The following is a 57,402-nucleotide window of genomic DNA, read 5'->3' as shown; positions in this document are numbered from 1 at the left end:
TCTCTTTCGCGACGCTCGCCACGACGGTCGTCACGTTCTCTACGTTCACGTTGTTGAATTTGAATATCTTCAACTTTCAGCGGCGTTTGCTGCTGTGCAAGACACAATAGCGCTGCTGCTAAGTCTTCTTGGCTCAGCTCTAGCTTTTGTGCAAGGCCTGATGCCACTTTTGAGAAGAACTCAATGTCTTTGTGCTCAAGCGCTGTAGAGATCTTGGTCTCTAATGCACCAATACGCTTTTCTTCAACGACTTTCGCATTTGGTAATTCAACCTGTGCAATATCAGAGCGCGTATGGCGCATGATGTTCTTAAGTAAATAACGCTCGTTGTTCTTAACGAACAAGATTGCTTTACCTTGACGACCAGCACGGCCGGTACGACCAATACGGTGAACATAAGCTTCACAGTCTTGTGGGATATCGTAGTTAACAACTAGGCTTAGACGCTCTACGTCAAGACCACGTGCCGCGACGTCAGTTGCGATAACGATATCTAGTAAGCCGCTCTTTAGACGGTCTACTGTGCGCTCACGCGCCTGCTGGTTCATGTCGCCGTTGAGCGGTGCAGCTGAGAAGCCTTCACGCTCTAGTAGCTCTGCAAGCTGAACAGTGTCATTACGTGTACGTACGAACACGATAGCACCGTCGTAATCTTCCGCTTCTAAGAAACGTACGATCGCTTTGTTTTTGTGTGCAGTTGCACGCCAGTAAACTTGCTCGATCGTAGATACTGTAGAGTTACGCGGTGTGATCTTAACTTGTTCAGCGTTGTCTAAATACTTATTACAGATTGATTGGATCTGCTTAGGCATAGTCGCAGAGAACAAACAAGTTTGCTTCTCTTCCGGTGTTTTCTCCATGATGCTTTCAACATCATCGATAAAGCCCATGCGTAGCATTTCATCTGCTTCATCAAGTACAAGTGCGTTTAGACCAGAAAGGTCAATCGTCTTGCGGTTGATGTGGTCAATCAAACGACCTGGTGTTGCCACAATAATTTGGGCACCACGGCGTAGAGCACTTAGCTGAATGCCGTAGCTTTGACCACCATAAAGCGCTAGTACTTCAACGCCTTTAGTATATTTAGCATATTGCTGAAATGCTTCAGCAACTTGAATAGCTAGCTCACGCGTTGGCGTAAGCACAAGAATTTGCGGTTGTTTAACGGATGCGTCTACTTGGTTTAACAATGGCAGTGCAAATGCTGCCGTTTTACCTGTACCCGTCTGCGCTAGTCCCAGTACGTCTTTTCTTTCTAGCAATAACGGTATACATTGAGCTTGGATCTCAGAAGGTGTTTTATATCCCAGCTCTTCGACTGCTTTTAAGATTGCAGGAGAAAGGTCTAAAGATTCAAACGTAACTGGTTCTGACATTAATGCGCCTCAACTATTTTAAAGAGGCGCGCATTGTACAGGAAAGATAAAATAAAAGCTTGCATAAAATCACACTATTTTATATGTGCCTGATATTGGTTAAAATTTAATCTATGTGATTTTGCTAATTTACTGGTAAAGGCCTAAATTTGCTTTTGCATAGGCTTCAAATTCAGTAAAGCCACCAATGTGATCTTGGTCGATAAAAATCTGTGGTACGGTAGGGCAAGGTTTACCCGCTGACTTTTCAAGGTCGGCTTTGCTTACGCCTTCCTTGATAATGTCAACATAGCGAAAATTGAAGTCATCACGCTCTTGCGTTAAACGCTCAGCCACTTCTTTTGCACGAACACAAAACGGGCAACCTTCACGACCAAAAATAACAGTAAACATATTCTTTCTCCTAAATGAACCTGAACTTCGGATAATTAATGCCTTTCTAGCAGCCAGTTTTAGCGCTAACTGCGTTGAATTCACTTCCAATAGCCAGCTATTGGTGCGTAAATTCGCCTGATTATCTCCAAAACTCTCTGGCTAGATAAGGAAATAATTTAATGTGAACTTAAAAACAATGAGTTGGCTCATTCCTTATCCAAACCTCAGGTTAAATGATTAACTTCAGTATAGAGGATTAATCATGAAGGTAAATTGAATTAAAATGATGAGATTAATCCAAAAAAGCGATTAACTCCGATAGACGGTTTTGATCAAGTGGAAGCCGAACTTGGTTTTCACTGGGCCATGCACTTCAAATAACGGCTTTTTGAATACCACATCGTCAAAGGCCTTCACCATATCCCCTTTATTGAACTCGCCAAGGTCGCCACCGCGCTTTTTTGAAGGACAAAGGGAATGTTGTTTAGCCAATTTGCCAAAGTCAGCACCTTTGGCTAGTTTGGCTTTGATGTCTAAACACTCTTTTTCGGTTTTTACTAAAATATGATAGGCGCACGCTTTAGGCATGAAGGGACTCTCATTATAAAAATAAATGCGATCATGCAGAGCTTGTGCGCCTAAGGCAAGTTAAAATGTTACGCTGAAGCCAATAGAAGGACGCATTTCAAAGTCATCGCTTTCCTCTTCTATATATAAATCATTGATTGATTTGACTCTATCGTAGTCAAGGTCAACATAGGCTGTATTGTCTTGGCCATATGCATTCATTAGCTCCAAGATTAGCTTGCCATCAAGCCCAAATAATTCTGTTTTGCGTTCAAAACGAATATCTAGGCGGTGATAAGTGTCAAAGCGCTCTGAGAATGGGTCGCCATACACTGGCAAGTAGCGGTTCGCAAATTCAGGGTTCTCTTTTACACCCACAATAGGGGTATAGGCTTGGCCGCTGCGAGCGGTAAAGTTAAAGCCTCCAGACCACTTTTCGCCAAAGTCATAGTGAAACACGGCATTCAGAATAAAAGGGGTATCGGCATAATAGTCACGCTTAATGCCGGTTAGCTCATCCTCACGCTCACTTTTTGCAAGGCTTACAGCAACCCAACCATACCAGTCATCGGTTTTGTTTTTGTTAACAATAAAATCAACACCGTAGGCTGTACCGGAAGTCCCATTGATATAGTTTACTTGAGATAAGGGGACACTTTTTGGCAGGTCATCCATGGTTTTATAATAGGTCTCGACGGAATATGACCACTCATTTTCCAACTCCTGTTTAAAACCTAAGGTATAGTGAGTTGAACGCTGAGCTTCAAGTTCAGGGTTACCAACAACAGGTAATATGTATTCAAGGTCTTGAATGCGGCTGTAAGTGCCAGCCTTGGCTGAGATCACTGTATCATCGTTATAGAAGTAATTGAGCGCAAAGCGTGGATGAACAATCGTCTCATCACTGTAGTCATAATATTCACCCACTATTCCTAATTCACTTTGCCAGTTTGGTGAAAATTGCCAAACGTGATTAACCCCAATAAAGGCAGAATCTGTTCCAGCACTCGATGTGCCCTTAATCCTTTCTCCTTTATTTAGGTCACAGTCGGGGTCAAACTCGGTGCAAACATAGTTAAAAGCATCGTAGCGGTAGGTGGATTTTTTGTCGTAGTAGCCGGCATCTGCAATGACACGTTGCTCTTTATTTAGTTTATAACTGGCTCGTACTTTATAACTGAGTTGTTCTTCTTCAAAATTTTCAAAGTAGCCATCAGATAAAGTCGCGCGTTGACCATAGCGCATAGTGGCTTGGTGATTGAGATAACCGACGCCTGCGCGAATATGTAGGTCTTTGGCGTAGTGGTCCCACAATATGTTCTGACTATTAAATTTACGAATATAGCGAGCATCGCCCTGATATTCTGGGGTTTTAAGGGCAAGATCTGACGCGCCTGAAAACCCAGCCGCAACCGAATCCTCCGCGCCATTGATATTTACCGTTAAGGTATTATTTGCATTGATGTCCCACAGCCACTTGGCTTGGTAATCGTGATCATCCGGTGGATCGTTAATGGTGATCCCTGTTGGCTTGCCATCATCGTCCTCAAGCTCCTCGCCATCACTGAAAAACAGCGGTAGGGTACTTTTTCTTGCTGACACATAGAATGCAGAATTTTCAGTTGCTTTACCTTCAACAAAAATACCTGCGTTAAACATGGTTAAATCAAGTGTGGTGGCAATATTTTGGTATTTTGGATTACGCAGCGTGACGTCAAACACGGCACCAGTGGCATTGCTGTAACTGGTACCAAATCCGGCAGAATTCAGCTGAAAATCTTGAATTGTATTGCGGTTGAAAATAGAGCTGCCGAAATCGTGAAAGATATATCCTGCGGGCATAAAGTCCACTTCAAAGATATTGTCGTCAGGAGAAGAACCTCGTACGGCAGGTGCGCCCATAGAACCACCCGCAGCAACAACGCCAGGTAGAGCAAAAGCAGCCCTGAGCGGGTCGCCCATGGCTCCTGGCATGTCTACAAGTTTTTGCGCATCTTCGGTAATTTCTGAAATAACTGAGCTGCGTTTATAAATAACTTCGATGTGTTCAATTTTCTCCTCATCGGCTAATGCATGATTGCCAAGGGTAGTGCAGAGCACGAGGAGTGAAATTTTACTGAGCGTAAAGTGTGGGGCGTGGCGCATGGTCGGCTTCCTATTCATCCTTTGTTAAGATGTGCGTTAGCCTAAACGAAATAATTGTTGATTAATTTCAGAGAGTCGTAATTAACTGTAAGCGGTTTATTTAGGTTTCTTACAATCTCGCTCGGATCCCTATCTCGGATGAGTAACCAACAGAGCGCTCGGTTATTTTGAAGTCTTCATCAAGTACATAATAGGTAGGGTAAGTCTGCACTTTGTACGCTTGTGCCGTGGTCTGATTGCCGAGTAATACGGGCATGTCTAATTGTAGATCGCTGACAAACTTTGTTACTTCTTCAGTGGAACGATAATCCAACGCAATCGCCACCGCTTTGACTTTGCCTTGTTGATGCAATTTATCAATATTCGGCATGCTCACTCGACATACGCCGCACCAAGGCGCAAAAAAATACACGATACTTTGTTGACCTTTAAGCTGAATAGAGGAATAAGTTTGCTTGGATTGTAAAATGGGTAGGTGAAATGGCGGCGCCGTTTGCTCTCCCGAGTCGGCAAGCATGTTTCTTTCTTGATAGGCTGAGACGGCGAAAAACACCAGCACAATGATGACAGCTTGGCCAAGTAGCTTGAGCATACAAATGATCCCGTGATAACAGTAAGCAACAATAAAGACCGCAGTGTATCGATCTTTATTACAGCGGATCAATGTATTTGAGCTTAACCGTAGGGGTTATCGCCTAGGTAGCGCTTTGCTTTTTGTTCTTTTAATTTCGCTAAGTCAACGAGTACCAGACCATCGATACAGTTATTAAAGTCGGGATCTATACTAAAGCTCAGAAAGTTCACGCCTTGCTCTTCGCAAAGCTCCGTATATTGCTTAAATAATGTAGGGACTTGAGCACCCATATTAGCAAGAATATGTTTGAGCTCTGCGAAATCTTCTTTGATGTCATCGCCACTGAACATGTGTTGATAACGGTTAAGCTGATCATTACTTAGCTTCATTTCGTTGTTCGGCGTGGCGATACCAGCAAGGTTTGAAAAGTAATGTTGGTAGTGATACACCAACATGGCTTTTGCTTCATCCGGTAACGCGTTCGAGAGGCTGACTGCACCAAACATATAACGGTGCTCTGGGTAGCGCTTTACGAATGCACCGATACCATACCATAGGTAATCTAGGCTCTTGCGACCCCAGTACTTGGGCTGCACAAAGCTGCGACCAAGTTCGAGGCCTTTTTCAAAGTATGGGGTCATGGCTTCACTGTACGAAAACAAGCTGTCGGTATAAAGCCCGGCTTGCCCGTGTTCTTCTATCACTTGCTTGGCACTTGCAAGGCGATAGGCACCCACCAGCTCAAGTTGTTTCGTGTCCCATAACAACAAATGGTGGTAGTGCATATCGTACTTATCGATATCACGACGATTACCACTTCCTTCTCCCACGGCCCTAAAGGCAATTTCTCTAAGGCGTCCAAGCTCTCTAAATATCACCGAGCTGCCGGTGTATTGGTAAACGTATATTTGCATGCCATCGGGTGTTTCACCGATACATTCGCACGCTTCCACTGCCTTTTTAAGTTCTTTGCGATTTTCTGGAACTGCAATAGGGGTTTGTGTTTTGAGTGGCAGTGGCTTTTTACTGGCAAGGCGATAAAGTTGTTTGCGAATAAGCGCGACTATCTCTTTGTCTTTAAGGTTATCAATAAGATAAGACTCTGGAGGAATGCTGGCGCCTATTTCAAATTCTAGCGACTTTTGCCTTTGTTTAAACATCTCTTTGACCAATAATAAACTGGCTAAAGGCTTATAAATCATACTGGTGCCGTAAAAGAGCGGACTGTTTTTCGCTTTGATAAAAATGGGTAGAATGGGGCAATTGGCTTTTTTAGCCATTCTTAAAAAGCCAGAGTTCCATTTGCAGTCTTTAATACCGGTTGGGCTTAAGCGAGAAACTTCACCAGCTGGGAAGATAAGTAGCGCTCCCTCAGACTTTAAATGCTTGTGAATGTTTGCCAGCTCTTGTTTTTTACTGGTTCCTGAGAGGTTATCAACAGGCAGTAATAGGGGATGCATTGGTGTAACCGACATCAACATCCGGTTAGCAACAACCTTTAAGTCAGGCCGTACTTGCGCCAGCACTTTGATTAGTGCCAGTGCATCTAAAGAGCCAATAGGGTGGTTTGCGACGATCACCACTGGACCTTCGCTTGGGATATGCTCTATTTGCTTTGGTTTAAAGCGAGCGTCAAAATCTAACTCATCGAGCACTTGTTCAACAAACTCGAGTCCTTGCAAATGAGGGTAGGTGTCAGCAAACGCGACAAACTCTTGCTCATGCAAGAGATAACCAAGCCCTTTTTTTACTAAACCTTTTACCTTTGGGGAGTTTTCAAGTTGTGGAAGATTTGCTTCAATGACTTTATCTACACTGATCATTTTTCATCACCTGTTGGCGCTTTTTTGCAAGAGTAAAAACTATTAATGACAAGCATGTTGCATTGGTATGTCATTTATTTTGCAGTGATAGCGTGTCGAGAGAATAAAGGAACAATATGGCTTTACTTATTTGTGTTACTGGTCGTAATAATGACAAGCTAGTTGCTAAGCTAGCAGCTCTGTTGCCGCAGCAAAGCTTGCTTGAATGGCCCGTTGATGATGTTAGCTTATTAAAGGAGGTCGAGTTTGTGCTGGCATGGAATGCGCCAGAGACGCTATGGTCAAAGCTTCCTAATTTAAAAGTAGTGCATTCCTACGGTGCCGGTGTTGATAGCATTCCGATGCAGCTGTTACCACCAGATGTAGAAGTTGCGCGTATCGTTGACCCAAATTTAGCGGATGATATGGCTGAATATGTATTAGGCCAACTATTAAGTCATAAGCTTAGAGTAAGAGAGTACGGCCACAATCAATCTCAGCAAATATGGAAGCCTAGGCGCGCAAGAGCTGGTCGCACTGTTGGTATTATGGGGATGGGGCAACTTGGCCTTGCGGTCGCGCATAAGCTACACGTAAATGGATTTAACATCAAAGGGTGGTCCGGCTCTGCAAAACAACTGGACAATATCGAGCACTTCAGTGGGCAAGATGAGCTAGCAGCTTTTCTTTCAGACATTGATTATCTTGTGTGCCTTCTACCATTGACTGAACATACCAAAGGGATATTGAACGCCCAGCTGTTTGCACTCGCGCCAGATCATTGCGTACTCATTAATGTCGCAAGAGGTGGCCATCTGAACGAGGCGGATTTACTCAATGCGGTAGCGGCTGAGACGTTTGGCGGGGCTATTTTAGACGTATTTGATACAGAGCCACTCCCTGCATCACATGCCTTTTGGCAGCAGCCAAACATTAGTATTACTCCACATGTTGCCGCATTAACCAGTTTGAATACGGCAGCTCAGCAAATTGCTAACAACTATTTAGCTATGCAGGAGGGCAAAGCACTTGTTCATTTAGTTCAGAAAAAGCAGGGTTACTAATTGATTAAATAGTTGTAATTAGCCACAGAGTAGGGTGTAAAGAGAATAGTGTAAACTACTGTATAAAAAAACATCTTGAGTGTTTATGAATGATGCATTAATTTAACAAAAAAACAATAATAAAAAGGTCTAACCCATGAAGCAAAGTCAAGGTGGCGCGAAATTATCACTTGTTGTGGTTTCGGTTATTTTGTTAGGTGTATCAGCTTGGTTTAATCAAGCGAGTGCAAGTGAACTTCAGGGGACGACACCCACCGCAAATAGCAAATAAGCCGAGTTTTACTCGGCTTTTTGTTTTTTAGCGTTTAGCGTGACGCTCTCTATTTTCTTGTTTTTTCTCATCACTCTTTCTTAGTAGTACGTAAGTAGAGCCGCTACCACCATGGCATTTTAATGCAGAGTGAAATGCCAACACTTGTGGCATTTCTTGCAGCCATTTATTTGTATAGCTTTTCAGTACAGCGGGAAAGGGTTTACTGTTTAAACCGATACCATGCCTTAATAACAACACTCGGATGCTTTTTGCATGGCAATCTGTAACAAAGTCAAACAAGGCTTTGCGGGCATCATGAAATGGTTTGCCATGTAAGTCTAAGGTAGCATCAACTTGGTATTTACCTAATCTGAGATTTTTGTATACACCATCTTGGACGCCGCTTTTTTTATAGGCGAGTAGATCGTGCGGATCTAATAGATCAACGTATTCTGTGGATAAGTAATTAGGATCAAACTCAAGTTCTTGTTCGGCAGCCTCGCGTTTTGCGAGTTGCGAAATAGTTGGTTCGTTTTTGTGACGGCGTAATTCTGCTTTTTTGTCTTGAGCGAGAGGAGTGACGTCGCCCATTGAAGCTAAAAATAGTTCTTCATCAGTCATGGCCATACTGCTTCTCCATTAACAAGCAATGATGGCCATGATTTTAGCGCACCGAAGTGAAATAGGGAACTAGTCGCTAGGAACTAGTCGCTAGGAACTAGTTACTGCAAAGAACTAGTGAACTTCCAGCTGACCAAAGGTATAGACTTTGAATAGATAAAAAGTATTTATCAAAATCAAGCTAAGGTTAGAAATTACACTGGTGTTCATCAGATCAAGGCTAAACGAGATAAAAAGTACGCCACATGCGCACACAGCAGCTACTCTTAGTAGCGTTTTATGGTTAATAAAAAAGGCACCAAAACCTAAAGTAAGTAATATTAAGTTAAGTAGCCAGTCGAGCTCGTTTGCCATTGTCTGTTTGGTTCTCCAAATGCGTTTAAAGGATCGCCATTATGGTGATCATTTATGCTTCATTCAACTGATAAATTTTATGATTTTCACATTAGAAATTTTAATGGATTAATGGTGGCTGAATACTTATGTAGCAGCGCTTGCATAAGTCGTTACAAATACCCAGACGCACTTTTTATTTCTTTGTGAATAGTCTCAGCTATAGTTAAGTATCTTCATGATTATCATAAACAAGTTGATGAATCAGCGCAGATTAAGAAATGCATACCTATACTTAGTTACATATGTACAAACCTAAGAGAGTTCCGCATAAGGCGATAATAAAAAGCCGTAGGCGACAAAAATAATTAAGGAAAGGCAATGAAAATGCTCAAGTACTACCTGTTTGCAAGTCTCTGTTTAGCCACACTCACGATCCACAGTATTGGATCTTGGCTAATGTTGCCGCTTGCGTGGTTTACCGTCTCTATTTCTTTAGTTACTTTTGCTTATGCAACTAACTATCCGCACATATTTAGAAAGCACGGTACAGGCAAAATTCCTTGGTATATAACCTGGCTATTTTGGCCTTACTTAGGCTGTGTACATTTATACAATGCAATTGAAAGAGGTAGAGATGTTGTTGATGCATTTCAGCCGCTTACAGATAATTTATTTGTTGCTTGTCGGTTATTTCCAAGCGATGTGGATATGCTTAAGGCGGAAGGGATTGAAGCCATTTTAGACGTAACTGCTGAGTTCGATGGGTTAAACTGGTCAGCAGAACAGCAAGGCTTACACTACCTCAATATTCCAGTGTTAGATCATCAAGCGCCTACCTCTGAACAGTTAGCGCATGGCATGGCATGGATAGCAGCGCAGCACGAACTAAAACGGAAGGTTGTAGTGCATTGTGCGTTAGGTCGAGGACGCTCAGTGTTCTTTTGTACTGCTTATTTACTCGCAACCAACCCTGATTATACCGTCCGTGAAGCACTCGAAAAAATTCAAAACCGCCGTGAAACGGCAAGGTTAAACAAGCATCAGCTAAAAGGGCTGACAAAGCTACATCACAGTCAAAACTTTACTCATAGTGAGCAGGCGGCGTTAGTCATAAACCCTGTATCAGGATCGGGTAAATGGTTTACCTATGAAAATGACATTGTGGGTATGCTGACGGAAAAATATAACTTATCGATTCACTTTACAGAGAAAGAGACAGATGTCGCGGCTTTGGCTAAACAAATCATGTCTGATAAACAGCCAAATATCATCATAGCAGGGGGCGGTGATGGCACATTAGCAAGCGTCGCCCATGGTGTTCATCAAAACGATGTACTGTTTGGTATATTGCCTTTAGGTACTGCAAATTCCTTAGCGACCGTGTTACTCGGTTCACTGTCCAAGATAGATCCTATCAACCGCGCTTGTGAAGCAATTTTAGCGGGTAAAACTAAGCCTATTGATATAATGAACTGTAATGGCCGCACCGCGCTTTTAGCGGCGGCCGTTGGCTTTGGTCAGGAAATGATAGAAAAGGCTGGGCGTGAAGAAAAAAATAACTCGGGGCAATTAGCCTATATTCGAGGCCTTTGGCAGGCGGTAAGTGAGAATAAGCCCCTTAATTTTAGAGTGAGCTTTGATGGTGCTGAGCAATCTCAGTTAGAATGTGTTAGTCTGGTTGTAGCGAATGCAGCACCAAAAACCACAATTCTTGCTCAAGGTCATGGAGAGCCAATCTATGACGATGGCAAACTAGATATTACGATTTTACCGGTTGAACCGGATGGTGCGCAGAATCTTACGGTAGCTGAACTTATTTTACCTAAATTGGACGGCAAACCTTCTAATATTCGCACCGAGCAGTGCGAAAAGATAAACATAGAATTTGAACAAGAACAACACTTTGCACTAGATGGTGAAGTGCTTAGTGCAAAAAGTATTGAAATAGTGATCCAGAAACACGCGCTGAACGTAATGGTTCCGAATTAGGTATTTTGCGGCCATTCATTAGTGTGCGAGATAAAAATCAAAAGTGGAAACACTATTGGAGCATTGAGAGAGGGACTCAATTGAAAACCGTTTTATTAGTAGATGATGATCATGATTTTGCAGAGCTGGCTTGCCGTATAGTTGAATATCTGGGCCATGACGCGTGCTTAGCGAATGACTTGGCATCGGCCAGACAATGGCTAGAAACGCAAAGTTTTGATCATATCTTTCTTGATTTTATGCTGCCAGATGGCAGTGGTTTACATCTAGTTGATGAAATTAGAGCCGCAGGGATCCGTACACCAATAACTATGGTTACGGGACATCCATCAGTAAAGTCAGCATTGTCGCAGCTTTGTCATGATGGATTGAATTATCTCACTAAGCCCGTTGACGCAGATGATTTTAGAAATGCGTTAAGCCTTTCCAAGAACAAACCCAAGCGAACCGAAAGTCAAGCGCATTTTGGTGTGTTGCTGGGCGAGTCTGCCAAAATGAAACACCTATATAAGATGATAGAGCGCGTGGCAGGTACCGACGCTAATGTGATGTTGATGGGGGAAAGCGGTGTAGGTAAAGAAATGTTTGCCCGCGCAATTCACAATGCTAGCACAGTGACAGGGGATTTGGTTAACGTAAACTGTGGTGCAATCCCGAAAGACTTGATCGGTAGCGAACTATTTGGTCATGAAAAAGGCGCGTTTACGGGAGCAAATGCTCAAAAAGTTGGAGTATTTGAACAAGCAGAGAATGGCACTTTGTTTTTGGATGAATTAACCGAAATGCCAATCGAGCAACAGCCAAACTTACTACGTGTACTTGAAACACACACGGTGACACGAGTCGGTGGCACAAAGCCGATAAAAGTAAATTGCCGGGTAATATCGGCGACTAACCGTAGTGTCGAGGATATCGCTACCAATGACGTACTGCGAGAAGACATTTATTTCCGTTTAGCGGTATTTCCAATCCACATTCCACCGCTCAGAGAGAGAAAAGAAGACATTCCATTACTTGCCGAGCATTTTCTCCAGGGTTTGAATAAAAAAGGTAATAGTCAGTATGTGATTAAGGCGGCAGATATGAGCCGCTTGGTTGACTATGACTGGCCCGGGAATGTGCGTGAACTCAAGCACACAATTCATCGTGCCTATATTATGGCAGATCACGATGACCATAGCTTAGTATTTGATGCGAACTTCGCTTCACCATTCGCGCAGGCGAAACGCATGGTGGAGCATGCGCAGTTAAATCGCGCTTCAATTCCACCACAGGTGGGCACTTCAAGCAGAGCAAATGCGATTCAAGTACCAACGCCTGAAATGAAGCCCGGTAAAACGATTGAAGAAGTAGAAAGAGAATTGATCTATCAAACGTTAGAATCAGTAGAAGGAAATAAGACGCTGGCCGCGCGAATGCTTGGGATCAGTACAAAAACGCTCTACAACCGTTTAAACGCCTATGAGGGAGAAACACAGTCATAATTTCGGGGAGGAACAATGACACAACATGATCAAGGTACGCTCGCGAAGTTAGTGCATGACGCACGCAAGCCTTTGAATCAAATTTCAATGAATTCAGAGTTGATCAAACTTATCGCTGAACAACCTGATTCTCAACAACAGATAATCGAGATAGCAAATACGATTATTAAAGCAACCAAAGAGTGTAGCGAGCTGTTACAGACGCTGGTGGAGCAAGGAAATGATGAGTGAACAATGAGTCCAAGTTTAGTTATTTTATGAACTTAAGTAATAAACTTAACTTTATCTGGTTTGCGGTTGTTGTGAGTGTTGGCCTTGTAGCGTCCAATGCCCTAATCGGTTTTAACAATGTTAAAGAATTAAACCAAGTTCAAGAGAGTATCCGAAACACCAGCGAAGTAATGATGTCTCTGGATCAGCTGCATATTGCGATGTTAAATGCGGAGGCAGGACAACGGGCATTTTTAATCTCAAATAAAGAAAGCGATTTAGCACCTTTTATAAAAGCATTGCAAAATCTTGATGAGAGCATAGCTAAAGTTGGTCAGAATCACTCTGAAAGCGATGTACAGCAGCAAAAAATTAATCGTTATATCGAAGGGGTAAAAGCGCGATTTAAAACTTTGCAAAGTACGGTGATTGTTGCACGTAATACAGATATGGGTAACGAAACTCAACTACTCGACCGAGCTGCAGAATCAGGTGGGGATCTACGAGATGAGTTCACTCAAATCATGGCCGCAGAAGTGGACATCCGGACCATTCAGCTGAATCAGTTAAAACGTGTCCGCAAAGAAGCGCAAGTTAATATCGTTGTATTTACTTTGCTGAGCGCCGTGATGATTTTTGCTATTTTGCTACTTTTGGTCGTCAATCTACGCAGCGCAAAGAAAGCAAAGAGCGAGTTAGAAAAAGCGAACGATCATTTAGAAGAAAAGGTGCAAGCGCGTACCGAAGCGTTAGAACATTATGCTGAAGAGCTAAACCGTAGTAACCGGGAGCTCGAAGACTTTGCGTTTGTTGCCTCTCACGACCTGCAAGAACCACTAAGAAAGATCCGCGCTTTTGGCGATCGCATCGAAAAAAATTATGGTGAGCACCTTGATGACAAGGGCAAGGATTATTTGGCTCGAATGACGAGTGCCGCACAGCGGATGTCAACGCTTATCACTGACTTGCTTGAGTTATCCCGAGTTACCACCAGAGCAAAGCCTTTTGAAGAACAGGATCTCAACCAAGTTTTACAGTTTGTGTTGGACGATTTAGAAATTGCAGTAAATGACAGCAGTGCGAGCGTAAACTCGGACGTGTTACCAACAATAAAATGTGATGCTAGTCAAATACACCAGCTGTTTTTAAATCTACTTTCCAATGCTATTAAATTCAGAGTAGAAGGGCGCGATCCGATTATTACAATCGCGGTTGAAAACACTCAATTGATGAGTCAAGATGCTTACACTTTTGTGGTAGAAGATAATGGCGTTGGCTTTGATGCTGAATATGCTGAGAAAATATTCTCGCCTTTTCAACGACTACATGACAGAAAAAAATATGCTGGTACTGGCATTGGTTTAACCGTGTGTAGACGCATTGTTGAGCGACACGGCGGAACGATTTCAGCGACCAGTGAAGACGGTAAGGGTGCTAAATTCACGATCACACTACTCGCTGAACCAGCACCAATTATTCAGGAACTGAAGAATGAACTATAAAAAAACTCAGCCGATCCATATTTTGATGGCGGATGACGACGAAGATGATCGCTTGTTGGCTCAAGACGCTTTAGAAGAAAGCCGAGTACTCAATGCATTTCAGTTTGTTAAGGACGGGGTTGAGCTTTTGGAATATTTGAGAAATGAGGGGGAGTTTACTGATAAACAACGATACCCAAGACCAAACCTCATTTTACTTGACCTGAATATGCCAAGAATGGATGGTAGAGAAGCGTTACAAGAAATCAAAAAAGATCCAATACTACGTTCTATACCCGTGGTTATCTTAACTACTTCCAAAGAGGAAGAAGACAAACTGAGAGGGTATGATTCAGGCGCTGCATCTTATATTACTAAGCCCGTGGATTTTGATGGTTTAGTTGATTTGATGAAACATTTAGGCAAGTACTGGATTGAAATAGTAGAGCTGCCAAATTAATCCCATAGCGCTTGTGCAAACAAGCGCTACCTCACCGCAAGTCGTCCTATACTTGTTTCAACATAACGTGACGACCCAAACGAATTAATATCACTTCATTTGTGGAGGCTAGTATGACAAAGGAGTCGGTCAGTGAAGTCAATGTGCTGCTCATTGAAGATGACGAAGACGATTATATTTTAACCTTAGATTATTTACAGTCTATTCCTAACTTTAAATTTAATCTCGTTTGGCAAAGCCAATACCATCAAGCGCTACAAGCACTGGAGAGTAATGGCTTCGATCTCTGCTTATTGGATTATCAATTAGGCCCACAAACCGGTTTGAGCGTGTTAAAAGAAGCCAGAGCGAGACAGGTTCATACGCCGATAATCATGCTGACGGGGCAATCAGATGAAGTGTTAGATAACGAAGCCCTAAAAGCGGGTGCTGAAGACTTCGTGCTTAAGTCAGAAATAAGCAGCGCTCGATTTATTCGTTCCATTCGCTATGCTTTGGCACGCAAAGAACTTGAACGTGAACGCCTGGAGCGACTGCGAGTCGAGTCTGATAGTCGAGCAAAAGACCGCTTTTTGGCACATTTAAGCCATGAGTTGAGAACGCCGTTAACATCTATTTTAGGTTATACCAATCTCCTCTTATCTCGGGAAGAGTTGCAGAATGTTAAGCCTGAGCTTTCCATAATCAATAACAATAGCGAGCACTTACTTAACTTATTAAATGATGTACTCGACCTATCCAAGTTAAATGAAAATCGGTTACAGCTAAATAAGCAAAGCACGTGTTTGAATGGCTTTCTAAGTGATTTATATAGCCTGTTTAAAATGGCCGCGGCCAAGAAAGGCTTGAGTTTTAGTATTGAAGCTAAAACGCCACTTCCTCAAGATGTAAAGATTGATAAAACACGACTGAAGCAGGTACTTATCAACATTATTTATAATGCGATTAAGTTCACAAGTTCCGGTTTCGTGAAGGTTGAGATCACGTTACAGGCTGATGCAAAACTTGAGTTCAAGGTGATTGATACTGGTATTGGTATTCCTTGCGAGAAGCTTAAACGTATATTTAAACCTTTTGAACAAGTACAAAACGTCACAACGCGCACGGATGAAGGTGCTGGTCTTGGTTTAGCTATTAGCTCTGCACTCATTAAATTGATGGGAGGCGAGCTTGCGGTTGAGTCGACTTTGGGAGAGGGGAGTGAGTTTGGTTTTAGTATTGATCTTGATACTATCGATGGAATGACTCTGGCGCCATTGATGCTAGATAAAACCCAAAATGCGACCGATAACTCGCTCCCATCTGATTTGCAAGGGCATATCCTTATCGTTGAAGACATTAGTGAGATCCAGATGTTGTTGCGCACCCTGATAGGTCAAACCGGTGCAACCGCTGAAATTGCGGGCGATGGCATCGAAGCGCTTGCGATGCTTAAGGATAATCCTGATAAGTATGACTTAGTCTTTATGGACTTGCACATGCCAAGAATGGATGGCCGAGACACTATTGTTGCACTCAGAGAGCGTGGTATTGACTTACCTGTTGTCGCACTAACGGCGGCCGCTCAAAAAGGCACAAAAGAAGAGTTAGTGGCGCTTGGCTTTAGCGATATGATGAGTAAGCCTGTTAATGTCTCTGAGTTAGGTGAATATTTAGCACACTACTTGAGTGATGAATTGGCAACATCTAGCGATGATATGGCGCAAACTACCGGTACTTTGCGGTTTTTAGTGGTAGAAGACGACGCAGATACACGCAACCTGCTTAAGCTGTTACTTAATTCACTGCAAGTGAATGTGGTTACGGCTGAGTGCGCGCAAACTTGTTGGCAGCACTTTGTTGGTTCTGAGCGCTTTGACACGATTTTACTGGATATAGGCCTGCCCGATAAGTCCGGGCTTACGCTTGCGCGAGAGATTAAAGCACAAGATCCTAATCAGCATATCGTGATTGCAAGTGGTTTTGATCCAGAGCCGGAAAAATTGGCCGAGTCACAAGTAGATGACGTGTTGTTAAAGCCTATAACACTGGTGGATCTGAAAGAAATTAAAGAAAAGCTGGTTTAGATAAGAACCAAAGAATAGCGCAAGGAATTAAATGATACCTTGCGCTATTCTTTGTAGAAGTACGATTTTTCTTAGTGCACCAAACTTGCCATATTTAGCGCTGAGTGCGCCAAACATAAACATGAAGCCTAACCCTTGAGGTGAGCTAATCGCGCCGGTAAATACTTTTTTGGCTTTCACTTGGGTAAGGTGATTAAAATGTCTAGCGGTAATGAGCTTTTTCTTCTCTATCACCACTTCTTGGTGCAACTTATCAGTGATGAATTCAGCGAGCTTCGTCATTACTTGCCTCCTGCTTCGCAACTGGAGTATAAAACCCAGACGTCAGGTCGTTTATGCTGTTATTAAAGAGTTTTAGCCCTGTGATGATCAAGTAATAAATCATTGCGATATTGATAGTAAGTACAATACCCGCCGAAATAAACCAGCTTAGGCCTGCATAGGTTAAGGCGTAAGCAAATAACACGTGCAAGCTGCCCCATACCATCGCCGTTAAAATTAAAGAAAACAGAATTAACCCGAGCGCGATACATAAAGTTTTTAAATTAGCTCTGAACTTGGCACCTAATAGGTTAATTTGTGCTTCCGCGATTTGCTGATAACTGTCGAATAATAGAGACACAGAATCTTTAAGCTCAGCGAGCGCTGGCGTGCGCTCGTGAGCTGCTGCTTGACGGTCTCTTAGTTGAGCTTGGTCTTGCATGATTACTTATTCCTTAACAGCATAGTTGCCAACATACCGAGTGAAAATGCGATACCAGCCGTTTTTACTGGGTTTTCCGTTGCATACTTTTTCACACCAGATGTATTCCACGCACGTTCCCACTCTTTACGCTTGGCACCAATGGCTTCGCCTGAGTTATGGCCTTTTTCGCGCAGCGAGGTTTCAGTGCGAGACGCTGAAGCGTGCAGTGAATCTACTGACGCATGTAATGTATCTGCAATTTGATCCGTAACTGGGTGACTAGAATCATGGCCATTTGACTGTGGTTTTGCTGTGTTACTTGTCTGTGTTTGGTTTGCTTGATTACTCATAAACTACTCCTTATTCGTTTAGTTCACTGTATTTGTTGCAAACCCTTTGCCAACTTAAAACTTTATAAATATCAGCTTGTTATCTATTTTTTATATTTTGTGTCGGTAGATGCGATACGAAGGGTGTAAATGTTACATAGCAGAACCTACAGGGTGTAGAGTTTAAAAATGCGACAGATTTCATTTCTAGCTGTGACTGGTAAATATTACATCTAGAGATTGTTTATCTTTAAACTCTATTTTCTACAAATAAAGGAATAGCGAGAAAGCAATCATATTATTCAATATAGAAGCCGTACATTGAAAACAAAAAAGGCGCTACCAAGAGGTAGCGCCAAAACCAGACTCTTGTGGAAGAGCCAGGACTGAGTCAAAGGGGAAATAATTGGGAGGCTATAAATTAGCCATCAGTACTGCTTAAAATTGATACTCAATAGAGACTGCTGCTACGTCCATATCTGGATCAATATCGTCTTCAAGTTCGTAGCGCGTATATTCTAAACGCATGTTAATGTTTTCGTTTAGGTGGAACTCTACACCGGCACCATAAAGCCAGTCGCCACCTTCAAGGTTAGATGAAACACGACCCACAGCTGGAATATCAGCATAGATATCTGCATCCCATTCAAGCCAACCACCTTTTGCGTAAACTGAAAAGTATTCGTTTAATGGGGCTGAGAGACGTGTAGATAAAGAAATACCGTCGATTTCAGCAGAGTTGTCAATGTCACTTGCTTCGTCGAAGTTTTCATAGGCAAGTTCAAAGCTCCAATATGGATTGATTTTTGTACCCACATACGCTTTTAACATAGACGAGTCATCATCGAACGAGGTGTCGTTCTCACGATCTTCCCACTGAAAAGAGTATTGGCCATAACCGATACCTGTATAAATTTTATAATCTTCTAGTCCAAAATCAGACTCCGCGTGAGCAGCGGTAGATGCAAGACCTAGAGAAGCTAGTAGCGCAGCGGCAATAGTTAATTGTTTCATCTTTACTCCTTAAATCAATATAAATATGGGAGGGGGGAGTACCCCCTCAAATCAAAATTGCTTATGATTTTTTAGTAACGCGAAGGTTATCTTTTACATCTTTAACGTCATTGGCGTTTTTTGCGATTTGCACAGCAAGTTTACGCTCCGCTTCGCTGCCAACATGACCGTTTAGTGTTACGACTAAACCTTCCACATCAACATCGATGTCAGTACCATCTACATCTGTGTCAAACAGGTAGCGAGACTTAATTACTGTTGCGATTTTTGCGTCAGTAAAGCCGCTATCGCTTTCGTAGTTACGCTCTTTTTTGCGTTCATCGGACATATCCACGATAGTCAGGTCGTTTTTCACTTCTTTTACGCCGTCGATACCTAGTACCAGTTCTTCAGCTAGCTTTTTGTCTACTGAGTGTTCAACTTTACCAGTTAGCACTACAACGCCATTTTTTACATCTGTGTTAATGTCAAAGTTGTTCAGCTCACCGTTGAAAAGTAGCGTCGCTTCTGCTTTACCGTCTATCCAAGCATCGCTTGCTTCTTTTTCCCAAGAATTATCAGCAGCGAACGCTGAAGCAGTAGTAAGTGAAGATACAAGTACAGTTGCAATTAATGTCTTTTTCATAATTAAACTCCTTTAATTTCGTAGTCGAATTACCTATTGCAGCTGTTGTGCCATGTTGTAAATTATTGAATTTTATGTGTTTTTATTTTGTTGGTAAGTTTTAAGGAAGAATTTACCGAGAAAATGTGTACATTACTTTGTAATAATTACCTTTTTCATGAACGGCTAATTAATATCAGTAGGAATGATTACTGCATTCTATCTTTGTCGCGTACTTATATAGGAATGAGTAATTATGAATTTAGAAAAATTTTGGACGTTAATTAATGATAAGTTAATCTCTTGGCTTGAATCCGGTGTGCAGTTACTACCGAATATGATCCTAGCCTTAATGATACTAATATTCTTTACAGTGCTGGCTAAAATATCAACAATCTGGTTTTCTAAAGCGATTAAAAAAGCAATAAAGACAGAACAAGTTGCTTCTCTTATTAGTTCCATATTTAAAGTCTCTATTATTACCATTGGGATTTTCTTCGCTTTAGATATAGTAAAACTATCAGGTGCCGTAATGTCACTGTTGGCTGGGGCGGGGATCATTGGCCTTGCTATTGGCTTTGCATTCCAAGATATGACCGAGAACCTCATCGCTGGATTTGTGATGGGAGTCAGAAAGCCCTTTATGGTCGGTGACATTATCAGAACCAAGGATTGCTTTGGCACGGTAAGTAAAATCAATTTGAGAAATACCTTAGTAGAAAACTTTTACGGCCAGCTGTCTTATATTCCCAACAAAATTCTCTTTAAGAATGAGTTACAAAACTACACTAAGCTTGGTAAGCGAAGAATAGAAGTACCAGTTGGTATCTCTTATGCGGATGACCCAGAACAAGCCCGAGAGGTGATTGTTGAGGCAATTAACAAGCTTGATTTCGTAGTAAACCAAAAAGAAACGGATGTCTATGCTGAGTCTTTTGGTGATAGTTCTATCAATCTACTCGTGTGGTTTTGGATAGACTACCCAGCTGATCCCGGCTTTATGGTGGTCAGGCACCAAGCAATTTGTACAATTAACCGTGTTTTAGCCGATAACGATATCTTAATTCCTTTCCCTATTAGGACGATGGACTTCAATGCCAAAGGCAGCACGACCTTAAGTGCGCAATTATCACAGGAATAATTTACATCTAGTTTGTAATATTTTCACCGGTCTGAAAGTGCTTATATTAAAAACCCTTGTAAAATAAAGGTTTATAATTTGGCATTTAATCTGCATTGACGAAAGGGACAGAAAATAATATTTGCAAAATGCACTTATTAAATATTGCAACGAAAGGAGTTATTTATGGCAGATTCAAATTACGACATGGAGCCGGTAAAAGAGCTCATTAAAGTATTAAATGGTGGTGTTGATTTTTACACCGAAGCTAAAAAGAAGCTAGATAATATCGAATTAAACCGCGTATTTGACCAAATGATTGTAGATAAAGCGCAAGCAATCTCGGATCTACAACCATTTGTTCTTATTGACGAGGGTGAAATCGAGACTGATTCAGCGCTTAGCATCGATATTCGTGAATCGTACACCAAGTTGGTTGGTATGGTGAGCACCGACAAAGAGCACACCTATATTTCTCAGCTAGAAGAAGTGGAAGATAAAGTGTTGAGCAAGCTTGATAAATCGCTAAGTAAAGATCTTCCACCTAAATGCAAGAGTGTATTACTGCAAATTCAAACCAGAATGCAAGCTTGTCACGATCAAATGAAGCAGTTGCAAGAGCTAACTGCCTAAGGAGAATGTTATGTTGAGTTGGGCTGTAATGTTTTTATTCCTAGCACTTGTCGCAGCCGTGTTAGGTTTCACCGGAATCGCGGGCGCTGCGGCAGGTATGGCGAAAATTCTATTCTTTGTGTTTATCGCCTTTATGATTATTTCGTTTATTTTTGGTAAAGCACGCGCTCCCAGATAAAAGGGATTTAACGTTCTAAAACGGTTTTAGGAGATAGATTATGAAATCAGCAATTACATTAGCTAAAGCATTTGGTTTTGTTTCAATTTTAGCACTTTTTGGTTGTAGTGAAGGCCCAGCGGAAGATGCGGGTGAGCGTTTCGATGAAACGGTGCAGGAAGTGGAAAACAGTGTAGAAGATGCCTGTGAAGATGTAAAAGAGAACCTGAACGCAGAAAACGAAGAGTGTTAAGCAAAAACAATTTCGACGTGGAATGTAAGAGGAGAAGCCGATAAAGCTTCTCCTCTTTTTTGTAATAAGTTTAAAATCAATACCCTAAAAAGGGGGGACACAGTAAATAAATATGATGCACATCAAAATCACGCTGCTTAATCTGCAATTAATATTGTAATCTACGAACTTTGAGTAATACTTTATTTCTATGTTTACTCAATAAAAATCAGATTATGCTAAATAGGGTTTCAGTTAAAAGCAGATTGTTGTCGCTTTCAGGCATACCTGCTGTGTTTTTTATTCTTGCAACCATCTTCACAATCGGAACATTATCAAACCTTATCAATTACATTGACCGTATTTATGACGACAGAGTTGTACCGCTTAGACAAATAAAAGTGGTGTCAGATAACTACGCGGTGGTTATTGTGGATACGTTTCACAAGTTACGAGGCCATCAACTATCCAATGGTGCTGCGTTAAAGCAAATCGAAGAAGCTAAGAATATCGCTGAAAAAGAGTGGAATAGCTATTTGTCCACGGACCTTACGAGCGAAGAGCGAAGCTTAGTAAAGCAAGTTGAAAAAGCAGAATTAAGTGTCAAACAACTGCTGTCTAATTATATTAACCGAGTTAACGCAAATACCTTTGAAGAAATTCCTTACGATAAATTTGTACATGACCTCTATGCGGCCTTCGATCCGCTTAGCGAAAGCTACAGTGCCCTAATTGAATTGCAGCTTACTGAAGCGAGTGCGCTTCGGAACGTCGGTCGCTCAGAAGCCAGTGCGACAAAAGCGGCGATGATTATCTCTTCCGTTGTTATTGTGGTAGTAATGGTGCTAATTGGCATGTTGATATTTAGGTCAATTAATGAACCACTTAGCCGCTTACGTATGCGTATTGGTAATATTGCAAGAGATGCAGATTTAACACAACGAGTGGTAGTTGAGGGGCAAGATGAGTTAAGCCAGATAGGGAATGACTTCAATACCATGGTGTCTAGCTTACATGAGCTAGTTACCAATCTAGTCACAATCGTGAATAGCCTTTCTACGACCTCGAACGAGTTGAATGGTATCAGTCAGTCGATTGCGGGCACTTCGCAAGAGCAAGAGCAGCAAACAGTGATGATTGCAACCGCAGCAACAGAAATGAGTAGTGCGATACAAGAAGTGGCGCATAATGCGATGAATACCGCGAACAAAGCTGAGATGTCCGGCAAGCTTGCGAAACAAGGGATGGATGTTATTTCGCAAAATATTCAGGCCATTGAGCGCCTTGCTAGTGAAGTAGGAGATAATGCGCAGTTAATTAAAGCGTTGAACGATCAGTCTAATGAAATCAACCAGGTTGTTTTAATGATCCAAGGTGTGGCTGAACAAACAAATCTTCTGGCATTAAACGCTGCAATAGAAGCGGCGAGAGCAGGGGAATCGGGCCGAGGTTTTGCGGTTGTTGCCGACGAAGTCAGGCAATTGGCACATAATACGCAAAAAGCCACAGAATCTATCCGCGATATGATCAGCAAGTTACAAGGCATGGCACAAAACGCAGTATCGTCGATGGAGAATGCGCAATCAAGTGCTGCTGCGGGGGTAGATAGGGCCAATGAGTCAGCTCAAATAATGACCGATATTGATAAGGCGGTGGATGAAATCGTTGGTATGAATATTCAGGTTTCAACGGCGACAGAAGAACAAACAACGGTGGTTGCGGAAATCAGCGAAAATATTAATGATTTCAGTAGCAGTATTTCTGAAATTACCCGAAATGCACAGAGTAATGCCGATGTAAGTAATGACTTAGAAGCGTTGGCTGAGCAGCTAAACAGTCAAGTGCTAGTGTTTAAAGTTTAATTATATTAGGGCCGGGTCTGTTTAAATCAAACGGCAAAGATCAACAGGCCCTAGAATTAAAGAAATAAAAAAACCTCGTCATTGCGAGGTTTTTTTACTTATGGAGCTGTTGTTACACCAACGGATATTACACAACACCACGAGGTAAGCGGCAGTCGTGATCTTTTGCTGCTAGTTCAGCAATCCACTGTTCTTCCGCTTTGAAGCCTTCTTCGTTTTCTGTAACGATAGTAAAGCTCGCTGACTTTACAGCTGCAGCCTTAGGCGCTTTCTTAGTCGTTTTCGCTTTTTTGGCAGGCGCCTGCGTTTTCTCACTTGCTACAGCTGACCCTGAAGTTAGCTCTTCTGTTAATTCAGCTACCTCAGCAAGACGCATGTTTTTGCCACCATCGATGCTATACCAACCTGGCTTTGCAGTGATCTCAGGCTTTTTGCCATGTGCAGCTTCGTACGCAGCTTCGAAAGCGCTTAGTACTTCAGTTTTATCTAGTTTACTCATCGTAGATCCTAGTCGTGTTGTACGCGGATACGCGGGTTAAGATTAAACTCTATTTATACCCATATTTGCGCAAATTTTCAATTTTTTACGTTTTTCAGCGCGAATTTATCGAACTTTAGCCTGATTTTGGTGTCTTTTTCGGCGCTTAAAGTGCCTCAGGGTCAATAACACGACGGATCGTGATCCATATACTTCCAAGCTGTTCATGCCAAATCCGAGTGACTACTTCTAAGGCCTTATGGTTCGGAATAAATTGTCTGCTCGGTGGGTATTGCTTGAAGTTATAAAACTCCGTCGGTGCAGCGAACACTTCTATGCCTTGTGCTTCAAATAGGTTTTTTGCTCGCTGTATGTGCGAAGCCGATGTGACCAATGCGACGTCATAATCGACTAGTAAAGGTGCTAGCATTTTTGCTTCGTCCGCGGTGTCTTTGGCATTGGGGTTTTGCTTAATACGTGTAGCGGAAATACCCAGGCTCTGTGCGGTTCTTGCCATGAGTCCCGCGCTTGTTGCATGGCCATAGCCGTAACCAGAGACATACAGCTGGGCCTTTGGGTAAATATTAGCAAGTCTTACGCCTTCAACTAATCTGGCTAGGCCGCAGCTGCCAAGTTGGGCGTTGCTGGGGAGAGATTTATCTGGATATAAATCACAGCCAAGTACCACGATTTTATCTATGTTGTTGTGCTTGCTTGGATTGAATGCGGCGAGAGTGCCTGTATCCCATTCAATAATATGTTGTGCGACATAAGGAGTCGATAACGCCCATGTGGTCAGTAAGACGAGCCAGCTTGCGATGTAAGGTCCTTTACGCGTTTTGGCAATAAAAAGCATAAGCCCCATAAGCACCACTAAAGATAATGGTAACGGCATCATAAGTTGACCGATAACCTTTTTGACTTCAAACATTTAAACATGCCTTAGATTTAGATAAGCCTGACGCAATGCTAGCATGAGATGGGAGTAGTAGAAATGTATAACAGTTAGGGCTCAAAAAGAGCCCTGTCATCTATCTTGCAGTGGTTTTACGGCAAGTATTGAGGAAATGACGATAAACAGGGTTATCTTTCATGCTTTTCTTCATTGCTAAATACATTGGACGATTTAGCCCAAGTGCGCCTAGAGGAATCGATTTAATTAGCCCTTGGCTCTCATAAGGTGTCACTAACCAGTCCGGTAGTGCTGCAACCCCCATGCCTGCACTTACCAGTTGGAAGATTAATAAACCTTGATCGACGGTTTTTAGCGTACCATCAAAGCGTGCATTTTGAATAAAGTGCTTAAATATATCCTGGCGCTCGCGAGGAATAGGGTAAGAAATGATGGTTTCATCTTTTAGGTCGAGTGCTGTGACATAGGCCTTCTTGGCCAATTCGTGATCTGGTGCAACGATTAACTTTAATTTAAAGTCGAAAAGGTGCGCGTATTCCAATTGTTCTGGTTCTCGAATGTCTGAGGTAAGCACTAAGTCCAGCTCATCTTCAATAAGGTCAGGAATAGCGTCGTAGCTAAAACCACGTTCGTAATCGACTTTAATGTCAGGCCAAAAGGTATTGAATTCTTTAATTGTTGGCAGCAACCAGTGAAAACAAGCATGGCATTCCACGCTTAACCTGAGTTGCGAGATAGGTTGATTAAGGCTTTCCTTCAAACGACACTTGGTTGCTTCAACTTTAGGTAAAACATCGTTGGCAAGTTCCAATAATAACATCCCTTGAGGGGTAAAGCGTACTGGTTGCGTTTTGCGCTCAAAAAGCTGGCAGTCGAGTTTGCTCTCAAGATCTTTGATCTGATGTGATAAAGCAGATTGAGTCAGGAATAGCTCTCGTGCTGTATTCACGAGAGAACCAGTTTCTTTCAAGGTGGAGATAGTCTTTAGGTGCTTTATATCAATCATTATCAACAATTCTCATATTTTAAGTGAGCAAATCTCAGCATTACTCAATATTACGATTCTATTTAGTTATTATCAATGTCTAGACGTCTAAATACCTGCGGTGAGTTGTTCAAAAATTCACAAATCCACTATAACACTAAAAATGACAGCGTTGTCACTACTTGTGTAAAAATTTTTTAAAAAATTACAATTTAATTTTATTCATATGAAATCTGAGAAAGCATCAATTGTTGTTTTTGATTATGAGAATTATATTTTTAGACATCCATACATCTAGACGGAATTAAAATCATGGCATTAACACATAACTTGGGTTTTCCACGCGTAGGCAAAAAACGTGAACTTAAATTTGCAGTAGAACGCTATTGGTCGGGCGACTTAACGCAAGACGACTTAATCGCGGAAGGAAAGCGCATTCGTGCAGAAAATTGGGCATTGCAAGCTGAGGCTGGTGTTGACCTTCTCCCTGTAGGCGATTTTGCTTGGTATGATCACGTGTTGAATACTTCATTACTTGTCGGCGCGATCCCTAGTCGTCACAAAAATGATGAGTCGGTAAATCTTGATACTTTGTTTCGGATTGGCAGGGGACGAGCACCTAGCGGCTGTGCGTGTGCTGCAAGTGAAATGACGAAATGGTTCAACACCAATTATCATTACATCGTCCCTGAGTTAACTCAAACGCAGGAATTTTCCCTAACTTGGACGGAGTTATTTACTCAAGTAGAGGAAGCACAATTACTTGGCTACCAAGCAAAACCCGTATTGGTCGGCCCGGTAACCTACCTCTACTTAGCTAAATGCGTTGGTCAAGAGTTTGACAAATTGGCTTTATTAGATAAGTTATTGATTGTATATCAGCAGGTACTTACCAAGCTTGCTGAGCAAGGTGTTGAGTGGGTACAAATTGATGAACCTATTTTAGCTCTGGAAATCGACGATGCTTATCGTAACGCGCTGCGCCGGAGTTTTGATGCGTTGAGCGGGCAAGGAGTAAAAGTGTTGTTGGCCAGTTATTTTGACTCCGTACAAGCGCATGTTGAAGATATCCAGTCTTATCCCGTAGAAGGCGTACATTTTGACTGCGTAACGGCAAACTACGACTTGGCTGCGTTAGAGGAAGTAGTTGGGCAAGATAGCGTGCTGTCTCTAGGGGTTGTGAACGGTCGTAACATTTGGCGCTCGGATCTTGAAGGTGTATATCAGCAACTTGCTCTGGTTCATGAACGTCGAGGTGATAATCTCTGGCTTGCTCCTTCATGCTCATTATTACATACGCCAGTCGACTTAGATCAAGAGCAAAAACTTGATAGTGAGTTAAAGTCTTGGCTCGCATTTGCCAAACAAAAAGGACAAGAGCTGGCATTATTGAAAAATGCATTGGAGCAGCGTGATATTACCCAGTTGGTCGAATATTCTAAGCCTGTAAAAGCGCGTTTGACCTCTACTCGCGTGAATAATAATGAGGTGCAGCAGCGTGTTTCAGCGCTTACAGCAAAAGATGGCCAACGCAATAGTGAATTCGCAACCAGAATTAAAAAACAAGCACAGTCGCTAAATTTACCCTTATTGCCAACCACAACGATAGGCTCTTTCCCACAAACCCAGGCTATTCGTAAGGCGCGACGTGATTATAAAGCGGGTACGTTGAGTGCTGATGCTTATCAAAGCCAGATGGAAGCAGAGATCCGTTATGCCGTTGAAGAACAAGAAGCGCTTAACTTAGATGTGCTGGTTCATGGCGAAGCAGAGCGCAATGATATGGTTGAGTACTTTGGTGAATTACTCGAAGGTTTTGCCTTTACTCAGTTTGGTTGGGTGCAAAGTTATGGTTCGCGCTGTGTTAAGCCCCCAGTGATCTGGGGAGATGTCTCGCGTGCGGCACCAATGACTGTTAATTGGACGAGTTATGCACAGAGCTTAACCAAAAAACCGATGAAGGGCATGCTAACAGGGCCTGTGACTATTTTATTTTGGTCGTTTGTCAGAGATGACTTAGACAAGCCGAGCATCGCGAATCAAATCGCATTAGCACTGAGAGATGAAGTGGTGGATTTGCAAAACGCAGGGATTAAGGTGATCCAAATCGATGAACCTGCATTTAGAGAGGGGATGCCACTCAAAGCCAGTCAGTGGCAAGCCTACTTAGCGTGGGCGGCGTATGCGTTTAGGGTATCTGCAAGTGGTGTGAATGACGAAACACAGATCCATACGCATATGTGTTACTCGGAGTTTAACGATATTATCGCCGCTATTGCAGATATGGATGCGGACGTGATCACAATTGAAACGTCACGTTCAAATATGACCTTACTCGACGCCTTTGAAGATTTTGACTACCCCAATGACATCGGGCCTGGCGTTTATGATATTCACACACCAAACGTCCCTGAGGTGGCATGGATAAAAGACTTAATTCACAAAGCAGCGAAGAAAATCCCGGTAGAAAGATTATGGGTGAATCCAGATTGTGGGCTAAAAACCCGAGCATGGACAGAAACCCGAGCTGCACTTGAGAATATGGTGACAGCAACCAAGGAGCTTAGAAGCGAATTAGGGGAAAGTTAATCTAAACCAGTCCACATACCTCATTGTTTACAAACAATGAGGTATGTGGCGAGTGTGTCTAGTTTCTACTCAGTAAAAATGCCATCGCTTGATCTGCGGCTAATGGTTTAGAAACAATATAGCCTTGACCAAATTGACAGCCTTTTTGCTTTAATAGCTGCCACTGGGTTTCGAGCTCGATACCTTCAGCGACAACGGTTAGGTTAAGTGATTGTGCAAGTTTCAAAATCGCATCAACTAGCGGGTTTTCTCTTTCAGTTAGTTGGTCAATAAAGCTCTTATCAATTTTAAGCACATGAATGGGGAGCTGGTGCAAATAACCTAAAGCAGAGTAACCAGTGCCAAAGTCGTCAAGGTAAAGCTTCACTCCAAGGGATTCTAATCCTTGAATAATTTTGGTTGCGAGGGCGAGGTTTGCTATCAATCCAGATTCTGTGATTTCCAAACATAAAGAGCCTGGTGTAAGCTCATAATGATGATAAAGTTGCTGAATTGTATCAACGAACTCTAAGCTTGCGAAATGTCGCGATGAAACATTTACCGTAACACGAGTCTTCGGCAGCTTTTGTGCTTTCCAGCGTTTGAGTTGTTTGGCTGCCAACTCCAACAAATGTAAGTCAAGTTCAATGATCTGTCCGGTTTGTTCTGCAATTGGAATAAAAGCATCCGGAGAAACGAGACCATTTTTGGGGTGAAACCAACGGACGAGGGCTTCAAAGCTTACAATAGCGCCAGTCGTTAGAGAAAATATCGGCTGATAATACAGCGCAAATTCATTGTTTTTTATGCCATGTTGCAGATCATTTTCAATATCGGCTTGCTGTTTTAAGCGCTTGCGCATGGCATTATTAAAATAGCAGACTTGACCCCGACCCGAAGATTTTGCTTCGTACATGGCGGCATCTGCTTGCTGCAGTAAATTAATTGCGCTATCGGACTCGTTATCAGTGAACGCAACGCCAATACTGCCTGAAGCTTGCAGAACATGGCCATCTATATGAAGGGGCTTGGTTATAGCCGTGGTGATCCTATCAAGCAGCAGAGTGACCTGTTGCCTGTCTTGGACATTTTCCATAAAAATCGCAAACTCATCACCCCCGAGCCGCGCAAAGGTGTCGGTTTTGCGAATACAGCCATTTATCATCTCGACAATAGCAATCAAGAAATGGTCGCCAACATCGTGTCCAAGTGAGTCATTAATGCTTTTAAATCTGTCCAAATCGAGATAGATCAAGCAGTGCAAATTAGAGGACTCCACTCGCGCTAGCCTCAAAATGGCATGTTTGATCCGTTCTAACAATAAATAGCGATTGGCAAGACCCGTTAAATCGTCGTGTAAAGCTCTATGTTCTAGCGCCTGCCTTGAAAGCTGCCGGTCTATGGCCATGCTGACTTGACGACTTATATAAGTCAAAATAGATAAATCATGATTCACGAAAGCTTGGTCGTTATTGTAGCTTTGCAGCACAATCACGCCCTGATATTGATCATTAACCAAAAATGGTACGCCTAACCAAGAGCGTGGCGAGCGACCCACCATTTTAAAATCACCCCGCGTGATATGCATTCTAAATTGATCGTTATCACACAGCAGTGGTCGTTGGTTCTTCAGAATATAGTAAGATGCAGTATGCTTTATCTGATCTTTTGATACCTTTTGGTGAGCATTGCATTTTTCGCCTCCCTCAATCAAATAATCGATTTCTAAAATATCCTGTTGAGTATCATAAAGACCGATAAAGAAGTTCTCGGCGCAAAGCTGAGAGGCAATGATTTTATATAAGTCATCATAAAAAGCCTCAAGGTTCTCAAAGCGGTAAGTGATGTTCGCAATTTTAAGCAGGGACTTTTCTAAATTTTGTGCTTGGTGTAACTGGGCAATCGTGGTTTGGAGATTTTCTAAGGTGCGTAACTGATGGATTTTGGCACTGAGTAGATGTGCGACCGTCGATAATATTTGTAAATGCGCGGAGGTAAAATAATCAGCCTCTGGATGCTCACAGTCAATAACACCGATTAAGTGGTCGTCATACTCAAGTGGTACACAAAGCTCTGACATCGCTGGTCGTAAGTCAGCAATATACATGGGGTGAGAGGCGACGTTTCCAGAAATAAAGGGCTCTCTCGTCGTTGCGACTTGCCCGGTAATACCTGAACCAATCTTTATCTTGGTTTGTTCAACACGATAATCCCCATTAGCATGGGAAACGCCCATACTTGCAGCGACTTCTAGATACTCTTGATAAGGATCAGCGAGATAGATAACACAATCTACAAACCCCAGTCGATTAACGACCTGTGTTGTAACGTATTCAAATAATTCGTCAAGTTTGGTTAGATGCAGCAGCGACGAAGAAAACTGGTTGATGATGCTAAGCTGCTCAGTTTTTGATTCTAATTTTTGGTTCTCAGATAGCATACATATTTCTCATGAAAAGATGCTACTAAGTTAACTTAAAATGTACATATTTACCAATATTGTGAAAAATGAAAACGAGCTAAAAGTAAACTTACAAAATGAAATAATCTGCGGTTGGCCTGAAAAACTTTACTAACACCCATGTGCAGCCTATGATCGGGCAAATTCAGCAGTGGAAGAGAGCAATGACGAGCAAACAAACGTTAACGATTACACGACCAGATGATTGGCATGTGCACCTACGTGATGGTGATGTCTTGGTCGACACGGTAAGAGATATTAGTCGCTACATGGGCCGCGCGATTATCATGCCAAACCTTGTACCACCAGCAACTTGCACAGAGACTGCTTTGGCTTATCGTGACCGCATCATGGCCGCTAATCCTCAAGGTAACTTTCAGCCTCTAATGGTGTTATATCTTACGGATAACACGACTCCTGAAGAAATCAAAAAAGCGAAAGCAACTGGCCATATTGTTGCTGCTAAATTATATCCAGCCGGCGCAACGACAAACTCAGCATCGGGTGTAACGGATATTGAAAATGTATATCCAGCGCTCGAAGCGATGCAAGAAGTTGGCATGTTGCTACTCGTGCACGGTGAAGTGACGGACTCTTCTATTGATATCTTTGATAGAGAAAAAGTATTCCTTGAGACAAAACTGTCCAAAGTCGTTGATAACTTCCCAACGTTAAAAATTGTACTCGAACATATCACAACAAAAGACGCAGTTGATTTTGTTAATCAAGCGCCTGACAACGTTGCTGCAACTATCACAGCTCATCATTTGCTTTATAACCGCAATCATATGTTGGCTGGTGGCATTCGTCCTCACTATTATTGCTTACCTATCTTAAAGCGTAATACGCATCAACAGGCGTTAATTGAAGCGGCGACAAGCGGAAGTAAAAAGTTCTTCTTGGGCACAGACTCAGCCCCTCATGCGAAAGATAAAAAAGAAGCCGCATGTGGCTGTGCCGGTGCGTACACTGCACATGCCGCAATTGAGCTTTACGCAGAGGCATTTGAAGATGCAAATGCGCTGGATAAGTTAGAAGGTTTTGCGAGTCACTTTGGTCCGGACTTTTATGACTTACCACGCAATACGGATACCATTACGCTGACTAAGTCTCCTTGGCAAGTGCCTGATACATACAAATTAGGTGAAGGAACGGTTGTGCCAATTAAAGCTGGGTCGACAATTGATTGGAAAGTTGAATAAGATTTAAACAAAATGTAATTAAATCTTCTTAATTCTAACTAAAAGGCGCCATTATGGCGCTTTTTTCGTAACAAAATTAAAATTCATAGAATACAATTTGTTTTTTATTAATTTTAATATAGTATTCAATATAAATATTAAAACTAAGCTTAATTGAGAGAGTATCAATGCGTGAGATCAAGTCTTTTATTAAAAATGCAAGCTACGGTGATTTGGAAAAAGCGTTAGAGCTTATTCAAAAAGCACTGGACGAGCAAAAGGAACAACAGCAGGCTAAAGAAGAAGTATTGGCTATGCTGAAAGAAAAAGGACTTACGCTTGATGATTTAGTAGGCACTACGCCAGCTGACCGTCGTTCTAAAGTAAAAGCAAAATACCGAATTGAAAAAGACGGTGAAGTAATTGAGTGGACTGGCCGTGGTAAAACACCTAAAGTATTCCAAGGTGTTAACCTAGATGATTATCTAATCTAACAATACTTTATTATGAAGGTTGTTCGGTATTGAACAGCTTTTTAAAATAGCATAAATAAAAGGCGTATCTTATGGATACGCCTTTTTTGACTTAATTATTTATATCCTGAGGTGCTTATTTACGTTTTAAGACCTTACCAACAAGAAGCGGTACAAAATACGCTGAATCACTTTCGCAAATCAAGCGAGTCAGCCGTTATTGTATTACCTACAGGGGCCGGAAAGAGTCTAGTGATTGCGGAGCTTGCACGGCTTGCGAAACACAAAATATTAGTATTGACTCATGTTAAGGAGCTCGTAGAGCAAAATGCACAAAAATATAAAAGCTATGGATTACAAGCGAGTATATTTTCTGCTGGATTAAAAGAAAAGTCGTTACAGCACCAGGTGACTTTTGCCAGTGTGCAGTCATTGTCTCGAAACTTATCACAACTCAATCAATTTTATTCATTAGTTATCATTGACGAATGTCACCGAGTGAGTGGGGAAGATAATAGTCAGTATCAGCAAATTTTAAACCAACTGGCTCAGTTTAATCCTGAACTAAAGTTACTGGGCTTAACAGCAACGCCTTATCGATTGGGTATGGGGTGGATATATCATAAGCATTATCACGGTTTTGTTAGAGGAAAAGCTGAATCACCATTTAAGCAGTGTATTTACGAATTACCACTTAGATATATGATAAAAAATTCGTATCTGACGCCGCCTAATAAAATTGATCCTGCCGTTGAGAATTATGATTTTTCTAGTTTAGGTACAGATTCGTTTGGGCGTTATTCAGAATCTGATATGAATACATTATTACAAGCACAAACTCGTGCAACAAAGAGCATTATCACTCATTTACTGGCGCTCAGTGAAAATAGGGCGGGAGTAATGATTTTTGCCGCGACGGTTATGCATGCAAAAGAAATTCTCGGCTATTTACCCACGCAATATAGTGCGCTTATCACGGGTGAAACCAAATCTGCCGAGAGAGATGCACTTATCATCCAGTTCAAAAATAGAGAAATTAAGTATTTAGTGAATGTTTCTGTGCTGACTACTGGGTTTGACGCGCCCCATGTTGATGTTATCGCTATTTTGAGACCCACGGAGTCCGTGAGCCTCTATCAGCAGATTGTAGGCAGAGGACTTAGGTTAGACGAAAACAAAGAAGATTGCTTTGTCATTGATTATGCAGGCAACGACTTTGATTTATTTGCACCTGAAGTGGGCAGTAAAAAGCCAAACTCAGACAATGAGCCCGTACAGGTGTTATGTCCAGGTTGTGGCTTTGCCAATATTTTCTGGGGCAAGGTAGACGAGCAAGGCAAGCTAATAGAGCATTTTGGCAGGCGCTGTCAAGGATTGCTTGAAGACGATGAAGGTCACTCGCAGCAATGTGATTATCGTTTTAAGTTTAAAGAGTGTGAGCAATGCGGTGCAGAAAATGATATTGCTGCAAGGCAATGCCATCAGTGCGGCGCAATAATGGCAGACCCAGATGATAAGTTGCGTGCAGCACTGAATTTAAAACATGCAATGGTGCTACGCTGCAGCGGACTATGTGGCGAAGTGCTCAGTGGCAATAAATTAAAAATTACTTACTTTGATGAGGATGGGGCAAGTTGTAGTGAAGTCTATGACTTTTCTAATCAAAAGAGTCTATTTATATTCCACCAGCAATTTGCAAAGCGGCGAAAATCTACGTCGGCACCTGCAAAATGGCAGTCAGCTGAAGAAGTAATAGACATTGACTTGATTGCTCCGGATTTCGTGATTGCTAAATTACACAAGAAGTTTGGTTGGCAGGTTTCTGAAAAGTTGTTTGATTATCAAGGTAGCTACAGAAAGGCTGACAAAAGTTAGCCTTTCTGTATAAAAATTGGATTTTCTGTGGCAGTTTATTCTTCCGAGGCCATTAAGCCCCAGCCGTCACCATATCCTTCATAACCATTGGCTATGCTTTCAAGGTATTGCTCCGTCTGACTCAGTAGCTCGTGCATTGGGACCATAGTCACCGTGGTGATCACTTCCCAAACACCAGTGTCAGGACATTGTTGTAACTGGGTTTTCGGTGCTAATTCGTCTTTCTCAATCGCACCAATGAAGCGCTTAGCATCATCAGCTTGCTCGAAAAGAATATAAAAATCGATATTCTGCATTTGCGTCAGATCAACGCCAGCAGCGGCAATCTCAGCTAGAAGCTCACCGTTATCATCATTTGGGAATTGCATAATTTCACTCTGCAGGTTCAATTGCTGCTATTGTCCGTCATCTGCAAGAAAATAAAAAGGATGAATGTAAATAAATGTGCGATAAAACCCACTGCGTTACAACAAAATACACCCTATGTTCAGCTTAAGCTCAGTAAAATTGCACTTTCTCTGAAAAGTCGTTTTACAGTATCCATTTTCACAAGCACAATGGCATTATCGATGCCCATAAGTCGCGATATTTAGGTCGTTTTATTTTAATGAAGCCGTATTTCTCTTGTTTAACATTAGCGCTTTTTTTGTGCTGCTTTTTCTCGTTTAACGCAGGTGCTGAGTCTCGTCCTGCATCAGTAAAAATCTCCAACATTGAAGTCAAAGTCGAAAACGGCGACGTAGAAGACAACATCACTGGTTTTTTAAAATCTTACAAAGGTAAGCCAAAAGTCCCTCGGGTGATGAAAGAGGTGCGTGCGGACATACGTCGCGCTCTGCACGCTTTAGGTTATTATCATTTTGATATTCAACTCAGTGGAGAAGGGCAAAACGTCATAGCCGAAGTCAAACTTGAAGCACCACTGAAATGGAAAGATATTAATATTGAGCTTGTGGGTGCGGGTAGGGACAATGCGGATTTAGTTTCGCTTATCAAAGATGTACCGATCCAAGTTGGCAAGCAAGTCAATCATAGTGATTATCAGGCAACGAAAAGCCGCTTTGAAAGCGGGCTACTAGAACTTGGATATTTTGATTATCAATGGCAAGAGTCCAAATTGCTTGTTCACAAAGCGAATCGCTATGCTGGCGTGCGGCTGCTTCTCAACACTGGTAAACGATATCAATTTGGTGACCTTGCTATTGAGGGAAACACCAAAGCGGCTAACTATATACGTTCGCTAAGCCCATTTTCGAAAGGGCAGCCGTTTGAAGCGAGCCTCTTGTCTGACTTTAATCTGTCTTTAAATGCCACCCCTTATTTTAGTGCGATAAAGGTTTATCCACTGTTAAAGGACCGGACGAGCGATCAGATCCCAGTTCGAGTGAGTGTTGAAGACAAACCCGCAAATAGCTTTGAAGTGGGTGCTGGTTACAGTGATGATGTGGGTGCAAAAACCCGTTTTAAGTGGACTAAACCTTGGATCACCGAGGATGGTCATTCCTTTGAGTCCAATCTGAGGTTGTCGCAAAAGCAACAAGATATCACTGGCAGTTATACCATTCCAGTAGACAATCCTAACGACGATTTATGGCGTGTGTTAGGCGGCTATAAAGTGCAGGATGAAGTAACGGAAGGGATCAACAGTCGGATTTGGAACGTTCAGGTACAGCGACAATGGCTAACGGATGACGAGTGGGTGAGAACGGCGTTTTTGAAACGTGAACATGAAACCACAGAACAGTTAGGCGAAAAACAACGCACGGAAATGTTGATCCCAGGCATTAGCTACTTAAAGAAAGAAAGTAAAGGTGGCGCGCTACCTTACTGGGGTAATGAGCGCCTGATCTCCATTGAAGCTGCAGCAGATTCGGTACTATCGTCTGCAAATATGTTGAAAGTGAGATGGAACAATGAATGGCTAAGAAGCTTTGAAACCAAGCACTTGTTTTTTGGTCGCTTAGACTTAGGGGCGATCGTGACAAAGGATATTGACCAAATTCCGTTTACCCATCGTTTCCTTGCAGGGGGAGATCAAAGTATCCGTGGTTTTGCCTATGAATCTATCGGTCCTCGCGATGACGAAGGGCGCATACTTGGCGGCAGATATTTAGCCACAGGCACAGTGGAATATAACTATCAATTCCACCCAAGTTGGCGAGCCGCTTTGTTTGTTGATGCGGGTACTGCAACGAACGATTTCTCAGACGCTTGGGAAGTTGGAGCCGGGTTTGGTTTTCGTTATTTGACCCCCGTTGGTCCAATCCGACTCGATCATGCTTGGGGGCTGACCAAAGAAAGTAAAAGCACCCGTCTCAGTATTGTTATAGGACCTGAAATCTAATGCAGTTCAGAAGCTTAAGAATCAAAATCATTACTGCCATTATTAGCCTATTTTTACTGTTGGTTTGTTTATGTTTTACCTTGCCGGGGCAACAGTTGCTGGTTTGGGTAGCGAATAAAACGGTTTCAGGGTTAGCAATCGATAGCTTAGACAAGCGCTTATTATCTGGCGCCAATCTTACGTTGCGTTATCACAATGACGATATCGATATTCGCCTTAGAGACACCAAAGTTACTGTTGAGTGGTTGACTTGTGCCAGCGTTTGCATTGCGCTAGACGCAAAAGAGATAGCGATTGTACAAAAGCAGAAAAGTGTCAGCGAAGCGGAAACTACTGAAAGTAGCCAAGTTGAGTTACCACTGCCAATTGCAATAAAACGTGCGCAAGTTCAGCAATTTTCGTTGGAAACGCCGGGGATTACTGTGCGATTGCAAGGCTTAGACACGCAGCTTTCAGGTTCTGGCTCACATTTTAATGTCCCTTTTTTGCTGTTAGACAGTGTAAAGTTGACCACAAAGGCAACCGATCAGCCCGTGCCTGCAAAATCGCCAGCACCACTTAATACATTAGCGCCACTCCAAATACCTAAGATAGACCTGCCGCTAACCGCTGAGCTCGGCGAGTTAAAGATTAACAACCTCGCGATAGATGAGCAGACGCTTGAGAATATCAAGCTTTCTCAAGTTGTAGTGGCTGAAAATGTGGACGTGGAGCAGGTTCAGCTTAACTATCAAGAATGGTTTATATCAGCAGCGGCAGAAGTCTTGCTTAACGACTGGACTATTGATCTTAGGTCAACCTTGAGTGCGCCACAGGGGTTAGCCAGTTTAACACTGGCGGGTCGCCCTCACGATCTCACGCTTACTTTGAATAGTGAGGGAATGGCGTTTGCAAAACTGCAAGCCCATGCGGATTTGACAACGACAAACTGGCCTTTTGAGTTACAGGGTCAAATAGATAAGTTAGTCCTTCCGTCAGGGTCCACAACTTTAAAAGGTGCGACACTCGGCTTGAGCGGAGATGCCTCAAAATACAATTTATCAGGCTCAATCGCTGTTAATACTGTGCAGTTTGGTGATGTCACCGCGACACTTGAAGGGCAAGGTGGACTACAAGCGTTTACACTTGCTAAAGCAAAGCTTCAGCTTGAAAAAGCACAAGCGCAAATAGCAGGACAAGTGGACTGGTCGCAAGGGGTGAAGGGCAAAGTTAACGGGGACTTTTCTCAGCTACCAATCGATAGACTGCTAGGGCTAGTGCAATACGATGCAGGCCTGACGGAAAACGATATGCTGGCAGGGCAGTTCGCGCTTGATTTTGTGAGCCAAGGTGAACAGTGGCAAGTTAATGTTGAGCGCTTTAAGCTCGATGGTAAAGTAGCGGGTACACCACTTAATGCGGACGTTAAAGTCGTTGTGGATGAGAGCCTGCTAGGTGAGTTTAGCCATGCACGCCTGAATTATGGCAAAAATAGCCTGACGGTAAGCGGTGAGCTTGGTCAGCAGTTAGATCTCGATATTGACTTTCAGTTTGAGCAGGCGGCAAATACGCTTATTCCAGCTGACTTGAAGGGCAGTGGTGAAATCTTTATTCAGGGTGACCACCTCAAGCCGAGTATTCAGACCGATATTAAGTTTGACTCTGTGCGCTATCAAAATATAGCACTACATGGCTTAACGACGAAAGGCTCGGTTGATATTGCCAATGAAGTGACTGGGCAAATTAAACTGGCACTAGACCGTTTGATTGTTGACTCTGAAATGGTTGAAGACATTCGTTTAGTTGTGAAAGGCAACCAGCAGCAACATAACGCGACATTGGATATTCGTGATAAGCGAGTGGTCGCAAGTTTTGAAGTCAATGGCAAGATGCAGCAGTCAACTTGGCAGGGAGAATTGTCGTCTGGAGAGGTAACTTCTCAAGGGCAAACAATTGCATTGCAAAGTCCTGCCGCAATCGTGATCAGTGATGTCAGACAGCGCATTGCAAAGCAGTGTTGGCAGATGGATGATACTGATTTGTGTTTTGCAGCCGAGCAAAAGGGCACACAAGGGCAAGCCGATGTTAAATTGGAGAAGTTGGCACTGGCTAAACTACAAACTTGGTTGCCAGCAGAGCTAAAAATAACAGGTGAAACTCAGGCCGTGGCTAAACTTGCGTGGCAAAATGGCCAAGTAACGCGAGCCGATGGCGAGCTGAACATTGTTGATGCCGGCATTACGACTCATGGGCAAACATTTTCAATTTCTGAATTTAAAGCGCTATTAAAAACCAATAACAAGCAAATCCACGCTGATTGGCGCATGACCTCCGATACCTTAGGTAAGTTCAGTGGTGATACACGTGTGCCGCTAGATAAACAATCCCCTCAATTAGCTGGTAACGTAAAAATAGAGTCAATTGAGCTAGCTAAATTGTCAGCGCTACTAAACCGAGTAACGGAACAAAGCTTTGACCTGCAAGGGGAAGTGTTAGGAGATATAAATATCTCAGGTAGCCTCGCAGCCCCAGAAGTGAACGGTAAACTAACCGCTCAGCGCTTATTTATGTCTTCGGACTCTTTGCCTGTGGAAATCGATAAAGGTCACATCAATCTTGATTTTAATACCACTTCTGCTCAACTTGAAGCTGAGTTAACTGCAGCAAAAGGCGGCAAGGTGGCACTCACTGGCGAAGCCTATTGGTCGCCCGAGCTCTCTGCCGAAGTCAAAATAAAGGGCGAGAATATTTATGTGCAACCAGACTCACAGATTGAACTAACCGCAAGCCCAGATTTAACACTTGCCTATAAAGATAAGATTGCGCGAGTACTTGGAGAAATTGTGGTGCCGTTTGGCCGAGTAAACATTGAATCTCTGCCTGAGGGAGTCACCTCGCCAAGCGATGATGAAGTCATTGTTGATGCTAAGGTGCAAAAGCAGATGTCGGTGCCAGTTCAACATGAAATAGATTTAAAACTGACCGTTAAAGATAATTTTAGGGTGAAAGCGCTTGGGCTAGATAGCTTTGTTACCGGTGCAATCGAAATTGATAAGCAAGTTGAGTCGCCAATGCTGGCAACGGGAGAGTTGCAATTGCGAGAGGGGAAATACCGTGCATTTGGCCAAGACTTGTTGATCCGCACAGGACAAATTGGCTTCAATGGTGCATTAGATAAACCATATTTGAATATTCGAGCTATTCGAAATCCAGCGACAACCGCCAATGATGTGATAGCCGGTGTTGAGCTCACGGGCAATATTGCTAAGCCGCGTTTGACTGTGTTTTCAGAGCCAGCAATGGACCAAGCCAAGGCACTGTCATACCTACTTAACGGGCAGCCTTTAGGGGAGTCAGAAACCTCTAACAATGCGCTACTCACGCAGTTTTTACTCTCACAGGGAATTGACCGCAGTGAAGGATTCTTTAGTAAGGCGGGGGAATCGCTTGGACTTTCGGATGTTAACCTATCAGCAAAAGGCAGTGGTGACGATACACAAGTTGAGGTGTCAGGTTACATCACCCCCAATGTTCAGGTCAGTTATCGGGTTGGGGTATTTGAGTCTATTAATGAAATTGCGCTGCGCTATCGTGTTTTTTCGAAGTTTTATGTTGAAGCCACGAGCGGTTTGTACAACAGTATAGACTTCTTATACAAATTTGATTGGGATGACAAATGAAACTGCTCTGGCTCGCTCTAGGTTTTGTGATATTTCCTCTCAAAGCACAAGAAACAACGGAAATTAGAATCAGCGCTGGTGCCGATCCGTACATTATAGAGTTGCTTACTTTGAGTTTGTCATACCAGATAGAGTCAGCGAGGCTCGTATCAGTGAGAAGTATTCCTTCTCAAGACAGAGCGGTGCGCCTACTTGGAGAAAAAGGGGGGCTGGATGTCAGTTGGTTAGTGACTAACTCACAGCGCGAAAAGGCCGCGAGCGCAATTCGCATTCCCCTAGTGAAAGGGATTTTGGGTTATCGCATTCCTTTAGTGCACAAACATAATCAAGCCTTACTGAGTGGAGTGCGCTACATTGGCGACTTGCGCAGAGTTACTTTTGGTTTACGCAGAGATTGGCCTGACCATCAGATTTTTGAGCGTAATGGCCTCAGTGTGACTTCTTTCTCACAAGAAGACAGTGGCTACGACATGTTGTTGAAAAAACGTTTTGATGTGCTACCAAGCGATTTAGTGAGTATTGAAGCTGCCCTGAGTGACACGGACTTGGTTGCAGATCAGCATGTGGTGTTTTACTACCCTTCGGCGGTATACTTTTTTGTTTCTCACGACAACCCGTTGCTCCATAGCCAAATTGAGAAAGGCCTCAAAAGCGCACTACAAGATGGCCGATTTGAGGCGTTATTCTTAAAACACTTTTCCGCTCGTCTTGAAAAGCTAGATCTTAAAAACAAAACAGTCATAGAATTAGACAATCCAAACCTGCCACCCAGTGCGCCGTTGGAGGTGCCATTTTATTGGTATAAACAAGGAAAATAAGAATGAAAAAAACCTTACTACTTATTGCGCTTGCCATAAGTACATCCCCTGTCTTAGCAAAACCTGATACAAAGTCACCATCGGAAGTCGTTGCTGAGGCCAAAAGCAGCGACTGGCAGCAGTTGGACCCTGAAAATATTCTTAAAATAGAACTACAAACAGGGCCGGTCTATATCGCGCTTAACCCTGAACTTGCGCCCAATCATGTGGCAAATATTAAAGCGTTAGCGCGAGAAGGATTTTACACTAATTTGAGTATGTATCGGTTTGTGGAAAACTTTGTGGCCCAAGGCGGCGATATGTCGGACAAGAAAATGCCACAAAAAGGAAAAAAAGCGATTGCCGCCGAGTTTTTTCATAGCACAGAATCAACCTTGAAGATCACACCGCTAGATGCTGTGGACGGCTACGCGCCACGTACCGGGTTTTTAAATGGTTTTGCCGTAGGACAAAATGAAGCTGGAACCAAAACTTGGATGACGCACTGCGTTGGTTCGTTTGCCATGGCTAGAACTAACGATACTAACAGTGGTGGTACTGAGTTTTACATCACGTTGACGCCGCAGCGATATCTAGACAAAAACACTACCGTGTTTGGACAGTTGTTATCGGGAATGGAGCATGTTCAGCACCTAGATCGCAAACCTGTTGCTGGACAAGCGTTCAATGTTATCAAAGGGGTCACGGTACTTGCTGATGTAAAAGGTGCGCCTTCGTTTAAAAGACTGAAGACAAATACGCCGATTTTTGAGTCGCTAATTGCTGCGCGTAAAAATAGAGCGGGAGATTGGTTTATTGATACACCAAATCACACCGACATATGTTCGGTCCCCGTCCCAGTTGAAATGGAAGACGTGACAGGGGAATAAATAACCTGAGCTGCGGATAATTAATGCCTTTCTAGCAGCTAGTTTTAGCGCTAACTGCGTTGAATTCACTTCCAATAGCCAGCTATTGGTGCGTAAATTCGCCTTGTTTTCCCTAAAACTCTCTGGCTAGACAAGGAAAAAACTAAGTTTTGCTTTAGCAACAATGAGTTGGAACATTCCTTATCCAAACCTCAGGTTAAATAGCAATACTTAGATGTGATAAAAAGCCATGTGAGAACATGGCTTTTTTACGTTTTACTGTCGGTTAGTTCTTACCGTATACGGAGTTTGATCTTGTTCACTCGAACGATATGGATTGATATCTAACCCGCCGCGGCGAGTATAGCGCGCATAAACCGATAATTTTTCAGGGTTAAAGGTGCGCCAAAGCTCACAGTAAATGCGTTCCACACATTGCTCATGGAACTCGTTGTGATCACGGAATGAGATCAGGTACTTAAGCAGCGCTTCTCGGTCGATTTGCTTACCACGGTAACTTATCACCACGCTTGCCCAGTCTGGCTGTGAGGTGATCAAGCAATTTGACTTGAGTAAGTGGCTGTGAAGCGTCTCATCAACCACATCCTCAGAGGCAAGTTGTAGTAAGTCACTATTTGGTGTGTAGCTATCAACTTCAATATCCAGCTCGTCGATACATTCACCAGGGAGGCGCGAGAAAGGAATACAATCGAATTCGTCTGCGCCAAATAATGTCACGCTAACTTGGCTATTTGATGCCGTGGAAAGATCCGCAGCTAGCGTTTGGCGCACGGTTTCCATCGTATCAAAGCGACTTTGGTTAAAGCTATTCAAGTAAAGTTTGAACGATTTTGACTCAATGATATGTGAGCTTTGGCAAGGAAACACAAAAGTGGCAACCGCAACTTGAGGTTTACCTTTGTTATTGAGCCAAGACAATTCGTAGCCTGTCCAGGTATCTTCACCTTTAAATGGTAAAGCGGACTCATCAACATTGATTTGGTCACGATTAAGTTTACGTGCAATGGGGTGCAGCAGGCTTGGAGTATAAACACTGGCGTATTCTGTGGTTTTACCAAGCACAGAAGATTGCAGCTCTGGCGAGTTACTGTAGTCTGTCATGTTAATTCAAATCTCGTTACAATGCGGTCATTATAACGAATGTTCACCTCGGGATTAATAGCAATTTGCTTAATTGCACGAAACAAGTATTCAGCCCGCAGTGAGAAAAATAAAGAGAGCTTTATATATGACTCAGCCCGTAAATATGGCGCGCTTGCATCAAGCCTATGTAGATTATCATCAACAGACCTTTAAAGGTTTACCGAGCACCGAGCATGATGAAAGTTGGCCAAGCCCATGTGAGCAGGGTGAACCGAACAAGCTTAACGAGATAAAATGGCTAGCGGTAGAGCGCTCACCAGCGGGACATTTAAATGATTTAGCCAAAGCGTTGGAAACGCAATTTCCTGAGGGATTGAACGGACTGTATGGTGACTTCTTCGCTGGTAATATCGTGGCATTCATTGAGGGTAAGCAAATTGAGCTACTGCAAGTATGGAACGAAGATGACTTCGAGCGCTTGCAGCAAAATATCACCGGCCATATTTTAATGAAGCGCAGGCTCAAACAACCTGAAACCGTGTTTATTGGCTTAACAGAAGCAGACGACTTATTGGTGTCGGTCGATGTCGCTACGGGTCAAGTTGGGTTAGAGTTTGTCGGTAAGAAACAGCATCATGTTTTGGCTGATTCTATCGCGGAGTTTGTGGAAAAACTGACAGTCAACTATCCAATATAGCTAGTTGGTATCAAGGAGCTTGCGCTCCTTATTGAAAGTCCCACGAAATATTCGAGACCAATTGGCAAGTTTCGCAGCGAAAGTCGAAAAGGCCGAACCAAGGCTCCTCGAGTAACCAGTCTCCCTGACAGCTTGGGCATTTTCTTGCTTTTTCTGCGGCGAGGTTTTCGCCGCCAACACGATACAGATAATAGTAAACCGGTTTTTTTGTGAGATAGCGAATACGTTTGCTCAAATCCATGCCACGTCTAAACAAATCGCTACCCGTGCTGGAAATTTCTTCCAATGCAGCAAATTCGCAGCGAGTTGCGCCATTGATCTGTATTTGATCGCAGGCTTGCCAATCTTCTTTCCATTTGATCAGTGCTTTGTAATCACCGTTGGCAATAGCTGGGATTTTATATAAAGGTACTGGTAAAAAGTCGTCGCCACAATACAGTGGACTACAAGTGTGTACGTATGTGGTGTAGAGAATGTAGCTTGACGGTTCATGACAGGCATCAGCGCTGTTGGCATGTATATCTTGCCCAAAAACTTTGACCTTAGGTGCAAGCAAGCCTGATTGCTGTAGCTGGTCAATTGCAAACTTCACAAAAGGACTATGGTTTAATGGATGCAAAGCGTCTTCTTCTGGACACATCACACGAGTAACGAAATAGCCATCTTTAAGTACAGTTGGGAATTCGTCACCAATGATTTGACCATTAAAGCGAAGCGCATTGACCACACGGTTAATGGCCTGCTCGGCAGCATCTAAGGTGGTTTCCTCATAGCAATCAAAAGTTAAGTCGACAACAAACACTACGACTTCTCCAATAAGGCAATGAGCTTATCAAGCTTAGCTTCAATTCTATCTAATTGGCTTTGTGAACTTGCTTTGACGACCTCTTCAACCTCTTGAAAGTGATCAATACAGGTAGGGTCTTGTTTGTACGCAGCAATGCCTGAGATGACGTCTGGCATTGCGACGCTTTGAGTTAATTTGCTTTTTGTTAGCGCGACGGTTGGAGTCTTTCCACTATCGACTAATTTTTTGATAGCTCTGGCAACAGCAGGGTGCATAGAGGTTCCTAAACGCCTAAATCATAGGAGTGGATCATAGCACCAAGTTACGCAAGGAGCGATTGCTTTAGCTATCTTAACATCGCATCTAGTTCGTCAATGATTTCACTCCAATCGGCGTCCTCTTTCAGTGATTCTTCAATAAAGTGACGCTGTCCTTCATTCCAAAATGGTGCTTGGCTTAACAGCATATCGTCAGGAAGGCGGTGTTGTTTGACAAACCCTTCAATCGCCTTGGGATTGTTGTCGAGCCCAAGTTGGGCAAATAAAGTACTCATAGTGTGGCGACTAGTATCCATTTCGTTCTCCCTCGTTTGCTTGAATTTTACTCACTAACTATAGTAAAGGTGGTTGTAAAACCTTTAGCAAGTCATCATCGATAAAAACCATAATGACTAATGCGATGATAAATATACCTGTCCACGACTGAATAAATTGTGACTTGTATCAATATCTATCACTAGCGAGTAGCCGTACATTATTAAAGTACACAGAAAAATTCTGAGGTTTTGATATTAAGTAGTATTTCGGCATGATTATCAGAAGCTTGGGGCAATAACAATAAGGAACCGTGATGTCAGTAGAAACTTCTCAACATGAATTAATCGTTAGATATTTAAATCCAGAAGATATCAATGTAGCCGCGAGTGTGTTGTATCAGGCTTACCACGATGATCCGCTACTCAAGCAGGTATTGGAGGCAAAACAAGAAGCAATTTTTGAAAAAAAACTCAGAGCCTTAATACGAGAAGAGTTGTCGGCATTTGGCCAAACGGGTCAGCCTATGGTGGGGTTATATCATCAAGATAGATTGGTCGCGGTAGCATGCGTTATTGCGAATGGCGATGAATTGGACGCAAATCGGCAGTGGCATTGGCGATTACGACTCATGATGAGTGCGGGATATTTGCAAACGCAGCAGCTTATTGATAAAGAAAAGTCGATTAGACAAGCGTTGCAAACGCAGGAGCCGTGTCACTTTTTATCCCTAATTGCCGTTGACCCACATGTTCAAGGGCTTGGCTATGGTCACTATTTACTCACCGCGCTGGATGATTTAATTGCACAAAGTGAAGAAACGAAAGGGATGGCAGTATTTATTACTAAGCCAGAACACGCGCAGTTTTTTGCGGGTCACGGTTACCAAATTTTACAAAAGATGGCGTTTAGCTCAGTAGAAGGCACATTGTTATTTAAGAGCAAATAGCAACAATGGAAATTACCCTGTGAGATATCTCCTACGAGAATGTGGGTTAAGGCGCTTTGTAGTACCGAATTTGCAGTGTTATTTTTGCTTATCTTTTTGTTTTTAAATGAATTCTTTTGCTTTTCTTTTAAATGACAGCAAAAAGATTGTTCCTAGCTATCTAACAAAAATACTCAATCCCCGTAAACTTAACAATGTAAGGAAACACAAGAGCAGGAGCTCAGCGTCAAAGGATAAGGAATTTGACAACAAGAGAAGGATGTATTGCATAAGGCAAGGAAGATCAGGAACTCGAGGAAGCGAGTGTGAAGCGGAGCTTCACTAGGGATAAGGAGACACATGGAGTGTCAAGGAGCGCGGGAAGCGTAGTGGAGCAAGGAAGAGTAAATAGGGATGAGCAAGGCTCTAGGATGAAGGAGCGCAATCTGGATGATTGCGAAGTGGATGGGTTACACTGGACGTAACAATGTATAGGGAGCACATAGGGAATATGTGAAGCGGAGCCAAGATGGCATAGGAGCGCGGGAAGCGAAGTGGAGGCCAAGGGGGCTAAAATGGAGATGCACTGGAAGTGCTAATGGATGACACAAGGATGGGATTCGGGTAGGTCGGAGTACATACCCGTTCAGGGGAAGAAGAATTGGCGGATTGCTTTTGGGTTGTAAAGCAGAGGGATTGGATACCTCTTGGGATAATCGTCAGGATTGAGGCGCAGCAGACAGGCTAGCGCCTTAGTTTTTTGTGGCGTTTGTAAATTTGATATTTATTTTCCTAGTAACTTAGTTGAAGTTTTCAAAACTTTCCGCTTGCAGTTTCATTGTTACCTTTCGATCTCATTGCTAGATTATTTCACTCTCATTTTAGTCTTATTTTTTAGTGCACGGTGTTGGCGTAATAGCTAAGGAAAAAGAAATGGAATGGTATTTAACAGTATTAAAAAGATATTCCGATTTTAGTGGACGTTCAAGACGCAAAGAATACTGGATGTTTATCTTGATAAATGCGTTGATAGGCTTTGCAATTGGGATTGTCGATGGGCTTTTCGGAACCCTTATTTTGACAGGTATCTATTATTTGACAGTTCTAGTACCGACGGTTGCCGTATCTATTCGTCGTCTTCACGATACTGGACGCTCGGGCTGGTGGCTGCTTGTGAGCTTTGTGCCTATTGTCGGTTTATTAGTGATGATATATTTCACCACCATGGATAGTGAGGTTGGTGAAAACGACTACGGACCAAGCGTCAAAGGATATGTTTAAAATAGTCGTACTATAAATTCAGAGCAGGCACTTGTATTCATATGAATTTAAGTGCCTACTTTCGCACTTACCGAATTAACTTGCGATTTTATAAGCAGGCAACTCTTTTTTGACTAATCGTTCATTTTCTAAGTAAAGCTTACCTTGATAGGCTGACTCGCCATCTGAACTAAACTCAAACATAAATTGGCTTTTTATCCCAAGCTTACCATCTTTTAATACTCCAAAACGGCGCTTAATACAGGCAACACTTAACAGTTGCACTTGCAAACTTTCAGCTTGATGCTGTGCATGCCTATTTGCTGCTTCTGCGATCTGGCGACTATACCAAAATAGCGCGATACCAGATGATACGATGATAAAAAGCCAAAGCGTTGTCATTTAAGAAAATAACCTTCCAATTGCACGAGACAGAGTTTCACTGCGATTTTCTGCTCTAATAATCCCTAAAACATGTGGGCGTAACATAGGTATTGCAACTAAGTCTGCGAAAATACTGCTGAAAAGTCCATCGATTTGATTATTTTCAGCGGCTTTTTCCATATAGGAAAAGAGTCTTTGCTGGTCAGTTAGAGTCTCCCAAGCACGCCCTGCAATAGTGAGTAAGCAATCTGCATCTGATCCCAATTCGGATGCTAAAATGGTGTCTACTGCTTGTGCGATGAGACCAAGCGCGTGACTTCCCGACATCGCACGCAAGTTGGTGACTGCGGCGTCCTTATCTTGCTGTTGGCATGCATGGGTTAAAGCGGCTAAAAAGTCTTCGGTTTGTGATGTTGAGATGGTAACGTGCTCAAGCATTGCGGCTAATGGGGTCTTAACTTCAGCTGGCAAAACTGACCACGCCTGTTGCAGGTTGTTCGCGTTATGACCGTGGTCTAGACGAAGGGCAAAGTCAGCAATACCTTGTAGCGCTATTTCTTGCCAGCGTTCGAATCCAAGTTTGCCAGAAAAGTAGAGTTCGGCGTGCTCGTAATATTGAGAAGCTGGGCGATTAAGCTCACGCTTTAATAGCGCATTGAATGCAGCGAGTTTGTTTGCATTTGGCGTGAAGACATAAGGGTTGTTATCAAGTTTCCCTTGAGCGGCTTCACCTGTGAGTTGTGTACCTAATGCTTCGAGTACCATGGAGGCAAAGTGGTCTCGACTGGCGATCATGAGCTTGCTTTGCTCATCCAGTGGAAACTTTAAAAACCAAACATAAGGATCAACTGTCGCCTCATTATCCCAAAATTGAATTGCCATGATGGCATGACCACCAAGTGGATACGGATAAGGGACTTGAGTATTCTCAATTTGCGCAAACTGCTTCTTATCTATTTTTGTGATACGTCGACCCAGATCATAGACTCGCCACTGCGTACCGGCGTTTGTTAGTAATTCACCTAAAGTTGAAATTTGCGCTGTCATGAATGCTCTATATGTTACTTATATTTTCAATAGCGGCAATTATAGCTACTTTTAGGTGCGCTGATAAGCCTAGGAAAAAGGTGTACTTGAGAGAATTGGCTAGCTCCTAAATAATGCAAATTGCTATAATGTAAAAAATTGAGAAAGAGACAGAACCGATGAATTCGGAATTATTGATTCAATTAGATGAACTTGAGACTTGTTTAAAAGCAACTGGTCTTTGGCAAGACGAGCCAATTTCGGCTAAGGCACTTACCTCTACGGAGCCATTTTGCTGCGATACGATGACCTTCGCGCAGTGGTTGCAATTTGTATTCTTGGGCAAAATGCGAACAATGGTAGAAAGTGGTGAAGCATTACCGGAAAATATGGCGATTGCGCCAATGGCTGAAATGGTGCTGAGTGAGCACCTTTATTTTAATGCGGTTCATCAGTGCTTAAAAAACCTTGATAATACAATTGCAAAGAGCGCGTAATGCTTGAGATCTTATATCAAGATGCGCATTATGTTGCGATAAATAAGCCGTCAGGGTTATTGGTTCATCGCTCATTTTTGGATAAGCGAGAAACACAATTTGCGATGCAAATGCTGCGTGATCAACTCGGTCAACATGTTTTCCCCGTTCACCGTTTAGATAGACCGACGTCAGGCGTGCTGCTGTTTGCGCTAAGCTCTGAGGCCGCGCGAGACATGAATGAAGTCTTTATTAGCGGTAATATTCAAAAACGCTATTTAGCGCTTGTTCGCGGATTTGCTCCGGAATCTAGATTCATCGACAGACCACTCAAAGAAGAACTTGATAAAATTGCTGATAAGTTTGCCTGTCAGGATAAAGCTCCGCAGGAAGCGCAAACACAGATAAATTGTTTATTGCAGGGTAGCTTGCCAATTCCTTTTGGTAAGTATCCAAGTATTCGCTACTCATTGGTGGAGTGTTTTCCTAAAACGGGTAGAAAACACCAAATCAGGCGCCACCTTAACTATTTAGCACATCCGATTATTGGTGATGTCAATCACGGTGATAATAAACACAACCACTTTTTTGTCGATCATTTTGGCTTACGTCGGTTGATGTTATTTGCAACTAAATTGGAATTTGTACATCCTTATACCAACACTACGATTTCAATTACTGCGGATTTGGGAGAAGAAGCATTGGCTGTCTTTGCTCAGCTCGGCTGGTCAGACAACGAGAAGGATTATAAATAATGGCAAAAGTTTCCATTTTTGTGGGAAGCATGTACGGCAACGCTGAAAACTTGGCTAACGACAGTGCTGAGTTTTTGAATAAATCGGGTCATGAGGCAAGTGTTATTGAACCAGCTTCCATCGCTGATGTAACGCAAGCTGAAAACATTTTATTTATTTCCTCTACCACCGGCTCTGGTGATATTCCAGATAACTTGTTGCCTTTATTTTTGCAAATGCAAAGCGAATTTCCAATGCTAACGGGCAAAAAAGTAGCAGTCATCGCATTGGGAGATTCTAGTTATGGCGATACTTATTGTGGTGCTGGAAAGCAAATTGATGCCCTGATTGAAGAGCTGAACGCCACTCGAGCACAACCGCGCTTAGACATCGATGCCTGTGAATATTTTGAGCCTTGGGAGCCTGCTGAGCCTTGGCTTCAAGCATTGGCAAAAAACCTATAGGTTTTATCTTCTGTTCAAGTATTACCTTCCATTTTACGCGGCTTAATAGGTCGCGTTTTTTATGCAAAGAAAGGTGTGGGTTATCATTTTTTTAACATCTTGTATGTATGTTTACATTTCCATTTCATTGTGTGACAGTAGTGTTGGTTGTGTAAAAATTAATCACACGTAGAATTCATAAATAATGAAAAGGAAAAAATAATGATTAAACCAATTCTATTTGCTGTTTCTGCAATCTTTGCCACCGCTATGTCTGCCGACGCAACTGCATACGAGGAAATTTACCTTGAATGTTACAAAAATGGTGAGTTGTTATGGGCTGACTCGTTTACTGATTATCGGGATGCGGATAACGCATCGAGAATTTGCAGGAGGATTGGTGGTACTCCAATAATGTATTAACGATATCAGTTCTTTATGAAATTTTCTTTAATCAGTATTGAAGTCTAACCAAATTTTTGGGTTTAAATCAGCTGTAAGTAACATTGAAAAACTGTGTATTTAAACGATAGATAGTACTGTCATAATTTTTAAGGAAAAGTGAGTCAAAAGTGCTGCTTTAATATGTAAAAATCCAATATCATCACAGATATTGGATTTTTATTTTTAAACCCTATTTCTTAGTGCTAAACACGTTTAGTTTGAACTTTCAGCTTTAACTTTTGACCTGGCTGCAGGTACTTCTGTCCAGTCAGGTTATTCCATTTGACGATTTCATTCACGCTAACGTTAAATTTAGTGGCGATACGTGCCAGTGAGTCGCCTTTACGCACTTTATAAGTGATTGTGCGCTCAGTGTTGACGAGTACGGTTTGAGCCGCTGCTTTTTCATCTTTAAAGACAGTAAGTTTTTGTCCAAGGCGCAAAACGGCATTGGTTTTTAACTTATTCCAGCTAGCTAATTGCTTAACGGTAACATCATATTCGCGGCTGATATCCCACAATGTATCGCCTGACTTTACCGTGTGGCTGAGCTTTTTCTTGGTTACTTTGTTGGCGGCAAGGCGCACTTCTGGTGGTAAATGCTCACTTTGCAATTCGCCATCACTTAGTGGCACCAATAGCTTCTGGCCAACACGGATCATATTGCCATCGATGCTATTAAGTGAGCGAATGGCGCCGATACTAGTATTAAATTTAGTCGCAACGACCGACAGGCTGTCTCCTTTTTGCACCGTATAATATTGCCAACGAAGCCTATCTTTTACTTCGGTTTTAGCTAATTTTTCTTGAAAAGCATCAACCTTTTCCATGGGTAATAATAGCTGGTGTGGGCCATCTGGATCGGTGGCCCAACGATTAAAGCCTGGATTTAGGCGATAGAGTTCAGTTAAAGATATATCAGCCATTTCAGCGGCAAGTGCTAAATCAATTTGTGACCCTACCTCAACTATATCAACAACTTGGGCATTGATGATAGGTTGCCACGCGACCTTAAACTCATCTGAGCGTTTTAAGAGGTCGGATAAGGCAAGTAATTTAGGCACATACGCGGTGGTTTCACGAGGTAAATCGAGAGACCAAAAATCGGTAGGCAAATGCTTTTTACGATTTTTCCGGATTGCATTGAGCAATCGGCCTTCACCTGAGTTGTAAGCGGCAATTGCGTTTAACCAATCGCCCTCCAGCGTTTTATGGAGATAGGTGAGATAATCAAGTGCCGCTTGCGTTGATGCGATAATATCGCGACGACCGTCATACCACCAATTTTGTTTAAGGTTAAAGCGCTCACCAGTTTGTGGCATAAACTGCCAAATACCGGAAGCGGTGCGGTGTGAATAGCCAAATGGATCGAATGCGCTTTCCACAATAGGTAACAACGCGATTTCTACCGGCATATTGCGCTTTTCTACTTCTTCAACAATATAGTAGAGGTAAGGTTCTGCACGTTTTGCGATACGGTCTAAATAGGCTTGATGACGTTGATAGTAATTACGTTCGGCGACAACCGGTCTATTTTGTGGCACTTCGATAGATAACTGATAACGGATCCGCTCCCATACATCATCAAATACAGGCACAGCATCTTCATCTTCGTCTTGCCATGAGGTACTGAGTGTTTGAGAGATATCATAAGGGCTCGCGTGATCTAAGTTGGCCTGCTTCACTTGTTCAGTTGCAGTTTCCAATGGGGTTTCTTGTGTGATTTCACAACCACTTAATATTGCTGTTGATGCAATAATAAAGGCGAGCTTTTTCATAAATGCGTTCTTTTGCTTGGGGGTTCGGACAAAAACTCGGCAATATTACCGAGTTTGTACCAGCATTTAAAGCTTCTTTATTATTTTATTTCGACTTCCTAAAAATCGTTAGATATGCTTATTCTTGGCGGTATTGCAAAGAAAATGGATAATTTATTCAATACTTCCCATGTAAGTGCGCCAAAAAAGCGTCATTTTGGCGTTACATTAGGTCACTATTGAATATTTTAGAAGTTATCCTTCCATTTTCTCAGCGCACTAAAGCGAGCTTCTGGTGTATTTTCTGACGCGATAAATTGCGGTGGAACATGGGTGAGAATGGCTTCATTTGCGGCACGTACAAAAGGATTGATTGCTTTTTGCTGTTCAATTGTTGTCGGCACTGTACGCTCGTTATTGGCTCGTAATGACTTTGCTTGTTGGTGATACTGGGTTAGTGCTTGGTTAGTAGGCTCAACAGCCTCAGCAAAAGCAAGGTTCGCGAGCGTGTACTCGTGCGCGCAATACACTTTACATGTGTCAGGTAGGGTGAGTAGCTTTTCAAAGGAGTGCCACATTTGGCTTGGTGTTCCCTCAAAAAGTCTGCCGCAACCTGCGTTGAATAAGGTATCACCGGTAAAGGCCAGCTCATCATTTACATAACAGATATGGTCTAACGTATGTCCAGGGGTGGCAATAATGTTCAGCGTGGTATCAAAAAGTGTGATCTTATCGTGTTCACTAAGGCTATGAGTAATGCCTTTATATTTACCATTTTTAGGTCCGTACACTGTTAAGCTGGGAAAATGTGATAAAAGCGGGGCAATGCCATCAGTGTGATCCCAATGGTGATGGGTGACTAATATGCCTTGGAGTGTTAAATCAAACTTGGCGAGGTAATCTAAAACAGGTTGTTCGTCACCGGGGTCAACCACCCAACAGTTTGAACTTAGAGGGTCTTTTATCACCCAGATATAATTGTCATCAAATGCTTTGATTGCATCGACTTGCACCATAACGCAATGCTCTATAAAGTGATTAATAACACAAGTATAACGAGCTTAGTAAATGAAACCAGCGTTAAGTTTTTTACAAGGACCCAAACCCGATGAGTGGCAAGACTTTCCTCACGGTGAATATTTAAAAGTAGGGATCCAAAAACGACTGGATGAATGGCTACCAAGAATGTTTGGTTACCACATGCTAAAACTCGGCTGTTTGAGCGGCCAAATGAATACCTCTGCCAGCCCGATTAAGCATCAAGTTTGTGTTGCCCCACAGGGTAAACATGTTGGGGTATTTGCTGAAATTGACGAGCTACCTTTTTACGAAAACTCAGTCGATGCTTGTATTTTAAGCCAGTGCTTAGAATATCATTCTGATCCGCATCATATTCTACGCGAAGCCCATCGCACGCTTATTCCCGGTGGTTATATTGTGATCTCAGGTTTTAATCCGTTTAGTTTATGTGGTGTGGCGCAAATGCTTCCCTTTAGTAAAGAAAAATTACCTTGGTCAGGGCGCTTCTTTACTCCATCTCGGGTGAAGGATTGGCTAGATTTACTCGGGTTTGAGATTGTTGGTGACGAGCGCTTTATTTATGCGTCTTTAGCGCGAGGCTCGAGGCTTTCTCGTTTTGCGCCATGGCGCCGCTTTTGTCGTCATTACTTAAAGCCGATGGGAAGCGTGTATATGTTGGTGGCAAGAAAGCGGGTGATGCCGCTTACTCCGATCAAGCCCAAGTGGCATGTAAAGCCTAAGTGGACACCCGCTGTGAAAGGGGCTGGACTCAGGCAAACCTGCCAAGATAAAGAATAACGAGTATTATTACTTAAGATAAATCTTAAGGGAGCTGTTATTTGTTATTGAATGATCCCTTAGTTAGACGCTGGCTTCGTAGCCTTCATCTATAAGTAGGTTTGAACCTGAAGCCGCTTCACGCGCTAAATCATCAACAAGCTCATTGTATTTATTTCCAGCGTGGCCTTTTACCCAGCGCCATTGGATCGTGTGTCGGCTGGTGGCAGCGTCCAGTCTTTGCCATAAATCGACATTTTTTACCGGTTGTTTGGCTGCGGTTTTCCAATTGCGCTTTTTCCAATTTTCAAGCCAAGACTCAATGCCTTGCTTAACATATTGGCTGTCGGTATAGAGAATGATATCGCAGGGGCGCTTTAATGTTTCGAGTGCAACAATGGCTGCAAGCATTTCCATTCTATTATTGGTTGTGAGTTTATACCCTGCACTCATTTCTTTTTCATGTCCTTGATAGGAAAGGTAAACACCATAACCACCTGGACCTGGGTTGCCTAAACACGAGCCATCGGTATAAATCTCTACGGTTTTTTGCACTGAATTGCCTATTTTTATGTAAAATGTGCGAATAGGGCAAAATAATAGCAAAGTTAAGCGGGCAACGATATGCACACACGGCAAATAGTACTGGATACAGAAACCACAGGTATTGATCCTAAAGCAGGGCACAGGATCATTGAAATTGGTTGTGTTGAGCTGGTCAATCGCAGACTAACGGGGAATAACTTCCACGTATATATTAACCCTCAGCGCGACATTGAAGAAGAAGCCATTGATGTTCATGGTATCACCAACGAATTTTTACGTGATAAACCTTTTTTCCATCAAATTGCGCAAGAGTTTTTTGACTATATTAAAGGAGCTGAGCTTGTCATTCATAATGCGCCGTTTGACGTCGGCTTTATGGATCACGAGTTTGCTAAGTTAAACCAAGGCTTTCCTGCTACACATGACTATTGCCAAGTGCTAGATACTTTGGTGATGGCAAGGGATCTTCATCCGGGCCAGAAGAACAGCCTAGATGCGCTTTGCCGTCGCTACGATATCGATAACTCAAAGCGTACGCTGCACGGCGCTTTACTGGATTCCGAGATCCTTGCTGATGTTTACTTGTCGATGACGGGAGGCCAAAAAAAGCTGAATTTGGCGAATCAAAATAAAGGTGATCAGGCTAACTCAGCCGGTGGCATTATTCGTTTAGACAGCAATCGCCCTGCACTTAAAGTTTTACGTGCTTCTGCCGATGAAGAACAAGCACATACAGAACGTTTAGAGCTTGTAAACAAAGCTTGTGGACAAAGTCTGTGGCAACAATAATGAATATAATCGGTATCGTTGGGGTGGAGTAGACGCTTAATTAGGGACTTTATCCCAAAAAAGATCACTCAGGCCATCAACGCAATGTAAGGTTAATGCATGAATCTAAAACAGCTTATCTTGGGGTTTGTACTGCTAGTAAGTACGGTTGTTGGCGCTCAAACACCACAGATAACGATGTTGCAGCGGGACGGTAAGGTAAATGAAATCCCTCTTTTAGATAACCGTTTTCGCATTGATTATAATATTGAAGAGATCACTTTACTGTTTTTTCGTGCACCTGGCGCTCCCGCCGTGGTACTTGTGAAGCCTGATGGTAGTAAATATTATGCGACCAGTTCGCTAGATAATGATGCACTGCAATGGTACGACGAAGTCAGTTATGACTTGATCATTCTAAAGAACCCAACGCCAGGCCCTTGGCAAGTCATCGGACAGATCCAAAAAAGCAGCCGCATAATGGTGCTTGGTGACATTGAGCTCGAAGTTGAGGCTTTGCCCCCGCTATTATTCCGTGGTGAAGTGCTGAAGGTAACAGGGCGTGTGACTAATGATGGCAAACAGATAGATGTGGGTTACTTCAGGGATGTCGTGACTTTGTATGTGGAGTTTTCTAGTACCAATAACGATGAATATGCCAACTTTGGTGCAGGTACGCAAAGCGTGACCGACTTTAAAGATGATGGCCGAGAGTTTGATGAAAGACCCTTGGATGGAATTTTTACTGGTGAGTTTAAGTTAAACTTTCCAGCGGGAGAGTGGCAGCCTGAATTCTTCATTGAAACGCCCATTTTAAAAAGAAGAGTGATCAAATCACCTATTGTTATCGCTGAGCCGCCATTCAACTTTGAATTGATGCTAGCGGGTGAAAACGAGCTTGAACATGGCCTTACTATTACGATAGACGACACGGTTGTGAAACCTGAGACCATATTGCTACAGGGTAAAATTTTCTACCCCAATGGTGAAGAGCAGATGTTTACCTTAGATGCAGAAGAGCGGCTTTATCGTCAGCTGCCAATCAAGAATTATGATTGGGGGCGTTATAGTGTAGAAATCTCCGCATTTGGTGAAAATATCAATGGCCGTGAGTTTATGGCAACACTGCCAAATTACAATTTTGAAATTGAAAGACCCATTGAAAAAGTGCCTGAATTGGAAGCCGCTGCGTTACCGGCAGTGGAACAACCTGAGCCAGAACCAGAGCCGACTATAAGTACAGCGCTATTGGTCAGTATTATTGTTGCTGGTAACTTAGTTGTATTATTGCTCGGTTGGTTAGCCATTCGTATTTTGGTGCAAAAAAAGCCAATTAGACTAAAAATACCAATGCCAAAGAATCCATTTAAGAAAACCGAAGAAGTCATTGATCTTGATGATTTAGGACCATCTGAAAATAACGCAGCAGGGAATGGTTCAAAAAATGACAAATCAGGTGATATTTTGAACCTTTCAATGAAAGATAACTAAAAAACACGGTTTTTTTTCAAAAAACGGTTGACTCATGAGGGGGTCATTCGTATTATTCACGCCGCTGTCAGGGAGCACACCTTACAGCAAACACTGCAAGAATATGACGCGGAGTGGTAGTTCAGTTGGTTAGAATACCGGCCTGTCACGCCGGGGGTCGCGGGTTCGAGTCCCGTCCACTCCGC

58 protein-coding genes and 1 tRNA gene (1 of these 59 only partly in view) are annotated in these 57,402 nt (G+C 42.6%); 32 read left to right on the top strand and 27 right to left on the bottom strand.

Annotated features, from left to right (window positions below; all coding sequences use genetic code 11):
• The 6 genes from NO992_RS08100 to NO992_RS08075 all read right to left on the bottom strand — a co-directional run.
• Positions 1–1,376: the 5' portion of a DEAD/DEAH box helicase gene (locus NO992_RS08100; RefSeq protein ID WP_371375944.1), read on the bottom strand. Its footprint begins 448 nt before the window's first position; 1,376 of the gene's 1,824 nt are visible here — the first part of the coding sequence; it begins with the start codon at positions 1,374–1,376; its stop codon lies off the left edge, out of view.
• 129 nt (positions 1,377–1,505) lie between these two features.
• Positions 1,506–1,769 (bottom strand): GrxA family glutaredoxin, encoded by a 264-nt coding sequence (locus NO992_RS08095; RefSeq protein WP_010378880.1) that lies wholly within the window; start codon positions 1,767–1,769, stop codon positions 1,506–1,508.
• A gap of 291 nt (positions 1,770–2,060) precedes the next feature.
• The gene (locus tag NO992_RS08090) at positions 2,061–2,339 is read right to left on the bottom strand and encodes a peptidylprolyl isomerase (RefSeq protein WP_010378882.1); all 279 of its coding nucleotides are present in this window, start codon (positions 2,337–2,339) and stop codon (positions 2,061–2,063) included.
• Positions 2,340–2,399: 60 nt separating this feature from the next.
• On the bottom strand, positions 2,400–4,463 hold the full coding sequence (locus tag NO992_RS08085; RefSeq protein WP_017216233.1) for a TonB-dependent siderophore receptor: 2,064 nt from the start codon (positions 4,461–4,463) through the stop codon (positions 2,400–2,402).
• A 109-nt stretch (positions 4,464–4,572) separates the two neighbouring features.
• A complete protein-coding gene (locus NO992_RS08080; protein WP_371375939.1) occupies positions 4,573–5,055 on the bottom strand; it encodes a TlpA family protein disulfide reductase in 483 nt (160 codons plus the stop codon).
• 83 nt (positions 5,056–5,138) lie between these two features.
• Positions 5,139–6,860, bottom strand: a complete 1,722-nt coding sequence (locus tag NO992_RS08075; protein ID WP_017216231.1) for a lysophospholipid acyltransferase family protein — start codon at positions 6,858–6,860, stop codon at positions 5,139–5,141.
• Between the two features lie 116 nt (positions 6,861–6,976).
• Between NO992_RS08075 and NO992_RS08070 the strand changes: the two genes are divergently transcribed.
• Both NO992_RS08070 and NO992_RS08065 read left to right on the top strand, forming a co-directional pair.
• A complete protein-coding gene (locus NO992_RS08070) occupies positions 6,977–7,903 on the top strand; it encodes a 2-hydroxyacid dehydrogenase (RefSeq protein ID WP_371375935.1) in 927 nt (308 codons plus the stop codon).
• Between the two features lie 136 nt (positions 7,904–8,039).
• Positions 8,040–8,174: a hypothetical protein gene (locus NO992_RS08065; RefSeq protein WP_010378895.1), complete on the top strand. Its 135-nt coding sequence runs from the start codon at positions 8,040–8,042 to the stop codon at positions 8,172–8,174.
• A 27-nt stretch (positions 8,175–8,201) separates the two neighbouring features.
• Here the strand turns inward: NO992_RS08065 and smrA are convergent, their stop codons facing one another.
• Both smrA and NO992_RS08055 read right to left on the bottom strand, forming a co-directional pair.
• Positions 8,202–8,783 carry a DNA endonuclease SmrA gene (smrA, locus tag NO992_RS08060; protein WP_017216229.1) on the bottom strand — a complete coding sequence of 194 codons (582 nt, stop codon included), beginning with the start codon at positions 8,781–8,783 and terminating at the stop codon, positions 8,202–8,204.
• Positions 8,784–8,891: 108 nt separating this feature from the next.
• Positions 8,892–9,131 (bottom strand): hypothetical protein, encoded by a 240-nt coding sequence (locus NO992_RS08055; protein WP_010378899.1) that lies wholly within the window; start codon positions 9,129–9,131, stop codon positions 8,892–8,894.
• 360 nt (positions 9,132–9,491) lie between these two features.
• On the opposite strand from NO992_RS08055, the gene NO992_RS08050 reads away from it, so the two are divergent.
• From NO992_RS08050 to NO992_RS08025, 6 genes are all read left to right on the top strand, one after another.
• The gene (locus tag NO992_RS08050; RefSeq protein ID WP_371375929.1) at positions 9,492–11,102 is read left to right on the top strand and encodes a diacylglycerol kinase family protein; all 1,611 of its coding nucleotides are present in this window, start codon (positions 9,492–9,494) and stop codon (positions 11,100–11,102) included.
• Between the two features lie 80 nt (positions 11,103–11,182).
• Positions 11,183–12,586, top strand: coding sequence for a sigma-54-dependent transcriptional regulator (locus NO992_RS08045; protein WP_371375926.1), 1,404 nt, complete (start codon positions 11,183–11,185; stop codon positions 12,584–12,586).
• A gap of 15 nt (positions 12,587–12,601) precedes the next feature.
• Positions 12,602–12,817, top strand: coding sequence for a histidine kinase (locus NO992_RS08040; RefSeq protein ID WP_010378905.1), 216 nt, complete (start codon positions 12,602–12,604; stop codon positions 12,815–12,817).
• A complete protein-coding gene (locus NO992_RS08035; RefSeq protein WP_371375921.1) occupies positions 12,814–14,298 on the top strand; it encodes an ATP-binding protein in 1,485 nt (494 codons plus the stop codon). The genes NO992_RS08040 and NO992_RS08035 overlap by 4 nt, the downstream gene beginning before the upstream one ends.
• On the top strand, positions 14,288–14,737 hold the full coding sequence (locus NO992_RS08030; RefSeq protein WP_010378908.1) for a response regulator: 450 nt from the start codon (positions 14,288–14,290) through the stop codon (positions 14,735–14,737). Before NO992_RS08035 ends, NO992_RS08030 begins: the two co-directional genes overlap by 11 nt.
• 113 nt (positions 14,738–14,850) lie before the next feature.
• Complete coding sequence (locus NO992_RS08025) at positions 14,851–16,803, top strand: response regulator (RefSeq protein WP_371375917.1); 1,953 nt, start codon at positions 14,851–14,853, stop codon at positions 16,801–16,803.
• Between the two features lie 27 nt (positions 16,804–16,830).
• On the opposite strand, the gene NO992_RS08020 is transcribed toward NO992_RS08025, so the two are convergent.
• The 5 genes from NO992_RS08020 to NO992_RS08000 form a co-directional block, all read right to left on the bottom strand.
• On the bottom strand, positions 16,831–17,085 hold the full coding sequence (locus NO992_RS08020) for a hypothetical protein (protein ID WP_010378914.1): 255 nt from the start codon (positions 17,083–17,085) through the stop codon (positions 16,831–16,833).
• Positions 17,069–17,506, bottom strand: a complete 438-nt coding sequence (locus NO992_RS08015) for a phage holin family protein (protein WP_010378916.1) — start codon at positions 17,504–17,506, stop codon at positions 17,069–17,071. Before NO992_RS08015 ends, NO992_RS08020 begins: the two co-directional genes overlap by 17 nt.
• A gap of 2 nt (positions 17,507–17,508) precedes the next feature.
• Complete coding sequence (locus NO992_RS08010) at positions 17,509–17,838, bottom strand: hypothetical protein (RefSeq protein WP_010378919.1); 330 nt, start codon at positions 17,836–17,838, stop codon at positions 17,509–17,511.
• Between the two features lie 417 nt (positions 17,839–18,255).
• A complete protein-coding gene (locus NO992_RS08005) occupies positions 18,256–18,831 on the bottom strand; it encodes an outer membrane beta-barrel protein (RefSeq protein ID WP_017216222.1) in 576 nt (191 codons plus the stop codon).
• A gap of 61 nt (positions 18,832–18,892) precedes the next feature.
• Positions 18,893–19,456: a BON domain-containing protein gene (locus NO992_RS08000; RefSeq protein WP_010378923.1), complete on the bottom strand. Its 564-nt coding sequence runs from the start codon at positions 19,454–19,456 to the stop codon at positions 18,893–18,895.
• A gap of 235 nt (positions 19,457–19,691) precedes the next feature.
• Between NO992_RS08000 and NO992_RS07995 the strand changes: the two genes are divergently transcribed.
• The 5 genes from NO992_RS07995 (at position 19,692) to NO992_RS07975 (ending at position 23,439) form a co-directional block, all read left to right on the top strand.
• Entirely contained in the window at positions 19,692–20,576 is an 885-nt protein-coding gene (locus NO992_RS07995; protein ID WP_017216221.1) for a mechanosensitive ion channel family protein, read from the top strand.
• A gap of 165 nt (positions 20,577–20,741) precedes the next feature.
• Positions 20,742–21,188 carry a PA2169 family four-helix-bundle protein gene (locus NO992_RS07990; protein WP_253103427.1) on the top strand — a complete coding sequence of 149 codons (447 nt, stop codon included), beginning with the start codon at positions 20,742–20,744 and terminating at the stop codon, positions 21,186–21,188.
• Positions 21,189–21,198: 10 nt separating this feature from the next.
• A complete protein-coding gene (locus NO992_RS07985) occupies positions 21,199–21,366 on the top strand; it encodes a DUF1328 domain-containing protein (protein ID WP_010378934.1) in 168 nt (55 codons plus the stop codon).
• Positions 21,367–21,406: 40 nt separating this feature from the next.
• Positions 21,407–21,598, top strand: a complete 192-nt coding sequence (locus NO992_RS07980) for a hypothetical protein (RefSeq protein ID WP_010378936.1) — start codon at positions 21,407–21,409, stop codon at positions 21,596–21,598.
• A 215-nt stretch (positions 21,599–21,813) separates the two neighbouring features.
• The gene (locus tag NO992_RS07975) at positions 21,814–23,439 is read left to right on the top strand and encodes a methyl-accepting chemotaxis protein (RefSeq protein WP_082086223.1); all 1,626 of its coding nucleotides are present in this window, start codon (positions 21,814–21,816) and stop codon (positions 23,437–23,439) included.
• A 127-nt stretch (positions 23,440–23,566) separates the two neighbouring features.
• Here the strand turns inward: NO992_RS07975 and NO992_RS07970 are convergent, their stop codons facing one another.
• The 3 genes from NO992_RS07970 to NO992_RS07960 all read right to left on the bottom strand — a co-directional run bounded on the left by NO992_RS07970 (position 23,567) and on the right by NO992_RS07960 (position 25,836).
• Positions 23,567–23,938 (bottom strand): hypothetical protein, encoded by a 372-nt coding sequence (locus tag NO992_RS07970; protein WP_010370869.1) that lies wholly within the window; start codon positions 23,936–23,938, stop codon positions 23,567–23,569.
• Positions 23,939–24,083: 145 nt separating this feature from the next.
• A complete protein-coding gene (locus NO992_RS07965; protein ID WP_371375907.1) occupies positions 24,084–24,848 on the bottom strand; it encodes a YdcF family protein in 765 nt (254 codons plus the stop codon).
• A gap of 100 nt (positions 24,849–24,948) precedes the next feature.
• Positions 24,949–25,836 carry a LysR substrate-binding domain-containing protein gene (locus NO992_RS07960; protein ID WP_010370874.1) on the bottom strand — a complete coding sequence of 296 codons (888 nt, stop codon included), beginning with the start codon at positions 25,834–25,836 and terminating at the stop codon, positions 24,949–24,951.
• A 291-nt stretch (positions 25,837–26,127) separates the two neighbouring features.
• On the opposite strand from NO992_RS07960, the gene metE reads away from it, so the two are divergent.
• Entirely contained in the window at positions 26,128–28,404 is a 2,277-nt protein-coding gene (metE, locus tag NO992_RS07955; RefSeq protein ID WP_290442324.1) for a 5-methyltetrahydropteroyltriglutamate--homocysteine S-methyltransferase, read from the top strand.
• A 58-nt stretch (positions 28,405–28,462) separates the two neighbouring features.
• Here metE and NO992_RS07950 read toward each other — a convergent pair whose 3' ends face one another.
• Positions 28,463–30,823, bottom strand: a complete 2,361-nt coding sequence (locus NO992_RS07950) for an EAL domain-containing protein (protein ID WP_010370877.1) — start codon at positions 30,821–30,823, stop codon at positions 28,463–28,465.
• 185 nt (positions 30,824–31,008) lie between these two features.
• On the opposite strand from NO992_RS07950, the gene pyrC reads away from it, so the two are divergent.
• The 3 genes from pyrC to NO992_RS07935 all read left to right on the top strand — a co-directional run bounded on the left by pyrC (position 31,009) and on the right by NO992_RS07935 (position 34,373).
• Positions 31,009–32,046, top strand: coding sequence for a dihydroorotase (pyrC, locus tag NO992_RS07945; RefSeq protein WP_308373191.1), 1,038 nt, complete (start codon positions 31,009–31,011; stop codon positions 32,044–32,046).
• Between the two features lie 167 nt (positions 32,047–32,213).
• Positions 32,214–32,519, top strand: a complete 306-nt coding sequence (locus NO992_RS07940; protein ID WP_010370885.1) for an H-NS family nucleoid-associated regulatory protein — start codon at positions 32,214–32,216, stop codon at positions 32,517–32,519.
• 111 nt (positions 32,520–32,630) lie between these two features.
• Positions 32,631–34,373, top strand: a complete 1,743-nt coding sequence (locus tag NO992_RS07935) for a DEAD/DEAH box helicase family protein (RefSeq protein ID WP_371375900.1) — start codon at positions 32,631–32,633, stop codon at positions 34,371–34,373.
• Between the two features lie 35 nt (positions 34,374–34,408).
• Here NO992_RS07935 and NO992_RS07930 read toward each other — a convergent pair whose 3' ends face one another.
• On the bottom strand, positions 34,409–34,741 hold the full coding sequence (locus tag NO992_RS07930) for a ribonuclease E inhibitor RraB (protein ID WP_039496902.1): 333 nt from the start codon (positions 34,739–34,741) through the stop codon (positions 34,409–34,411).
• A 239-nt stretch (positions 34,742–34,980) separates the two neighbouring features.
• Here NO992_RS07930 and NO992_RS07925 point away from each other — a divergent pair, with 239 nt between their 5' ends.
• From NO992_RS07925 to NO992_RS07910, 4 genes are read left to right on the top strand one after another with little or no spacing between them, the layout of a single operon-like run.
• A complete protein-coding gene (locus NO992_RS07925) occupies positions 34,981–36,717 on the top strand; it encodes an autotransporter assembly complex family protein (protein WP_371375893.1) in 1,737 nt (578 codons plus the stop codon).
• Positions 36,717–40,376 (top strand): translocation/assembly module TamB domain-containing protein, encoded by a 3,660-nt coding sequence (locus NO992_RS07920; RefSeq protein ID WP_371375890.1) that lies wholly within the window; start codon positions 36,717–36,719, stop codon positions 40,374–40,376. Before NO992_RS07925 ends, NO992_RS07920 begins: the two co-directional genes overlap by 1 nt.
• Positions 40,373–41,194, top strand: coding sequence for a transporter substrate-binding domain-containing protein (locus tag NO992_RS07915; RefSeq protein WP_010370899.1), 822 nt, complete (start codon positions 40,373–40,375; stop codon positions 41,192–41,194). The genes NO992_RS07920 and NO992_RS07915 overlap by 4 nt, the downstream gene beginning before the upstream one ends.
• Positions 41,195–41,196: 2 nt before the next feature.
• Complete coding sequence (locus NO992_RS07910) at positions 41,197–42,063, top strand: peptidylprolyl isomerase (protein WP_253103415.1); 867 nt, start codon at positions 41,197–41,199, stop codon at positions 42,061–42,063.
• 255 nt (positions 42,064–42,318) lie between these two features.
• Here the strand turns inward: NO992_RS07910 and queF are convergent, their stop codons facing one another.
• Positions 42,319–43,164 (bottom strand): NADPH-dependent 7-cyano-7-deazaguanine reductase QueF, encoded by an 846-nt coding sequence (gene queF / locus NO992_RS07905; protein WP_371375883.1) that lies wholly within the window; start codon positions 43,162–43,164, stop codon positions 42,319–42,321.
• 127 nt (positions 43,165–43,291) lie between these two features.
• Here queF and syd point away from each other — a divergent pair, with 127 nt between their 5' ends.
• Positions 43,292–43,843: a SecY-interacting protein gene (syd, locus tag NO992_RS07900; RefSeq protein ID WP_371375880.1), complete on the top strand. Its 552-nt coding sequence runs from the start codon at positions 43,292–43,294 to the stop codon at positions 43,841–43,843.
• Positions 43,844–43,871: 28 nt separating this feature from the next.
• On the opposite strand, the gene NO992_RS07895 is transcribed toward syd, so the two are convergent.
• The 3 genes from NO992_RS07895 to NO992_RS07885 form a co-directional block, all read right to left on the bottom strand.
• A complete protein-coding gene (locus tag NO992_RS07895; RefSeq protein WP_010370909.1) occupies positions 43,872–44,645 on the bottom strand; it encodes a Zn-ribbon-containing protein in 774 nt (257 codons plus the stop codon).
• Complete coding sequence (locus NO992_RS07890) at positions 44,645–44,905, bottom strand: hypothetical protein (RefSeq protein ID WP_010370912.1); 261 nt, start codon at positions 44,903–44,905, stop codon at positions 44,645–44,647. Before NO992_RS07890 ends, NO992_RS07895 begins: the two co-directional genes overlap by 1 nt.
• A gap of 71 nt (positions 44,906–44,976) precedes the next feature.
• Positions 44,977–45,204 (bottom strand): DUF2789 domain-containing protein, encoded by a 228-nt coding sequence (locus tag NO992_RS07885; protein ID WP_010370914.1) that lies wholly within the window; start codon positions 45,202–45,204, stop codon positions 44,977–44,979.
• Between the two features lie 275 nt (positions 45,205–45,479).
• Here NO992_RS07885 and NO992_RS07880 point away from each other — a divergent pair, with 275 nt between their 5' ends.
• Entirely contained in the window at positions 45,480–46,112 is a 633-nt protein-coding gene (locus NO992_RS07880) for an N-acetyltransferase (RefSeq protein WP_010370917.1), read from the top strand.
• Positions 46,113–47,024: 912 nt separating this feature from the next.
• Positions 47,025–47,372: a DUF805 domain-containing protein gene (locus tag NO992_RS07875; RefSeq protein ID WP_017216202.1), complete on the top strand. Its 348-nt coding sequence runs from the start codon at positions 47,025–47,027 to the stop codon at positions 47,370–47,372.
• Positions 47,373–47,447: 75 nt separating this feature from the next.
• Here the strand turns inward: NO992_RS07875 and NO992_RS07870 are convergent, their stop codons facing one another.
• Complete coding sequence (locus NO992_RS07870) at positions 47,448–47,753, bottom strand: DUF3301 domain-containing protein (protein ID WP_010370922.1); 306 nt, start codon at positions 47,751–47,753, stop codon at positions 47,448–47,450.
• Positions 47,754–48,782: a DUF3549 family protein gene (locus NO992_RS07865; protein ID WP_371375874.1), complete on the bottom strand. Its 1,029-nt coding sequence runs from the start codon at positions 48,780–48,782 to the stop codon at positions 47,754–47,756. It abuts the gene before it with no gap.
• Positions 48,783–48,940: 158 nt separating this feature from the next.
• Between NO992_RS07865 and NO992_RS07860 the strand changes: the two genes are divergently transcribed.
• The 4 genes from NO992_RS07860 (at position 48,941) to NO992_RS07845 (ending at position 50,837) form a co-directional block, all read left to right on the top strand.
• On the top strand, positions 48,941–49,258 hold the full coding sequence (locus tag NO992_RS07860) for a YqcC family protein (protein ID WP_010370929.1): 318 nt from the start codon (positions 48,941–48,943) through the stop codon (positions 49,256–49,258).
• Positions 49,258–49,992: a tRNA pseudouridine(65) synthase TruC gene (gene truC, locus NO992_RS07855; protein WP_371375871.1), complete on the top strand. Its 735-nt coding sequence runs from the start codon at positions 49,258–49,260 to the stop codon at positions 49,990–49,992. The genes NO992_RS07860 and truC overlap by 1 nt, the downstream gene beginning before the upstream one ends.
• Positions 49,992–50,435, top strand: coding sequence for a flavodoxin (locus tag NO992_RS07850; RefSeq protein ID WP_017216198.1), 444 nt, complete (start codon positions 49,992–49,994; stop codon positions 50,433–50,435). Before truC ends, NO992_RS07850 begins: the two co-directional genes overlap by 1 nt.
• Before the next feature lie 201 nt (positions 50,436–50,636).
• Positions 50,637–50,837, top strand: coding sequence for a hypothetical protein (locus tag NO992_RS07845; RefSeq protein ID WP_010370935.1), 201 nt, complete (start codon positions 50,637–50,639; stop codon positions 50,835–50,837).
• A 224-nt stretch (positions 50,838–51,061) separates the two neighbouring features.
• Here the strand turns inward: NO992_RS07845 and NO992_RS07840 are convergent, their stop codons facing one another.
• Together NO992_RS07840 and gloB are read right to left on the bottom strand one after the other, a co-directional pair.
• Complete coding sequence (locus tag NO992_RS07840) at positions 51,062–52,636, bottom strand: LysM peptidoglycan-binding domain-containing protein (RefSeq protein ID WP_010370939.1); 1,575 nt, start codon at positions 52,634–52,636, stop codon at positions 51,062–51,064.
• Between the two features lie 227 nt (positions 52,637–52,863).
• Entirely contained in the window at positions 52,864–53,631 is a 768-nt protein-coding gene (gloB, locus tag NO992_RS07835) for a hydroxyacylglutathione hydrolase (RefSeq protein ID WP_371375867.1), read from the bottom strand.
• A gap of 52 nt (positions 53,632–53,683) precedes the next feature.
• Between gloB and NO992_RS07830 the strand changes: the two genes are divergently transcribed.
• On the top strand, positions 53,684–54,433 hold the full coding sequence (locus NO992_RS07830; RefSeq protein ID WP_010370946.1) for a methyltransferase domain-containing protein: 750 nt from the start codon (positions 53,684–53,686) through the stop codon (positions 54,431–54,433).
• A 63-nt stretch (positions 54,434–54,496) separates the two neighbouring features.
• Here NO992_RS07830 and rnhA read toward each other — a convergent pair whose 3' ends face one another.
• On the bottom strand, positions 54,497–54,967 hold the full coding sequence (rnhA, locus tag NO992_RS07825; protein WP_010370948.1) for a ribonuclease HI: 471 nt from the start codon (positions 54,965–54,967) through the stop codon (positions 54,497–54,499).
• A 69-nt stretch (positions 54,968–55,036) separates the two neighbouring features.
• On the opposite strand from rnhA, the gene dnaQ reads away from it, so the two are divergent.
• From dnaQ to NO992_RS07810, 3 genes are all read left to right on the top strand, one after another.
• Positions 55,037–55,747, top strand: a complete 711-nt coding sequence (gene dnaQ, locus NO992_RS07820) for a DNA polymerase III subunit epsilon (protein ID WP_010370953.1) — start codon at positions 55,037–55,039, stop codon at positions 55,745–55,747.
• A gap of 99 nt (positions 55,748–55,846) precedes the next feature.
• Positions 55,847–57,217 carry a TIGR03503 family protein gene (locus NO992_RS07815; RefSeq protein ID WP_017216194.1) on the top strand — a complete coding sequence of 457 codons (1,371 nt, stop codon included), beginning with the start codon at positions 55,847–55,849 and terminating at the stop codon, positions 57,215–57,217.
• A gap of 110 nt (positions 57,218–57,327) precedes the next feature.
• Positions 57,328–57,401, top strand: a tRNA-Asp gene (locus NO992_RS07810).
• Position 57,402: the final 1 nt, after the last annotated feature.

Source organism: Pseudoalteromonas sp. DY56-GL79, from assembly GCF_041414765.1.
GTDB lineage: Bacteria > Pseudomonadota > Gammaproteobacteria > Enterobacterales > Alteromonadaceae > Pseudoalteromonas > Pseudoalteromonas piscicida.
This window is presented reverse-complemented; position numbering and strand designations above follow the sequence as displayed.

Bases quoted from the DNA above. Each gene is read 5' to 3' on its own strand.
- NO992_RS08095 (WP_010378880.1), bottom strand. From the start codon at position 1,769: ATGTTTACTGTTATTTTTGGTCGTGAAGGTTGCCCGTTTTGTGTTCGT.
- NO992_RS08090 (WP_010378882.1), bottom strand. From the start codon at position 2,339: ATGCCTAAAGCGTGCGCCTATCATATTTTAGTAAAAACCGAAAAAGAG.
- NO992_RS08085 (WP_017216233.1), bottom strand. From the start codon at position 4,463: ATGCGCCACGCCCCACACTTTACGCTCAGTAAAATTTCACTCCTCGTG.
- NO992_RS08080 (WP_371375939.1), bottom strand. From the start codon at position 5,055: ATGCTCAAGCTACTTGGCCAAGCTGTCATCATTGTGCTGGTGTTTTTC.
- NO992_RS08075 (WP_017216231.1), bottom strand. From the start codon at position 6,860: ATGATCAGTGTAGATAAAGTCATTGAAGCAAATCTTCCACAACTTGAA.
- NO992_RS08070 (WP_371375935.1), top strand. From the start codon at position 6,977: ATGGCTTTACTTATTTGTGTTACTGGTCGTAATAATGACAAGCTAGTT.
- NO992_RS08065 (WP_010378895.1), top strand. From the start codon at position 8,040: ATGAAGCAAAGTCAAGGTGGCGCGAAATTATCACTTGTTGTGGTTTCG.
- smrA (WP_017216229.1), bottom strand. From the start codon at position 8,783: ATGGCCATGACTGATGAAGAACTATTTTTAGCTTCAATGGGCGACGTC.
- NO992_RS08055 (WP_010378899.1), bottom strand. From the start codon at position 9,131: ATGGCAAACGAGCTCGACTGGCTACTTAACTTAATATTACTTACTTTA.
- NO992_RS08050 (WP_371375929.1), top strand. From the start codon at position 9,492: ATGAAAATGCTCAAGTACTACCTGTTTGCAAGTCTCTGTTTAGCCACA.
- NO992_RS08040 (WP_010378905.1), top strand. From the start codon at position 12,602: ATGACACAACATGATCAAGGTACGCTCGCGAAGTTAGTGCATGACGCA.
- NO992_RS08030 (WP_010378908.1), top strand. From the start codon at position 14,288: ATGAACTATAAAAAAACTCAGCCGATCCATATTTTGATGGCGGATGAC.
- NO992_RS08025 (WP_371375917.1), top strand. From the start codon at position 14,851: ATGACAAAGGAGTCGGTCAGTGAAGTCAATGTGCTGCTCATTGAAGAT.
- NO992_RS08020 (WP_010378914.1), bottom strand. From the start codon at position 17,085: ATGACGAAGCTCGCTGAATTCATCACTGATAAGTTGCACCAAGAAGTG.
- NO992_RS08015 (WP_010378916.1), bottom strand. From the start codon at position 17,506: ATGCAAGACCAAGCTCAACTAAGAGACCGTCAAGCAGCAGCTCACGAG.
- NO992_RS08010 (WP_010378919.1), bottom strand. From the start codon at position 17,838: ATGAGTAATCAAGCAAACCAAACACAGACAAGTAACACAGCAAAACCA.
- NO992_RS08005 (WP_017216222.1), bottom strand. From the start codon at position 18,831: ATGAAACAATTAACTATTGCCGCTGCGCTACTAGCTTCTCTAGGTCTT.
- NO992_RS08000 (WP_010378923.1), bottom strand. From the start codon at position 19,456: ATGAAAAAGACATTAATTGCAACTGTACTTGTATCTTCACTTACTACT.
- NO992_RS07995 (WP_017216221.1), top strand. From the start codon at position 19,692: ATGAATTTAGAAAAATTTTGGACGTTAATTAATGATAAGTTAATCTCT.
- NO992_RS07990 (WP_253103427.1), top strand. From the start codon at position 20,742: ATGGCAGATTCAAATTACGACATGGAGCCGGTAAAAGAGCTCATTAAA.
- NO992_RS07985 (WP_010378934.1), top strand. From the start codon at position 21,199: ATGTTGAGTTGGGCTGTAATGTTTTTATTCCTAGCACTTGTCGCAGCC.
- NO992_RS07980 (WP_010378936.1), top strand. From the start codon at position 21,407: ATGAAATCAGCAATTACATTAGCTAAAGCATTTGGTTTTGTTTCAATT.
- NO992_RS07975 (WP_082086223.1), top strand. From the start codon at position 21,814: ATGCTAAATAGGGTTTCAGTTAAAAGCAGATTGTTGTCGCTTTCAGGC.
- NO992_RS07970 (WP_010370869.1), bottom strand. From the start codon at position 23,938: ATGAGTAAACTAGATAAAACTGAAGTACTAAGCGCTTTCGAAGCTGCG.
- NO992_RS07965 (WP_371375907.1), bottom strand. From the start codon at position 24,848: ATGTTTGAAGTCAAAAAGGTTATCGGTCAACTTATGATGCCGTTACCA.
- NO992_RS07960 (WP_010370874.1), bottom strand. From the start codon at position 25,836: ATGATTGATATAAAGCACCTAAAGACTATCTCCACCTTGAAAGAAACT.
- metE (WP_290442324.1), top strand. From the start codon at position 26,128: ATGGCATTAACACATAACTTGGGTTTTCCACGCGTAGGCAAAAAACGT.
- NO992_RS07950 (WP_010370877.1), bottom strand. From the start codon at position 30,823: ATGCTATCTGAGAACCAAAAATTAGAATCAAAAACTGAGCAGCTTAGC.
- pyrC (WP_308373191.1), top strand. From the start codon at position 31,009: ATGACGAGCAAACAAACGTTAACGATTACACGACCAGATGATTGGCAT.
- NO992_RS07940 (WP_010370885.1), top strand. From the start codon at position 32,214: ATGCGTGAGATCAAGTCTTTTATTAAAAATGCAAGCTACGGTGATTTG.
- NO992_RS07930 (WP_039496902.1), bottom strand. From the start codon at position 34,741: ATGCAATTCCCAAATGATGATAACGGTGAGCTTCTAGCTGAGATTGCC.
- NO992_RS07925 (WP_371375893.1), top strand. From the start codon at position 34,981: ATGAAGCCGTATTTCTCTTGTTTAACATTAGCGCTTTTTTTGTGCTGC.
- NO992_RS07920 (WP_371375890.1), top strand. From the start codon at position 36,717: ATGCAGTTCAGAAGCTTAAGAATCAAAATCATTACTGCCATTATTAGC.
- NO992_RS07915 (WP_010370899.1), top strand. From the start codon at position 40,373: ATGAAACTGCTCTGGCTCGCTCTAGGTTTTGTGATATTTCCTCTCAAA.
- NO992_RS07910 (WP_253103415.1), top strand. From the start codon at position 41,197: ATGAAAAAAACCTTACTACTTATTGCGCTTGCCATAAGTACATCCCCT.
- queF (WP_371375883.1), bottom strand. From the start codon at position 43,164: ATGACAGACTACAGTAACTCGCCAGAGCTGCAATCTTCTGTGCTTGGT.
- syd (WP_371375880.1), top strand. From the start codon at position 43,292: ATGACTCAGCCCGTAAATATGGCGCGCTTGCATCAAGCCTATGTAGAT.
- NO992_RS07890 (WP_010370912.1), bottom strand. From the start codon at position 44,905: ATGCACCCTGCTGTTGCCAGAGCTATCAAAAAATTAGTCGATAGTGGA.
- NO992_RS07885 (WP_010370914.1), bottom strand. From the start codon at position 45,204: ATGGATACTAGTCGCCACACTATGAGTACTTTATTTGCCCAACTTGGG.
- NO992_RS07880 (WP_010370917.1), top strand. From the start codon at position 45,480: ATGTCAGTAGAAACTTCTCAACATGAATTAATCGTTAGATATTTAAAT.
- NO992_RS07875 (WP_017216202.1), top strand. From the start codon at position 47,025: ATGGAATGGTATTTAACAGTATTAAAAAGATATTCCGATTTTAGTGGA.
- NO992_RS07870 (WP_010370922.1), bottom strand. From the start codon at position 47,753: ATGACAACGCTTTGGCTTTTTATCATCGTATCATCTGGTATCGCGCTA.
- NO992_RS07865 (WP_371375874.1), bottom strand. From the start codon at position 48,782: ATGACAGCGCAAATTTCAACTTTAGGTGAATTACTAACAAACGCCGGT.
- NO992_RS07860 (WP_010370929.1), top strand. From the start codon at position 48,941: ATGAATTCGGAATTATTGATTCAATTAGATGAACTTGAGACTTGTTTA.
- truC (WP_371375871.1), top strand. From the start codon at position 49,258: ATGCTTGAGATCTTATATCAAGATGCGCATTATGTTGCGATAAATAAG.
- NO992_RS07850 (WP_017216198.1), top strand. From the start codon at position 49,992: ATGGCAAAAGTTTCCATTTTTGTGGGAAGCATGTACGGCAACGCTGAA.
- NO992_RS07845 (WP_010370935.1), top strand. From the start codon at position 50,637: ATGATTAAACCAATTCTATTTGCTGTTTCTGCAATCTTTGCCACCGCT.
- NO992_RS07840 (WP_010370939.1), bottom strand. From the start codon at position 52,636: ATGAAAAAGCTCGCCTTTATTATTGCATCAACAGCAATATTAAGTGGT.
- gloB (WP_371375867.1), bottom strand. From the start codon at position 53,631: ATGGTGCAAGTCGATGCAATCAAAGCATTTGATGACAATTATATCTGG.
- NO992_RS07830 (WP_010370946.1), top strand. From the start codon at position 53,684: ATGAAACCAGCGTTAAGTTTTTTACAAGGACCCAAACCCGATGAGTGG.
- dnaQ (WP_010370953.1), top strand. From the start codon at position 55,037: ATGCACACACGGCAAATAGTACTGGATACAGAAACCACAGGTATTGAT.
- NO992_RS07815 (WP_017216194.1), top strand. From the start codon at position 55,847: ATGAATCTAAAACAGCTTATCTTGGGGTTTGTACTGCTAGTAAGTACG.